At 66.2% G+C, this 55,509-nt stretch carries 54 protein-coding genes, 1 tRNA gene and 1 other RNA gene (2 of these 56 cut by a window edge); 39 read left to right on the top strand and 17 right to left on the bottom strand.

Annotated features, from left to right (window positions below; genetic code table 11):
* The 5 genes from ACTJKY_RS03670 to ACTJKY_RS03650 form a co-directional block, all read left to right on the top strand.
* Window positions 1–551 carry the 3' portion of a phytanoyl-CoA dioxygenase family protein gene (locus tag ACTJKY_RS03670; protein ID WP_440844258.1) on the top strand. Its footprint begins 463 nt before the window's first position, so the window shows 551 of its 1,014 coding nt (coding positions 464–1,014); the start codon falls outside the window, past its left edge; it ends in the stop codon at window positions 549–551.
* 126 nt (window positions 552–677) lie between these two features.
* A complete protein-coding gene (locus tag ACTJKY_RS03665) occupies window positions 678–1,646 on the top strand; it encodes a KpsF/GutQ family sugar-phosphate isomerase (protein ID WP_440844257.1) in 969 nt (322 codons plus the stop codon).
* A gap of 11 nt (window positions 1,647–1,657) precedes the next feature.
* Window positions 1,658–2,473, top strand: a complete 816-nt coding sequence (locus tag ACTJKY_RS03660) for a 3-deoxy-manno-octulosonate cytidylyltransferase (RefSeq protein ID WP_440844256.1) — start codon at window positions 1,658–1,660, stop codon at window positions 2,471–2,473.
* Window positions 2,473–4,101: a capsular polysaccharide export protein, LipB/KpsS family gene (locus tag ACTJKY_RS03655; RefSeq protein WP_440844255.1), complete on the top strand. Its 1,629-nt coding sequence runs from the start codon at window positions 2,473–2,475 to the stop codon at window positions 4,099–4,101. The genes ACTJKY_RS03660 and ACTJKY_RS03655 overlap by 1 nt, the downstream gene beginning before the upstream one ends.
* A complete protein-coding gene (locus ACTJKY_RS03650) occupies window positions 4,098–5,351 on the top strand; it encodes a capsule biosynthesis protein (RefSeq protein WP_440844254.1) in 1,254 nt (417 codons plus the stop codon). Before ACTJKY_RS03655 ends, ACTJKY_RS03650 begins: the two co-directional genes overlap by 4 nt.
* Here the strand turns inward: ACTJKY_RS03650 and ACTJKY_RS03645 are convergent.
* A complete protein-coding gene (locus ACTJKY_RS03645; RefSeq protein WP_440844253.1) occupies window positions 5,348–6,034 on the bottom strand; it encodes a fatty acid desaturase CarF family protein in 687 nt (228 codons plus the stop codon). The genes ACTJKY_RS03650 and ACTJKY_RS03645 overlap by 4 nt on opposite strands.
* Before the next feature lie 196 nt (window positions 6,035–6,230).
* Between ACTJKY_RS03645 and ACTJKY_RS03640 the strand changes: the two genes are divergently transcribed.
* Complete coding sequence (locus ACTJKY_RS03640) at window positions 6,231–7,382, top strand: glycosyltransferase family 4 protein (RefSeq protein ID WP_440844252.1); 1,152 nt, start codon at window positions 6,231–6,233, stop codon at window positions 7,380–7,382.
* Window positions 7,383–7,432: 50 nt separating this feature from the next.
* Here the strand turns inward: ACTJKY_RS03640 and ssrA are convergent.
* Window positions 7,433–7,779: a transfer-messenger RNA gene (gene ssrA / locus ACTJKY_RS03635) on the bottom strand.
* 58 nt (window positions 7,780–7,837) lie between these two features.
* On the opposite strand from ssrA, the gene ACTJKY_RS03630 reads away from it, so the two are divergent.
* The gene (locus ACTJKY_RS03630; protein ID WP_440844251.1) at window positions 7,838–8,269 is read left to right on the top strand and encodes an RrF2 family transcriptional regulator; all 432 of its coding nucleotides are present in this window, start codon (window positions 7,838–7,840) and stop codon (window positions 8,267–8,269) included.
* Here the strand turns inward: ACTJKY_RS03630 and mscL are convergent.
* Window positions 8,266–8,724: a large conductance mechanosensitive channel protein MscL gene (gene mscL, locus ACTJKY_RS03625; protein ID WP_440844250.1), complete on the bottom strand. Its 459-nt coding sequence runs from the start codon at window positions 8,722–8,724 to the stop codon at window positions 8,266–8,268. The two genes, ACTJKY_RS03630 and mscL, sit on opposite strands and share 4 nt — an antisense overlap.
* Window positions 8,725–8,869: 145 nt before the next feature.
* Between mscL and ACTJKY_RS03620 the strand changes: the two genes are divergently transcribed.
* Genes ACTJKY_RS03620 through ACTJKY_RS03605 form a run of 4 tightly spaced genes read left to right on the top strand, consistent with a single transcriptional unit; the run spans window position 8,870 to window position 11,592 of the window.
* Window positions 8,870–9,460, top strand: coding sequence for a LemA family protein (locus tag ACTJKY_RS03620; protein WP_440844249.1), 591 nt, complete (start codon window positions 8,870–8,872; stop codon window positions 9,458–9,460).
* 26 nt (window positions 9,461–9,486) lie between these two features.
* Window positions 9,487–10,374 (top strand): TPM domain-containing protein, encoded by an 888-nt coding sequence (locus ACTJKY_RS03615; RefSeq protein WP_440844248.1) that lies wholly within the window; start codon window positions 9,487–9,489, stop codon window positions 10,372–10,374.
* Window positions 10,375–10,376: 2 nt separating this feature from the next.
* The gene (locus ACTJKY_RS03610; protein ID WP_440844247.1) at window positions 10,377–11,048 is read left to right on the top strand and encodes a TPM domain-containing protein; all 672 of its coding nucleotides are present in this window, start codon (window positions 10,377–10,379) and stop codon (window positions 11,046–11,048) included.
* 10 nt (window positions 11,049–11,058) lie between these two features.
* Entirely contained in the window at window positions 11,059–11,592 is a 534-nt protein-coding gene (locus tag ACTJKY_RS03605; RefSeq protein WP_440844246.1) for an NUDIX hydrolase, read from the top strand.
* A 10-nt stretch (window positions 11,593–11,602) separates the two neighbouring features.
* Here ACTJKY_RS03605 and ACTJKY_RS03600 read toward each other — a convergent pair whose 3' ends face one another.
* From ACTJKY_RS03600 to hrpB, 3 genes are read right to left on the bottom strand one after another with little or no spacing between them, the layout of a single operon-like run.
* Complete coding sequence (locus tag ACTJKY_RS03600) at window positions 11,603–11,872, bottom strand: excalibur calcium-binding domain-containing protein (RefSeq protein WP_440844245.1); 270 nt, start codon at window positions 11,870–11,872, stop codon at window positions 11,603–11,605.
* Window positions 11,853–12,134 carry an ETC complex I subunit gene (locus tag ACTJKY_RS03595; RefSeq protein WP_064311848.1) on the bottom strand — a complete coding sequence of 94 codons (282 nt, stop codon included), beginning with the start codon at window positions 12,132–12,134 and terminating at the stop codon, window positions 11,853–11,855. Before ACTJKY_RS03595 ends, ACTJKY_RS03600 begins: the two co-directional genes overlap by 20 nt.
* 11 nt (window positions 12,135–12,145) lie before the next feature.
* Window positions 12,146–14,725, bottom strand: a complete 2,580-nt coding sequence (gene hrpB, locus ACTJKY_RS03590) for an ATP-dependent helicase HrpB (protein ID WP_440844243.1) — start codon at window positions 14,723–14,725, stop codon at window positions 12,146–12,148.
* 60 nt (window positions 14,726–14,785) lie between these two features.
* Here hrpB and ACTJKY_RS03585 point away from each other — a divergent pair, with 60 nt between their 5' ends.
* Complete coding sequence (locus ACTJKY_RS03585; protein ID WP_168847940.1) at window positions 14,786–15,004, top strand: hypothetical protein; 219 nt, start codon at window positions 14,786–14,788, stop codon at window positions 15,002–15,004.
* Between the two features lie 22 nt (window positions 15,005–15,026).
* On the opposite strand, the gene ACTJKY_RS03580 is transcribed toward ACTJKY_RS03585, so the two are convergent.
* Window positions 15,027–16,040 carry a polyprenyl synthetase family protein gene (locus ACTJKY_RS03580; RefSeq protein ID WP_440844242.1) on the bottom strand — a complete coding sequence of 338 codons (1,014 nt, stop codon included), beginning with the start codon at window positions 16,038–16,040 and terminating at the stop codon, window positions 15,027–15,029.
* A gap of 82 nt (window positions 16,041–16,122) precedes the next feature.
* Here ACTJKY_RS03580 and ACTJKY_RS03575 point away from each other — a divergent pair, with 82 nt between their 5' ends.
* The 4 genes from ACTJKY_RS03575 to ACTJKY_RS03560 all read left to right on the top strand — a co-directional run bounded on the left by ACTJKY_RS03575 (window position 16,123) and on the right by ACTJKY_RS03560 (window position 20,334).
* A complete protein-coding gene (locus ACTJKY_RS03575; RefSeq protein ID WP_440844241.1) occupies window positions 16,123–16,431 on the top strand; it encodes a chorismate mutase in 309 nt (102 codons plus the stop codon).
* A 37-nt stretch (window positions 16,432–16,468) separates the two neighbouring features.
* A complete protein-coding gene (locus ACTJKY_RS03570; RefSeq protein WP_440844240.1) occupies window positions 16,469–17,584 on the top strand; it encodes a glycosidase in 1,116 nt (371 codons plus the stop codon).
* Window positions 17,585–17,645: 61 nt separating this feature from the next.
* On the top strand, window positions 17,646–19,229 hold the full coding sequence (locus ACTJKY_RS03565; protein ID WP_440844239.1) for an alpha-amylase family glycosyl hydrolase: 1,584 nt from the start codon (window positions 17,646–17,648) through the stop codon (window positions 19,227–19,229).
* 97 nt (window positions 19,230–19,326) lie between these two features.
* On the top strand, window positions 19,327–20,334 hold the full coding sequence (locus tag ACTJKY_RS03560; protein ID WP_440844238.1) for a glycosyltransferase family 4 protein: 1,008 nt from the start codon (window positions 19,327–19,329) through the stop codon (window positions 20,332–20,334).
* A 1-nt stretch (window position 20,335) separates the two neighbouring features.
* Here ACTJKY_RS03560 and ACTJKY_RS03555 read toward each other — a convergent pair whose 3' ends face one another.
* From ACTJKY_RS03555 to ACTJKY_RS03545, 3 genes are all read right to left on the bottom strand, one after another.
* The gene (locus tag ACTJKY_RS03555) at window positions 20,336–22,930 is read right to left on the bottom strand and encodes a PAS domain-containing protein (RefSeq protein WP_440844237.1); all 2,595 of its coding nucleotides are present in this window, start codon (window positions 22,928–22,930) and stop codon (window positions 20,336–20,338) included.
* Entirely contained in the window at window positions 22,927–24,636 is a 1,710-nt protein-coding gene (locus ACTJKY_RS03550) for a histidine kinase famiy protein (protein ID WP_440844236.1), read from the bottom strand. Before ACTJKY_RS03550 ends, ACTJKY_RS03555 begins: the two co-directional genes overlap by 4 nt.
* A 91-nt stretch (window positions 24,637–24,727) precedes the next feature.
* Window positions 24,728–25,405 carry an HAD family hydrolase gene (locus ACTJKY_RS03545; protein ID WP_440844235.1) on the bottom strand — a complete coding sequence of 226 codons (678 nt, stop codon included), beginning with the start codon at window positions 25,403–25,405 and terminating at the stop codon, window positions 24,728–24,730.
* 61 nt (window positions 25,406–25,466) lie between these two features.
* Here ACTJKY_RS03545 and ACTJKY_RS03540 point away from each other — a divergent pair, with 61 nt between their 5' ends.
* Genes ACTJKY_RS03540 through ACTJKY_RS03525 form a run of 4 tightly spaced genes read left to right on the top strand, consistent with a single transcriptional unit; the run spans window position 25,467 to window position 28,961 of the window.
* Window positions 25,467–26,576, top strand: a complete 1,110-nt coding sequence (locus ACTJKY_RS03540; RefSeq protein WP_440844234.1) for an MlaE family lipid ABC transporter permease subunit — start codon at window positions 25,467–25,469, stop codon at window positions 26,574–26,576.
* Window positions 26,573–27,394 carry an ABC transporter ATP-binding protein gene (locus ACTJKY_RS03535; RefSeq protein ID WP_440844233.1) on the top strand — a complete coding sequence of 274 codons (822 nt, stop codon included), beginning with the start codon at window positions 26,573–26,575 and terminating at the stop codon, window positions 27,392–27,394. Before ACTJKY_RS03540 ends, ACTJKY_RS03535 begins: the two co-directional genes overlap by 4 nt.
* Window positions 27,394–28,359 (top strand): MlaD family protein, encoded by a 966-nt coding sequence (locus ACTJKY_RS03530; RefSeq protein ID WP_440844232.1) that lies wholly within the window; start codon window positions 27,394–27,396, stop codon window positions 28,357–28,359. The genes ACTJKY_RS03535 and ACTJKY_RS03530 overlap by 1 nt, the downstream gene beginning before the upstream one ends.
* An 8-nt stretch (window positions 28,360–28,367) precedes the next feature.
* Entirely contained in the window at window positions 28,368–28,961 is a 594-nt protein-coding gene (locus ACTJKY_RS03525; RefSeq protein WP_440844231.1) for an ABC-type transport auxiliary lipoprotein family protein, read from the top strand.
* Window positions 28,962–28,965: 4 nt separating this feature from the next.
* On the opposite strand, the gene ACTJKY_RS03520 is transcribed toward ACTJKY_RS03525, so the two are convergent.
* Window positions 28,966–29,853 (bottom strand): peptidylprolyl isomerase, encoded by an 888-nt coding sequence (locus ACTJKY_RS03520; protein ID WP_440844230.1) that lies wholly within the window; start codon window positions 29,851–29,853, stop codon window positions 28,966–28,968.
* Between the two features lie 78 nt (window positions 29,854–29,931).
* On the opposite strand from ACTJKY_RS03520, the gene ACTJKY_RS03515 reads away from it, so the two are divergent.
* The 8 genes from ACTJKY_RS03515 to ACTJKY_RS03480 all read left to right on the top strand — a co-directional run bounded on the left by ACTJKY_RS03515 (window position 29,932) and on the right by ACTJKY_RS03480 (window position 38,132).
* Window positions 29,932–30,022, top strand: a tRNA-Ser gene (locus tag ACTJKY_RS03515).
* A gap of 153 nt (window positions 30,023–30,175) precedes the next feature.
* Window positions 30,176–31,399, top strand: coding sequence for a tyrosine-type recombinase/integrase (locus ACTJKY_RS03510; protein WP_440844228.1), 1,224 nt, complete (start codon window positions 30,176–30,178; stop codon window positions 31,397–31,399).
* Window positions 31,396–32,385 carry a hypothetical protein gene (locus ACTJKY_RS03505; protein ID WP_440844227.1) on the top strand — a complete coding sequence of 330 codons (990 nt, stop codon included), beginning with the start codon at window positions 31,396–31,398 and terminating at the stop codon, window positions 32,383–32,385. The genes ACTJKY_RS03510 and ACTJKY_RS03505 overlap by 4 nt, the downstream gene beginning before the upstream one ends.
* 30 nt (window positions 32,386–32,415) lie before the next feature.
* Window positions 32,416–32,619, top strand: coding sequence for a hypothetical protein (locus ACTJKY_RS03500; RefSeq protein WP_440844226.1), 204 nt, complete (start codon window positions 32,416–32,418; stop codon window positions 32,617–32,619).
* A gap of 632 nt (window positions 32,620–33,251) precedes the next feature.
* A complete protein-coding gene (locus tag ACTJKY_RS03495) occupies window positions 33,252–35,036 on the top strand; it encodes a hypothetical protein (RefSeq protein WP_440844225.1) in 1,785 nt (594 codons plus the stop codon).
* A 52-nt stretch (window positions 35,037–35,088) separates the two neighbouring features.
* Window positions 35,089–37,425, top strand: a complete 2,337-nt coding sequence (locus ACTJKY_RS03490) for a DUF3883 domain-containing protein (RefSeq protein WP_440845214.1) — start codon at window positions 35,089–35,091, stop codon at window positions 37,423–37,425.
* Window positions 37,426–37,515: 90 nt separating this feature from the next.
* Window positions 37,516–37,971, top strand: a complete 456-nt coding sequence (locus ACTJKY_RS03485; RefSeq protein ID WP_440844224.1) for an excisionase family DNA-binding protein — start codon at window positions 37,516–37,518, stop codon at window positions 37,969–37,971.
* 2 nt (window positions 37,972–37,973) lie between these two features.
* Complete coding sequence (locus tag ACTJKY_RS03480; protein WP_440844223.1) at window positions 37,974–38,132, top strand: hypothetical protein; 159 nt, start codon at window positions 37,974–37,976, stop codon at window positions 38,130–38,132.
* Here ACTJKY_RS03480 and ACTJKY_RS03475 read toward each other — a convergent pair.
* Window positions 38,116–38,331: a helix-turn-helix transcriptional regulator gene (locus ACTJKY_RS03475; protein WP_440844222.1), complete on the bottom strand. Its 216-nt coding sequence runs from the start codon at window positions 38,329–38,331 to the stop codon at window positions 38,116–38,118. The genes ACTJKY_RS03480 and ACTJKY_RS03475 overlap by 17 nt on opposite strands.
* A gap of 767 nt (window positions 38,332–39,098) precedes the next feature.
* On the opposite strand from ACTJKY_RS03475, the gene ACTJKY_RS03470 reads away from it, so the two are divergent.
* From ACTJKY_RS03470 to ACTJKY_RS03450, 5 genes are all read left to right on the top strand, one after another.
* Window positions 39,099–40,007 (top strand): ArdC family protein, encoded by a 909-nt coding sequence (locus tag ACTJKY_RS03470; RefSeq protein ID WP_440844220.1) that lies wholly within the window; start codon window positions 39,099–39,101, stop codon window positions 40,005–40,007.
* A complete protein-coding gene (locus ACTJKY_RS03465; RefSeq protein ID WP_440844219.1) occupies window positions 40,004–40,207 on the top strand; it encodes a sigma factor-like helix-turn-helix DNA-binding protein in 204 nt (67 codons plus the stop codon). Before ACTJKY_RS03470 ends, ACTJKY_RS03465 begins: the two co-directional genes overlap by 4 nt.
* 77 nt (window positions 40,208–40,284) lie before the next feature.
* The gene (locus ACTJKY_RS03460) at window positions 40,285–41,208 is read left to right on the top strand and encodes a HEPN domain-containing protein (protein WP_440844218.1); all 924 of its coding nucleotides are present in this window, start codon (window positions 40,285–40,287) and stop codon (window positions 41,206–41,208) included.
* Between the two features lie 73 nt (window positions 41,209–41,281).
* Entirely contained in the window at window positions 41,282–41,557 is a 276-nt protein-coding gene (locus ACTJKY_RS03455) for an HU family DNA-binding protein (protein ID WP_440844217.1), read from the top strand.
* Window positions 41,557–42,024, top strand: coding sequence for a YbaK/EbsC family protein (locus ACTJKY_RS03450; RefSeq protein ID WP_440844215.1), 468 nt, complete (start codon window positions 41,557–41,559; stop codon window positions 42,022–42,024). The genes ACTJKY_RS03455 and ACTJKY_RS03450 overlap by 1 nt, the downstream gene beginning before the upstream one ends.
* Here the strand turns inward: ACTJKY_RS03450 and ACTJKY_RS03445 are convergent.
* Window positions 42,019–42,237 (bottom strand): conjugal transfer protein TraD, encoded by a 219-nt coding sequence (locus ACTJKY_RS03445; RefSeq protein ID WP_440844214.1) that lies wholly within the window; start codon window positions 42,235–42,237, stop codon window positions 42,019–42,021. The genes ACTJKY_RS03450 and ACTJKY_RS03445 overlap by 6 nt on opposite strands.
* Before the next feature lie 13 nt (window positions 42,238–42,250).
* Window positions 42,251–42,574 (bottom strand): conjugal transfer protein TraD, encoded by a 324-nt coding sequence (locus ACTJKY_RS03440; protein WP_440844213.1) that lies wholly within the window; start codon window positions 42,572–42,574, stop codon window positions 42,251–42,253.
* A gap of 172 nt (window positions 42,575–42,746) precedes the next feature.
* Here ACTJKY_RS03440 and traA point away from each other — a divergent pair, with 172 nt between their 5' ends.
* The gene (gene traA, locus ACTJKY_RS03435; RefSeq protein WP_440844212.1) at window positions 42,747–45,770 is read left to right on the top strand and encodes a Ti-type conjugative transfer relaxase TraA; all 3,024 of its coding nucleotides are present in this window, start codon (window positions 42,747–42,749) and stop codon (window positions 45,768–45,770) included.
* 2 nt (window positions 45,771–45,772) lie between these two features.
* Window positions 45,773–46,477 (top strand): DUF6118 family protein, encoded by a 705-nt coding sequence (locus ACTJKY_RS03430; protein WP_440844211.1) that lies wholly within the window; start codon window positions 45,773–45,775, stop codon window positions 46,475–46,477.
* 311 nt (window positions 46,478–46,788) lie between these two features.
* Here the strand turns inward: ACTJKY_RS03430 and ACTJKY_RS03425 are convergent, their stop codons facing one another.
* The 3 genes from ACTJKY_RS03425 to ACTJKY_RS03415 are packed head-to-tail and all read right to left on the bottom strand — an operon-like array spanning window position 46,789 to window position 49,208.
* Window positions 46,789–47,703, bottom strand: coding sequence for a hypothetical protein (locus ACTJKY_RS03425; protein ID WP_440844210.1), 915 nt, complete (start codon window positions 47,701–47,703; stop codon window positions 46,789–46,791).
* On the bottom strand, window positions 47,673–48,341 hold the full coding sequence (locus ACTJKY_RS03420; protein ID WP_440844209.1) for a class I SAM-dependent methyltransferase: 669 nt from the start codon (window positions 48,339–48,341) through the stop codon (window positions 47,673–47,675). Before ACTJKY_RS03420 ends, ACTJKY_RS03425 begins: the two co-directional genes overlap by 31 nt.
* 54 nt (window positions 48,342–48,395) lie before the next feature.
* Window positions 48,396–49,208 (bottom strand): GIY-YIG nuclease family protein, encoded by an 813-nt coding sequence (locus ACTJKY_RS03415; RefSeq protein WP_440844208.1) that lies wholly within the window; start codon window positions 49,206–49,208, stop codon window positions 48,396–48,398.
* A 122-nt stretch (window positions 49,209–49,330) separates the two neighbouring features.
* Here ACTJKY_RS03415 and ACTJKY_RS03410 point away from each other — a divergent pair, with 122 nt between their 5' ends.
* The 4 genes in view from ACTJKY_RS03410 to ACTJKY_RS03395 are tightly spaced (each overlapping or abutting the next) and all read left to right on the top strand, a layout consistent with a single transcriptional unit that may run on beyond the window.
* Window positions 49,331–50,461 (top strand): cysteine desulfurase family protein, encoded by a 1,131-nt coding sequence (locus ACTJKY_RS03410; protein WP_440844207.1) that lies wholly within the window; start codon window positions 49,331–49,333, stop codon window positions 50,459–50,461.
* Entirely contained in the window at window positions 50,458–51,360 is a 903-nt protein-coding gene (locus tag ACTJKY_RS03405; protein WP_440844206.1) for a DUF4007 family protein, read from the top strand. The genes ACTJKY_RS03410 and ACTJKY_RS03405 overlap by 4 nt, the downstream gene beginning before the upstream one ends.
* Window positions 51,357–54,746 carry a hypothetical protein gene (locus tag ACTJKY_RS03400; RefSeq protein ID WP_440844205.1) on the top strand — a complete coding sequence of 1,130 codons (3,390 nt, stop codon included), beginning with the start codon at window positions 51,357–51,359 and terminating at the stop codon, window positions 54,744–54,746. The genes ACTJKY_RS03405 and ACTJKY_RS03400 overlap by 4 nt, the downstream gene beginning before the upstream one ends.
* Window positions 54,743–55,509, top strand: partial view of a phosphoadenosine phosphosulfate reductase family protein gene (locus tag ACTJKY_RS03395; RefSeq protein WP_440844204.1) — the 5' portion only. 34 nt of this gene lie beyond the right edge of the window; 767 of the gene's 801 nt are visible here — the first part of the coding sequence; its start codon is at window positions 54,743–54,745; the stop codon falls past the right edge of the window. Before ACTJKY_RS03400 ends, ACTJKY_RS03395 begins: the two co-directional genes overlap by 4 nt.

Genomic DNA, 55,509 nt, shown 5'->3' with positions numbered 1-55,509 from the left:
TCCTGACCAACAGCGACATTCCGGACCCGGATCCCCAGACCAACCTGCATGCCGACACCTTCCACCCGACGTTGAAGGCCTGGTTCTTCCTCAACGACGTCGAAGAGGCGGATGGCCCCTTCTCCTATGTTCCCGGCTCGCATCGGCTGACCCCGGCGCGTCTCGACTGGGAACAGGCGCGCAGCCTGAGCGCAGGCACGAGCGAGGACTTCCTGTCGGCGCGCGGATCGCTGCGCGTCTCGCCGGAGGAACTGCCCGGTCTGGGACTGCCGGCTGCACAGCGCTTCCCGGTCCCGGCCAACACGCTCGTCGTGGCCGACACCTGCGGGTTCCACGCCCGCGTCGCCGCGACCCGCCCGAGCCGGCGGCTGGAACTATGGTCGTTCAGTCGCCGCAATCCTTTCGTACCGTGGACCGGCGCCGATCTGCTGAGCATCCCAGGAATAGCCGAACGGCGGATAGACGTGATGTGGCGCGTCCGTGATCGACTCCAGAACTGGATGGGCCAGCCCTGGCAGCCGGCCGGCGACAAGGTCGTGCTGGATGATTGATCGGGCCCGTTGGTCTTGCATCAAAGCTTTTCGAGTGCGAGACGCGCGAAGGGCGTGATTGATCGCTGCCGGATCGGATGCTTTCCGATCGGTGCTGGCAAGCGACGCGATCACGAAGGGAAGGGCATGGAAGTAAGTAGCGTACAGACCATCATCGAACATGGCGCGGAGGTCATTCGTACCGAAGCGGCTGCGCTGGCGATGCTCGCCAGGCGGCTGGATGCCGCTTTCTCTGCTTCCGTCGATCTGCTGGTCGGCGCCCGCGGGCGCATCATCCTGGCGGGCATGGGCAAGTCCGGCCATATCGCCCGCAAGATCGCCGCAACGCTTTCGGCGACGGGCAGCGCCGCTTACTATCTGCACCCGGGCGAGGCCTCGCACGGCGATCTCGGTGTAATGCGCAGCGGCGACGTGCTGATCGTGCTCTCCAATTCGGGCGAGACGCCCGAGGTCGCGGCGGTGCTGACGCATGCCCAGCGGCTGTCGGTGCCGGTGATCGCGATGACGGCCGGGGCGGAATCGATGCTGGCCCGCAACGCTTCGATCACGCTCCTGCTGCCGGAATGCGGGGAGGCCTGCCCCGAAGGCGTGGCGCCGACGACCTCGACGACGATGATGCTGGCGCTGGGCGACGCCCTGGCAGTGGCGGCGATGCGCAAGCGCGGCACCTCGCGCAACGAGCTGGCGCGCTGGCATCCCGGCGGCCGAATCGGCTGGGGCCTGCAGACGCTCGGCGCGCTGATCCGCCGGACCGAGCCACTGCCGCTGGTACGCGCGGAAGCCTGCGCACGCGACGTCGTGCTGGAGATGACGTCGTGCGGCAAGGGCATCGCCGGCGTGGTGGATGGCGCGGGCGAGCTGATCGGCGTGATCACCGACGGCGATCTGCGGCGTTCGTTCGACCGGGTGCTGCTCGCGGTGGCGGGCGAGCTGATGACGCGCGATCCGGTAACCATTACCAAGGATGCGACCGTCGACGAAGCGGTGGCCCGCATGCAGGAGAACAAGATCACCGTGCTGTTCGTGATGGAGAAGGCGGGATCGCGGCGCCCCTGGGGGCTGCTCCACATCCACGATCTGCGGCTCGGCGCCTGAGCACGACCGCGATGGAAACGGTACGCACGCCGGGCGGCGTCATCATCATCCCTGCGCGCTACGCATCCTCGCGCTATCCCGGCAAGCCGCTGGCCCCGGTGCGCGGCGCGACCGGCGTAGCGCAGCCGCTGATCGCGCGGACGATTGCAGCCGCCCATGCCGCGCGGCGCGACCTGCCGCTGCACGTCGCCACGGATGACGCCCGAATCGCGGAGGCGGTGCAGGCGCTGGGCGAGGCGCCGGTGATGACTCCCGAATCCTGTGCGAATGGGACGGAACGGGTTGCGGCGGCGATCGACGTCCTGGGCATGGCACCCGATTATGTGATCAACTTCCAGGGCGACGCGCTGCTCACCCCGCCCGACTTCGTCGCGGCACTGGCCGACTGGATGGAGCACCATCCGGAATGCGCGGTCGCCACGGTGGCCATGCGGTGTTCCGCCACTGTCTATACCCATTTGCTGGCCGATCAGGCAGCGGGGCGGAGCGGCGGAACGACCGCGGTGACCGATGCCGCCGGCCGTGCGCTGTATTTTTCGAAGCGCGTGCTGCCCTTCCTCGCCTCCCCGCCCGCGGATGCGGACAATCCGGTCCGGCTCCATCTGGGCCTGTACGCCTATCGGCCCGACGCGCTGCGCCGCTACCGCGCGCTGCCACCCTCCCCGGCGGAATTGGCCGAAGGGTTGGAGCAGCTGCGCTTCCTGCACCACGGCATCCCGATCGACGTGATCGCGCTCGAGGCCCCCGGCTGGGATCCGATCGAACTCAACAATCCCACCGATCTCGCCCCGATCGAAGCGACGCTCGCGGATCGCGGGATCATCTGATGGCGCGGCCGGCGCCGGCCTTTCTGCGCATGCCACCCTTCCCGCGGGCGCGCATCGCGCGGTTGGAGGCGCCTGCGCCGGATAGTGCTGCGGGCGACCCCGCCGCGGTGATCGCGCAGCTGCGTACACTCCGCGTCGGTGGCGGCTTCTGGCAGGCGCAGCCGGCGCTTCCTTCCAACCGCGACCTGCTCTTCGTGCCGCGCACCTCCGCCCAGTTGCGCCGGATGCTCACCGCCGCGCCTGCCGATGCCGGGGCGCACGGCGTCTCGACGGGCGCGACGCTGGCCGGCCTGGTACAGGTGGGTCCCGCAGACCCATGGTGGCTGCTGCTGCGCGCCAGGACGGTGTTCGCCGATGCCGATAGCGAGATCGCCCTCGTGGCAGCGCTGACGGGTTGCGCGCTACACCTCTTCGGCACCGGCCGGTTCTCGGACCTGGGCGATGGCGCGGATCCGGCAGCGCTGGAGCGGGTGGTCGCAGCCGAGCTGCTGGCGGGTCGCCGCTACCGCGACCCGTTCACCGGCGCCCCCGCCCCGATCGCGCGAATCCTGACGCTGCTCGGCGAATGGCGGACGCTGATCGATAGCAATCGCGACGTGACGCGGGTGCTCGGCGTCGCCGGCTGGAAGCGCGAGACGGTGGAGGCACTGCTGTGGGACGGCGGCGCCGGGCCGCGCTATCGCGCGGGGGGCATTGCGGGCGGCACGACGCTGATGTGGCGCTCCCGGGTACCGCCGGCGATGCTCCATCGGATCGATGCGGAAGGCGCACCGGTCGGCGAAATCGAGGACGGTTTCGTCCGGTCGGTAGGCCTCGGCGCGAACTGCGTGCCGCCACTGTCGATCGCGGTCGATCGCAGCGGCGTGCATTTCGATCCGAGCCGGCCCAGCGACCTCGAGACCCTGATCGAACGCGGCGATGTCGAACCGGCACTGCTTGCCCGCGCGGAGGCGCTGATCGCCCGCATCGTCGCGGAAGGGCTGAGCAAATATGGCCGCGGCGGTGCCGCGCTCGCGCGTCCGGCAGGCGACCGACGGCACGTGCTGGTCACCGGCCAGGTGGAAGACGATCGATCGATCCTGTGCGGGGCCGCCGGCATGACCAACCTGGACCTGCTCGTCGCCGCCCGCGCCGCGGAGCCCGATGCCTATCTGATCTACAAACCACATCCGGACGTCGAGGCCGGGCACCGCAAGGGCGCGATCGAGGATACGGTGGCGCTGGCCCATGCCGACCGGATCGAGCGCGAAGCTCCGATCTCCGCCCTGCTCGACATGGTCGACGCGCTCCATGTGCTCACCTCGCTGGCGGGGTTCGAGGCGCTGTTGCGGGGCAAGCAGGTCTTCACCCACGGGGTTCCCTTCTACGCCGGATGGGGCCTGACCCAGGATCTGGGCCCGGTTCCGGCACGGCGTACGGCGCGTCGCTCGCTCGCCGAACTCGTGGCGGCAGTATTGATCCTGTATCCACGGTATCTGGACCCCGTAACCCGGTTGCCCTGCCCAGTGGAGATATTGGTGGACCGCATGATTGCCGATGTCGCCGCGACGCCGACGCTGCTGGAACGATTGCGTACATTGCAAGGGAAGGTTAAACGCAGCTTCGCGCGCAGAGGATCTCGGCGATGAAGCATGTGTGGCCGTTACGGCGTTCGTTTCTTTTTCTGCAGGGGCCGCCGGGACCGTTCTTTTGGCAGCTGAGCCGCGAACTGGAAACGCGCGGCTGCGCCGTCCATCGCATCAACCTCAATGGCGGCGACCGCTACGATTGGCCGACGGGCGGCGTGGATTACAATGGTCGCATGGCGGCGTGGCCGATCTTCTTTGATCGATTCGTCCGCGAACACAATATCACCGATCTGGTGCTCTACGGCGATTGCCGGCCGATGCACCTGGCGGCGCACCGCCTGGCGAAGCTGCGGGGCGTGGCGATCCATGTCTATGAGGAAGGCTATATCCGGCCTGACTGGATGACGCTGGAGCCGGATGGCGTCAACGGTCACTCCACGTTCGAGCGCGACCCCGCGACGCTGCTGGAACGCGCCCGGGCGCTGCCCCCGCTGCCCGATCTGCCTTCGATTACCGCCAGCTTTGGAAGGCGTGCGCGCGACTCCTACTGGTATTATCACCGCGTGATCACCGGGCGGGTCCGCTTCCCCTTCTACCGATCGCACCGGAAGGGCCTGATCCTCGTCGAAGGCTTTGGCTGGCTGCGCAAGTTCGCGATCAGCCGGCGCCGCGCCGCGCAGGCGCAGGCCACGCTGGCGGCAATTGCAGGCAAGCCCTTTTTCCTGTTCCCGCTGCAGCTGACCGGCGACTATCAGATCCGCGAGCATTCCCCGTTCGGAACGATGATGACGGCGGCGGACTATGTGCTCGACAGCTTCGCCCATTGCGCTCCGGCCGATGCCCATCTGCTGGTGAAGGAACATCCGCTCGACTGCGGCTTCCACAACTGGCGGACCTTCCTGCAGAAGCGGGCCAAGGCGCTCGGCATCGCGGACCGTGTGCACCATCTCGACGGCGGCGATCTGAGCAGGCTGGCGCGTGAGGCGCGCGGCATGGTGTGCGTGAACAGCACTTCAGGCACGCTTGCGCTTGCCGCGGGCAGGCCCGTGATCGTGCTGGGCGACGCGATCTACGACATTCCGGGCGTGACCCACCAGGGACACCTCGACCGGTTCTGGGATGCACCGCAGACACCCGACATGGCGTTGTACGACGCCTTCCGCCGGGTGCTGCATGCCCATTGCCTGGTGCGCGGGGGCCTCGCCAGCGAGTCGGCGACCGAAACGCTGGTTGCCAACAGCATCGAGCGGCTGCTGGGGGAAACGTCGGAAGAGATTGCGCGGGTCAGCGACACCGCGCTGTTCATCTAGGCCGTCGGCTCGAGCCCGGCATCGTCGAACCATCCCCGGCGGCGCCCGGCGAGGAACAGCCGGTTGACGAGCGGGTTCGACCAGCCGCAATTGGTCGCGAAATCGCGCTGCAGCGTATCGTGATGCAACTGATGGGCCTGCGGCGTCATCAGCAGGCCGCAGCGTCGCATCGCCCGCACGATCCAGGGATTGTGCTGCCGATGCAGGGCGCCGTGGAAATATTGCGCGAAGGCGCCGCCGATGAGCAGCGCCACGCCGCCCGCCGCCACCCAGCCGGGCACCAGCCCGGTAAAGGCCAGCACGTTCAGCAGCACCGAAAAGGGCAGCGCGCCCAGGATCACCGTGCTGCCGATCAGCCGCCACAGATCGCGGCGGCCGAGCGCATCGGGGCGGGGATGATGGTTCTTGAAGTCATAGACCAGCCGGTCGAGCGGGCTCACCTTCGCCATCCGCGCGCGCCACAGCGCCTTGTAATGATCGGACTCGCGCGACCCCGCATAGAAATACAGCGCATCCAGGCCCTTGCCGGCCGGCGTCGGACGATAGTCCATATACATGTGGACGAGACCCGAAGCGAGGTCGGCAGCGTACCAGCCCGCGAGCAGCGCGGGAATCGCCCACCAGCTGGGATCCAGCAGCGCCGCAACCAGATTGGCCGCGAGCGACGCAAGGAACAGCGGCATCAAAATACGTCGCGCCATCAAGGTCTCACTCGTTGTCACCGATGATCGGCCGGTGCTACCGCGCGTCCTACGCATTGCCTTGGCCTGCATCAACGACTTGATTTGTCCCATGTACCGGCGCAAGCGATGCTGCATCGTGACCATGCTTGCTTTCTTGATCGCGCGATCCGGCCTGGCGGACTGATTCAGCACGGCAATGCAGCGCGATCTCCTTATCGACATCAGCCGCCTGATCTGGCGCACCTGGACCGGACGACTGCCGACCGGGATCGACCGGGTGTGCCTGGCCTATGTCGACAGGTTCGCCGATCGGGCGCAGGCTGTGGTCCAGCGCGGCAATCTGCGCCAGATCCTCACGCCGACGCTGTCCGATGCGATCTTCCGCCTCATTCGCGAAGGGGGCCCGCAGTTCCGCAGCCGCGCGCCGCGCCTGGCGATGCGTGCCGTCGTGGCGCAGCGCGGCGGGCAGCTTGGGCAGGACCGCCTCTACCTGAACGTCGGCCACACCGGGCTGGACGCAACGGGGCTCGTCGCCTGGGTGCAACGGGCGCAGGTGCGGCCGGTCTATCTCATCCACGATCTGATCCCCCTCACCCACCCGGAATTCTGCCGGGTGGGTGAGGACATTCGCCATCATCGGCGCATGGCCAACGCCCTGACCAGCGCCGCCGGGATCATCGGCAATTCGCAGGCGACGCTGGACGATTTCGCGGAATTCGCAGCCGCCGAAGGGAAGCCCTGCCCGCCGATGCTGCCCGCGCTGCTCGGCGGCCATCCGCTGCCCGCCGACGCGGCGCCGATCGCGCTCGACCGGCCCTATTTCGTCACGCTCGGCACGATCGAGGGGCGCAAGAACCATGTGCTGCTGCTCCAGCTGTGGCGCCGGCTGATCGCGCACAACGCCGCCGCCTGCCCCAAGCTGGTCATCATCGGCCAGCGCGGCTGGGAAGCGCAGGCAGCGCTGGCGATGCTCGATCGGCTGCCGCTGCTGCGGGGGCATGTGGAGGTGATCGAGGATTGCGCCGATACCGCGCTTGCCGGCTATCTGCGCGGCGCCCGCGCGCTGCTGATGCCCAGCTTCGCCGAAGGCTATGGCCTGCCGGTGGTGGAAGCGCTCGGCGTCGGCACGCCGGTGGTGGCGAGCGACCTGCCGGTCTTCCGCGAACTCGCCGGCGACCTGCCGATCTATTGCGACCCGCTGGACGGCGCGAGCTGGATCGCGGCGATCGCCCACCATCTGCAGGAAGGCGATATTCGCACGGAGCAGTTGGCGCGCGTACAGGGCTATACCATGCCCAGCTGGGAGGCGCATTTCGGCGCCGTGGAGCCTTGGCTCGCGACGCTCTGAGGCAAGGAAGGTCCAGGGGGTTCTGTTGCCCGGCCCCCCTGGCGGCCGCTGGAGTCCACTTCTGTTGCCCGGTGTGGCCCGAACCGCGCATTTTAGAATAACCTTAGGCCGTTAAGCCGTGAGGTTACGCCGCAATAGCGAGTGCTTCGTTATCGTTGGCACTTGTGTAATGGGCCGTTGCGGTGGTCCCATTCCGAGCGAAGACAGCGCCGTTCAATACACGTCGATCCTGGTTCGGCCCCGTCAGAAACGGTGTCCAGAAACACCACCTTTTATGGTGGAGCCGCCGGGTACTGCCCCCGGGTCCGCTGCATCTAGTATACGCCATTGTTTATCGCCATAGCCGGGCGAACCCGGCAAAGACCCATATAGGCGGTTTGCGCTTAATGAAAAGGTCAGGTTGAAAGGAATATGGCCTTTCCACCGCCCCATTCGGTTGGCATGGAGAAGGCATCATGTTGACGCAGCGTTCCCGCTATGCGCTCCGCGCAATGCTCTTCCTTGTCGAACAGCCGATCGACGGCGCGCCCGTGCCGATGAACCGCATAGCTGCGGAAGCCAACGTACCCCGCAAATTCCTGGAGCTGATCCTCGCCGACCTGCGCGAGGCGAGCTTCCTCGTCTCCACCCGCGGGAAGATGGGTGGCTACCGTTTGGCGCGGCCCGCGCACCTGATCTCGCTGGGTGAGATCATCCGGGTGATCGAGGGGCCGCTGGCGCTGGTCCCCTGCGTCAGCCGCACCGCCTATCGCCCCTGCAACGACTGTAAGGACGAGGCCGCCTGCGCGATTCGCCGCGCGATGGCCCGCGTCCGCGACGAGACCGCCCGCATCCTCGACGGCACCAGTCTGGCCGATGCCACCGCAGAGGAACTGGCGGCGGCCTAAGTCCCCGCGTTGCGCTTCTTCAGCTCGTCGCGAATCTCGCGCAGCAGCACCACATCCGCCGGATCCGCCGCGGGCGGCGCGTCGCCGCTGGCCTTGTCGCGCTCGGCGGCGGCGATCACCTTGTTCACGGTGCGCACCAGCAGGAAGACGATGAAGGCGAGGATCAGGAAGTTGATCACCACGGTGATGAACTGGCCGAAGCCGATCAGCGGGACCCCGGCAGCCTTGAGCGCGGCATAGTTGGTCGGCGAGCCGGTATAGCTGGCCGGAATCGCGCCCAGCCGCAGGAAATAACCCGAGAAGTCCACCCCGCCGAACAGCCAGCCGACCAGCGGCATGATCATGTCGTCGGTCAGCGATTTGGTGATGGTACCGAACGCCGCGCCGATGATCACACCCACCGCCAGATCGAGCACGTTGCCGCGCGCAATGAACGACCTGAATTCCTTCAACATTCGCCATCTCTCCCATACTGAAGGCATCGCGACCTTGCCCAAGTCGGGCATGCAGGCCAACCCCCGGCGTCCGATTTCGCTTCCTCCCTGCGGTGTAGGCGTCGTATAAGACACCCCGTTGATGGGATTTGGAGGTTGCTTCCCCATGAAGTTTCGTACCGCACTCGTGCCGATCGCAGCTCTGTCGCTCTCGGCCTGCGGGCTCAACAGCGTGCCGACCGCCGAGGAGAATGCCAAGGCCAAGTGGGCCGACGTGCAGGCGCAGTATCAGCGCCGCGCCGACCTGGTGCCGAACCTCGTCGCGACGGTGAAGGGTGCTGCCGCCTCCGAAGGCAAGATCCTGAACGACGTGATCAGTGCCCGCGCCAAGGCGACCTCGATCCAGGTCACCGCCAATGACCTGACCGATGCAAACAAGGTCCAGCAGTTCCAGCAGGCGCAGCAGCAGCTGGGCGGCTCGCTCTCGCGCCTGCTCGCGAGCGTCGAGGCCTATCCGGACCTCAAGAGCCAGGCGAACTTCACCACGCTGATGAGCCAGCTGGAAGGGACCGAGAACCGGATCACCATCTCGATCCGCGACTATAACCAGGCGGTGCAGGACTATAACACCCGCATCCGCACCTTCCCTGAGGCGGTGGGCGCCAAGCTCTTCTACGGCGCCAAGCCGATGACGCCGTTCCAGGCCAAAGCCGGCGCCGACGTCGCGCCGACGGTGAATTTCGGGAACGGCAACTGATCCGTCCCGCCCCCGGAGCGTCGCTGATGCGTGTGCTGCGTTTCCTAGTGCTGCTCGTCGCCCTGCTGGCCGGGGCGACGAGTGCGCTGGCCGATCCGACCTTTCCCAAGCTGACCGGCCGGGTGGTCGACGACGCGCATCTGCTCTCGGCCGAACAGGTCGCGCAACTCACCCAGCTTTCGGCGGAAGTGCAGCAGGCGTCGAGCCGGCAGTTCGTCGTGGCGACGATTCCGGACCTGCAGGGCTATGACATCGCCGATTACGGCTATCAGCTCGGCCGTGCCTGGGGGATCGGGCAGAAGGAGGCCAATAACGGTATCCTGCTGATCGTCGCGCCGAACGAGCGCAAGGTGCGGATCGAGGTCGGCTATGGGCTCGAGCCGATCATGACCGACGCGCTGTCGAGCCAGATCATCAACCAGGTCATTCTGCCGAAGTTCAAGGCGGGCGACATGGCGGGCGGCATCGTCGCCGGCGCGCAGGCCATTGCCGAGCAGATGAAGCAGCCCCTCGAGGCTGCCGAGCAGAAAGCCAAGGCGGCGCAGGACACGGCGACCAAATCGTCCGCGCGCAAGCGGCAGGGCGGCGGGCTGCCGATCGGGCTGCTCGTGTGGTTCATCATCCTCGTCGTCATCCTGGTGCCGATGCTCGCGCGCTTCGGCGGGCGACGCCGACCGGGACCGTGGGACGGCCAGGCCTATCGCGATCGCGACCATGACAGCGGCATGCTGCCGATCGTGCTGTGGACCATCGCCAACGAGATCGGCCGCGCGGCGAGCCACCGCGACGACGACGACGACCATGGCGGTTGGGGCGGTGGCGGTGGCTGGGGGGGCGGCGGCGGAGGCGGCGGCGGCGGTTTCTCCGGCGGCGGCGGGTCGTTCGGTGGCGGCGGCGCTTCGGGGAGCTGGTGAGGATGCGATTGACCGATCAGGATCGCGCGCGCGTCGCGCAAGCCGTGGCGCAGGCCGAGTCAGGCACCAGCGGCGAGATCGTCACGGTGCTCGCGCGGCGCTCGGACGATTATGCCGATGTCGCGCTGCATTGGGCGGTACTCGCCATGCTGCTGGTGCTGGCGCTGCTCGCCTGGCAGCCCTGGCCGATCGAATGGCTGCACAGCCGGATGATCGATCCCTGGGCGCAGACCGTGCCGGCGCACTGGTATCTCACCGCCACGCTGGTGGTGACATCGCTCACCTTCCTGCTCGTGCGCGTGGTGCTCGCCAAGGATGCGCTGCGGATCGCGCTCGCGCCGGGTTCGACCAAGACGCGCCGGGTCCATGCCCGCGCGCTGACGCTGTTCCGCACCGCGGCCGAAAAGCGTACCACCGGCTCCACCGGCGTGCTGCTCTACCTCAGCCTCGCCGAGCACCGCGCCGAGATCCTCGCCGATTCAGCAATCCACTCGCGCGTCACCCCCGCAGTGTGGGGCGCGGCGATGGCGGCGCTGCTGGCGGAGGTGAAGGAAGGCCGCCCGGCCGAGGGCATGGCAGCGGCGGTGGCGCAGATCGGCATCGTGCTGGCCGAGCATTTCCCGCGCGCGGCGGACGACGTGAACGAGCTTCCCGATCGGCTGATCGAGCTCTAAGGGCTTGTCCATGACCGACGAACAGATCGAGACCCCCTGGGCGGGCAAGTGGATCACCGTGTTCCGCCAGGGCAAATGGGAATATGTCGGGCGCACCGGCGGCATCCGCGCCGTGGTGATCGTCGCGATCGACGATCAGGACCGGGTGATCCTGGTCGAGCAATATCGCGTGCCGCTCGGCCGCCGCTGCATCGAGCTGCCCGCGGGCCTCGTCGGCGATACCGAGGAAGGCGACACGATCGAGGCCGCTGCCCGGCGCGAGCTGGAGGAGGAGGCCGGCTATGCATGCGACCGCGTCGAGGAACTCGGCGAGTATTTCGCCTCGCCTGGCATGGTCAGCGAGAGCTTCACGCTGGTCCGCGTCCACGGCCTCACCCGCATCGGTGACGGCGGCGGCGTGGATGGCGAGGACATCAAGGTCCACCATGTGCCGATGACCGAGCTGCCCGCGTTCATCGCCGAGTGTCGCGCGCGGGGCATGGCCGTCGACGTGAAGATGCTGCTGGTGCTCAGCGGCGCGCTGCTCGGGCGCGGCACCGGCTGACGCTGCGCTATCAGCGCTCGCAAGCGACTCCGTCGCCGTCGCGGTCGAGTCGGCGGCTATAACCAGGGTCGCCGACACGGATCGGCGCCGCACCCGCAGCACGTGCTGCGGCGCAGTTCGCGAAGATGCTGCTGCCGCGTGCGCCGCCGCTACGGATGAGGCGGGCACCTTTGACGCGGCGTGCCTTCGCGCTGCGTGCACCGGAAGCTTCGGCCACCGGTGCCACGATCAGGCCGCACAGCGCCGCCGCGAGGAAAGCCTTAGCGGAAATTATCCGCATAAGCCTGCAGCTTGAGCTTGCGCTGCGGCGCCGGCACGACGTGATAGGCATAGCCCTCGCGCTCCGCATATTCCTTCGCTGCTTCCAGCGTCGGGAAGGAAATGCGGACCTGGTTCGCGGTCTCGCCGCCGCCGGCCCACCCGGTCAGCGGATCGGGCCGCTGCGGCGTGTGCGGCTCGAACTCGAGGACCCAATTGTCGGTCCGGGCGCGGCCGGACTGCATCGCGTTCTTGACGCGCTGATAGATGCGAGCGGACTTCATGGGGCCACCCTTTAGCGCGCCCCGCGCGCCCTTGCATCAGCGTTTTTCGTCCGTAGCGTTGCGGAGGCCGCCGCCGGGTCCTCGGGCCAGGGATGGCGCGGATAGCGGCCGCGCATTTCCTTGGCCACCGCTGCCCAGCTGCCCTTCCAGAATCCCGGCAGGTCGCGCGTCGTCTGGATCGGGCGGCCGGCGGGCGAGGTGAGGCTGAGCACCAGCGGCACATTGCCCCCGATCATCGGATGCTCGGCGAGGCCGAACAGCGCCTGGACCCGCACTTCCACCGTGGGACCGGCTTCGGCGGCATAGTCGATCGCGTGGCTGGAGCCCGCGGGAGTCTCGAAGCGCGCCGGGGCAAGCCGGTCGAGCGTCTTCTGCCCGTCCCAGCCGAGCAGGTTCTGCAGCGCCTGGGTGAGCGATTCGGGCGCAACCGCGTCGAGCCGGCGCTTGCCCTCCAGCGCGGCGGGCAGCCAGTCGTCGAGCGTGGCGAGCAGCGCCTCGTCGGTAAGCGCGTCGATGCGGGCATAGGCGCCGCGGGTGCGGAGCGCCTGCCCGGTCTCGGACCAGGGAAGCAGGTGGAGGCCATGGGTGCGCACGCCTTCGAGCAGCGCCGATTCGATTTCCGCAGGCGTCGCGCCCGAGTCGCTGCCACCGGAGAGGCGGACGGCGCCGAGCCTTCGTTCGCGCAGGGCTTCGATGCGGCCCGTGGCAGGGTCGAAGGTGACGGTGCGGCGGGTCTCGATGCGATCGGCGAACAGTGACTCGACCGTGGCGGCGTCGATCGGTGCGGCGGAGAGGATGCGTGCCCCGGCGGCCATGCCCTGCGTTTCGGCCACGGCGAGCCAGTCGGCGCGGGCGAGCGGTGAAGTCGGGTCCAGCTTGAACCCGCGCCCGCCGACGGAGGCCCAGGTTTCGCCGGAGCCGTCGCGGCGCTTCGCTACCCGATCGGGGAAGGCAAGTGCGACGCAGAGGGCGACGTCTTCTCCCGAACCCGCAGTCTGCGCTCCCCTCCCGCTTGCGGGAGGGGTCGGGGGAGGGGATGAACGCGTAGCTTGCCTCGCCGCTGGGGATGGAGCCGCCACGTCAGCCCCTCCCCCAACCCCTCCCGCAAGCGGGAGGGGAGCGCCGGCTGCGGCAGCGGGGACCAGCTTACTCCAGCGGTCGGCCAGACGCCGCCCATTCTCCGCCCGCTGGCCGCGTTCGCCTTTCCAGCGGCGCAACCGCAGCTCCAGGTCCGCGTCATTGCCCCCGAGCCCCCGCTCGCCGAGCAACACCGCGACGTCCGCCGCGGTCCGTGCCATGCCGCGTTCGCTCGCGCGCACCAGCATGTGCCCAAGCCGCGGCGGCAGCGGCATCCGCGCGATCGCCTTGCCATGCTCGGTCGGGCGCCCGTCGCCATCGATAGCCTCCAGCGCCCCCAACCGCGCCCGCGCCTCGGCGATGGCCGCCTCGGGCGGCGGATCGAGCCAGGCAAGCTGGCGGGGATCGGTCACGCCCCACAGCGCGCAATCGAGCATCAGCGCCGACAGATCGGCCTCCAGAATCTCCGGCGGATCGAAGCGCGGCAGCCCCGCCGTCGCCGCTTCCTCCCAAAGCCGATAGGCGCTCCCCGGCCCCTGCCGCGCCGCACGCCCTGCCCGCTGCGTCACCGCCGCCTGGCTGGCACGCTCGGTGACCAGCCGCGTCATCCCTGCCGCGCGATCGTAGCGCGGTCGCCGCGCCAGCCCGGAGTCGACCACCACGCGGATGCCGTCGAGCGTCAGCGAGGTCTCCGCGATCGAGGTCGCCAGCACGATCTTGCGGCGCCCCTCCGGATCGGGCGCGATCGCGGCGCGCTGGGCGGCGGGCTCCAGGCTGCCGTGCAGCCGGTGCAGCACCGCGCCGCCGAGTTCGCCCAGCCGCTCGGCGGTCCGCTCGATCTCCGCCACGCCGGGCAGGAAGGCGAGGATACCGCCCTCTTCCTCGCGCAATGCTTGCCGCACCGCGCCAGCCACCGAATCCTCGATCCGGGCCTCGGCCGCACGGCCGAGATGGCGCAGCGTCAGCGGAAAACTGCGGCCTTCGCTCTCCACCATCGGCGCGTCGCCCATCAGCCCGGAGAAGCGGCTGCCGTCGAGCGTCGCCGACATCGCGACCAGCCGCAGGTCCGGCCGCAGCGCGCCCTGTGCGTCGAGCGCAAGTGCCAACCCGAAATCGCTGTCGAGGCTGCGCTCATGCACTTCGTCGAACAGCACGGCGGAGACGCCGGCCAGCTCGGGATCGGCCTGGATGCGATTGACGAAGATGCCCTCGGTGACGACCGTCACCCGCGTCGCCGCCGAGCGCTTGCTGTCCATCCGCGTCGCATAGCCGAAGGTCTTGCCGACGCTCTCCCCTGCCAGCGCCGCCATCCGTTCTGCCGCGGCGCGCGCCGCCAGCCTGCGCGGGGACAGCAGCAGGATTTCGCCGGTACACCAGGCCTCGCCGAGCAGCGCCGGCGCCACCGCCGTGGTTTTGCCCGCGCCCGGCGGCGCGACCAGCACCGCGTTGCTTGCCGACCGCAGCGCAGCGAGCAGCGCCGGCAAAACAGCGTGGATCGGCAAGGTCGGCGTCATTCGGCTGCAACCATTCGGGACAAGCGTGGTTAGGCGGACTCACCGCCAGAGGAGCGCGACATGGCACGAATCCTTTCCCAGTTCACCATCACCCCGGACAGCGACGGCGATTACACCCTCCACCTCGAGGATGAGGACGGTGAGACCATCGAGATGACGGCGAGCTACGAGCAGCTCGACCTTATCGTCGAGGGCATCGAGGAAGTGCTCGACATGGACGAGGAAGACGCGCTCGAAGTCGACGAGGACGAAGGCGAAGAGAAGTCGACCGAGGAGTAATCCCCGGGCGGGCTGGCGCGCGTCAGTAGGCGCGCGCCACCGCGAATTCGACGGCTTCGACCATCGCGTCCTTCGCCTCGCAGGCGCGGAAGCCGCCCAGCGCATCGATCGCGCGCTGGCCGTAATGGCGGGCGCGCGCCAGCGTATCGTCCACCGCGCGGCAGCTCTGCACCAGCCGGATCGCCTCGGCGAAATCCTCGTCCGAGATGCGGCGGCCCGAGATCGCTTCCTTCCAGAAGCCGCGTTCCGCCTCGTTGCCGCGCGCATAGGCGAGGATCACCGGCAGGGTCATCTTGCCTTCGCGGAAATCGTCGCCGGCATCCTTGCCCATGGTCGACGCGTCCGAGACGTAATCGATCGCATCGTCGACCAGCTGGAAGGCGATGCCGAGGTTGCGGCCATAAGCGTCGAGCGCGAGCTCCTCCGCCTCCGGACGCTCGGCAACCACCGCCGACACCCGGCAGGCGGCGGCGAACAGCGCCGCGGTCTTGGCGCCGATGATGTCGAGATAGCGATCCTCGGACAGGTCGATCCGGCGCACCGCGGTGAGCTGGTTGACTTCGCCCTCGGCGATCACCGCGCTGGCGTTGGACAGGATGTGGAGCGCCTTGAGGCTTTCCGCTTCCACCATCAGCTCGAACGAGCGGCTGAACAGGAAGTCGCCGACCAGCACGCTGGCGGGATTGCCCCAGATGATGTTGGCGGTGCGGCGGCCGCGACGCAGGTCCGAGCTGTCGACCACGTCGTCATGGAGCAGCGTCGCGGTGTGGATGAACTCCACGGCGGCGGCCAGCTTGTGGTGGCGCGTCCCCGAATAGCCGAGCAGCCGGGCGCTGGCGAGCGTAAGCATCGGCCGCATCCGCTTGCCGCCGCCAGCGATCAGGTGACCGGCGAGTTCGGGGATCAGCGGAATCTCGGACTGCATGCGATCGAGGATCACCGCGTTGACCAGGTTCATGTCCTGGGCGACCAGCGCCATGATCGGATCGAGCGAAGGCTGGGTTCGCGAGCCCAGGCGGTGGACGGTTGCGCTCATATGCAATGAGCCTCTGGCCTTTGTGCATTGCAAAGGCAAGAGGTGCTTGCATGGCCGTGCCGCAGCGGCAAAGGAGATTCGCATGACCGACGCGACGCTGACCCGCTATCGCCAGAGCATCGACAATATCGATGCGGCGCTCGTCTTCATGCTCGCCGAGCGGTTCAAGGTGACCCAGGCGGTGGGACGCTACAAGGCCGAGTCCGGCCTTGCTCCGGCCGATCCCGGCCGGGAGGAAGCGCAGATCGCCCGGCTGCGGGCGCTGGCGCAGGATGCCGATCTCGACCCCGAATTTTCCGAGAAATTCCTGCGCTTCATCATCGACGAGGTGATCCGGCACCACCGCCAGGCACAAGAAGCCGGAACCGCGCCCGGAACCGCCGGGGCCTGACTCCGTTGCTGGGCGTGAAACCCATGGGGGCAAGCGCTTGAGCGACGATTATCTGATCTTCCGGCCCGACGATGTCGACCTGTCCCGCTCGCCGCTGCGCGAGGGTGTGGACGACGCGACCACTGTGCTGGGCGCCTTCAATCCCGGCTTCGCGCGGCTGCCGAACGGCAACCTGCTGCTGATGGTGCGCGTGGCCGAGGCGCTGCGGGATCCGGTGGTGAACGGGCATGCACGGGCGATCCGCTGGACGCCCTCGGGCTATGTGCTCGACGCCCACCCCGTGGCGGGGCTCGACATGGCCGATCCGCGCCAGTTCGCGCTCAAGGACCGCAACCCCCGGCTGCTCGGCCTCACCTCCTTGTCCTGGCTGCTGCCGGTGGAACTGGATGCCGATGCCCGCGCGGTGGTGGCGGTGCATTACGACAAGGCCATCGCGCCCAGCGCCTCGTACATGGATTACGGTGTCGAGGATGCGCGGATCACGTGCATCGACGGCACCTATTGGATGACGGTGTGCGGCGTATCGGCCGAGCGGCATTGCACCGCCATGTACCGCTCGACCGACGGGCTCGAGTGGGAACTGCTCGGGGTGGTGCTGGACCATCAGAACAAGGACATGCTGCTGTTCGAGGGGCGGATCGGCGGGTTCTTCCATGCGCTGACCCGGCCGCTGGGCGAAGTCTATTTCGCCTATCCGGACGATTCCCCATATCTGGGCGGCCCATCGATCAACCTCGCCCGCTCGCCCGACGGGCTGCACTGGAAGCCGCTCGACCAGCCGGGCATCCGCGCGCGCAAGGGCTCGACCTCGAATCAGCGGATCGGCGGCGGCAGCCAGCCGGTGCTCACCGATGCCGGCTGGCTGCTGATCTATCACGGGGTGGAGAAGCGCGACGCCGTCGGCATCTATCGCAGCTTCTGGGCGCTGCTCGACCGCGACGATCCCAGCGTGCTCCTGCGGCAGGAAGATACCGTGCCGCTGCTCGAAGCCAATCCGGCACTGACCGCGGACATCGCGCACCAGCTGTACCTGCCGACGCCGGTGGTGTTCACCACCGGGCTTGTCGATGCCGGCGAGCGGTACATCGTCGCCAGCGGTGAAGCGGATCTTGCGTGCCGGATCACGCATATCCCCAAGGCGCGATTCCGGTGAACGCCCCTGCGCCCCATTGTGCCCCTGCGGAAGCAGCGGCACGCGCTACAGGACACCCTCAATGACCGACCCACTCTGGTGGCAGACGGGCGTGATCTACCAGGTCTATCCGCGCTCGTTCAACGACTCGAACGGCGACGGCATCGGCGATCTGGCGGGGGTCACCGCGCGGCTCGACTATCTGGTCGATCTCGGCATTGACGCGGTGTGGCTGTCGCCGATCTTCCCCTCGCCAATGGCGGATTTCGGCTATGACGTGGCGGACTATTGCGGGATCGATCCGCGCTTCGGCACGCTCGCGGACTTCGACGCGTTGCGCGATGCGGCGCATGCCCGCGGCCTCAAGCTGCTGCTCGATTTTGTGCCCAACCACAGCTCGGATCAGCACCCCTGGTTCCGCGAAAGCCGGTCGTCGCGCGACGCCCCCAAGCGCGACTGGTATATCTGGCGCGATCCCGCCCCCGATGGCGGACCGCCCAACAATTGGCAGAGCTTTTTCGGCGGTAGCGCCTGGGCGTGGGACGAAGCCACCGGCCAATATTATCTCCACCAGTTCCTCAAGCAGCAGCCCGAGCTCAACTGGCGCAACCCGGAGCTGCGCGCGGCGATGCTGGAGGCGATGCGCTTCTGGTTCGATCGCGGGGTCGACGGCTTCCGCATCGACGTGCTGTGGCTGGCGATCAAGCACCCGGACTTCCCCGACAATCCCGCGAATCCGGGCTGGCGCGAAGGCATGCAGGACATCGATCGGCTGCTGCCGGTCCATTCCGCCGACCAGCCCGAGATGATGGAGATCATCGCCGCGATGCGCGACGTCGCCGAGGAATATCCCGAGCGGGTGCTGATCGGCGAGATCTACCTGCCGATCCCGCGCCTCGTCGCTTATTATGGCGAGGGTGGGAACGGCGTGCACCTGCCCTTCAACTTCCATCTGCTCGACGCGCGCTGGGATGCCGCGGCGCTGGCACAGCTGATCGCCGACTATGAAGGCGCGCTGCCCGCCGATGGCTGGCCCAACTGGGTGCTCGGCAACCACGACAAGCCGCGCGTCGCCTCGCGGGTTGGGCCCGATCAGGCAGCGGTGGCGATGATGCTGCTGCTCACGCTGCGCGGCACGCCGACGCTGTATCAGGGCGACGAGCTGGGCATGCCCAACGTCGCCATCCCGCCCGACCGGGTGCGCGACCCCCAGGCGCTGCGCGAGCCGGACACCGCGTTCAACCGCGACGAGGTCCGCACGCCGATGCCCTGGGACGCGAGCGCGCATGCCGGGTTCAGCAGCGTCGAGCCCTGGCTGCCGCTCAACCTTGATTGGGCGGAGCGCAACGTGATGGCGCAGCGGGACGCGGCGGACTCGGTGCTCGCCTTCACCCGCGCGCTGCTCCAGCTGCGTCGCGCACACCCGGCGCTGTCGGTAGGGAGCTGGCATGCGTTTTCGAGCGACGGCGCGGTGCTCGCCTACGAACGGCGGCATGGCGACGCCCGGGTGCTGGTGGCGCTCAACCTGTCCGATGCGCCGCAGACGCTGGCGCTGCCGGAATGGGCCGCGGCGCTGGCGCCCGTCCTAACCACGCCCCGCCACGACCCTCGTGTGGAGGATGGCACCCTCCCCCTCGCCCCGAACCAAGGCATCCTGCTCGCATGATCACCCTCCCCGTGCCCCTGCGAAAGCAGGGGCCCAGTGCCACACCTGATTCTCTCTCCAACCCTGGACCCCTGCTTTCGCAGGGGCACAAGTTCGCATGAAGATCGCCATGCTCGCGCCGATCGCCTGGCGCACCCCGCCGCGGCATTATGGCCCCTGGGAGCTGGTGACGAGCCTGCTCACCGAGGCGCTGGTCGCCAAGGGCGTCGACGTCACCCTGTTCGCCACGCAGGACTCGGTCACCACCGCGCGCCTCGCGGGCGTGGTGCCGCGCGGCTATGAGGAGGATCCGGCGATCGACGCGAAAGTGTGGGAATATGCCCATCAGTCGCATCTCTTTGCCCGCGCGTCCGAGTTCGACCTGATCCACAACCAAGCCGATTTCCCCGCGCACGCCTACGCCCCGCTGATCGACACGCCGATGGTGACGACGATCCACGGCTTCTCCTCCGAGCGCATCCTGCCGATGTACAAGCCGTTCGAGGAACGGGTGCACTATGTCGCGATCTCGGATGCCGATCGGCACCCGGCGCTGCGCTATGCCGCGACCATCCATCACGGCATCCGACTCGACGAATTCACCTTCAACGCAGACGGCAGCGACGACCTGCTGTTCTTCGGCCGCATGCACCCAGACAAGGGCGCGGCCGAAGCGATCGCCGTCGCCCAGGCGACCGGCCGGCGGCTGAACCTCTACGGCATCGTCCAGGACCAGGGCTATTTCGAACGCGCGGTGCAGCCGCATCTGAACGACCGCATCGTCTATCACGGCCCGGTCGGCGGCGAGGAACGCGTCCGGGCACTGGGCAGCGCCCGTGCCCTCCTACACCTGATCAACTTCGACGAGCCCTTCGGCCTGTCGGTGATCGAGGCGATGGCCTGCGGCACCCCCGTGATCGCGGTCCGCCGCGGCTCGATGCCTGAGCTGATCGACGACGGCGCGACCGGCCTGCTCGTCGCCTCGGCCGACGAAGCGGTGGACGCGGTGGAGCGGGTGGCATCGATCGACCGCGCCGCCTGCCGCCGCGCGATCGAAGCCCGCTTCTCGGTGGAGGCGATGGCGGACGCCTATATCGCGCTCTACCGCCGCATCCTCGGGCAGTAGCTCAGCGCACGCCGAGCAGGGTGAGCGCGCGGGCCAGGTCGGCCTGGCGGAAGGGCTTGGGAAGATGCGCGAAGTCGCGCCCTAACCCTTCGACATCGGCATAGCCCGAGACGATCAGCGTCGGCAGCGTGCCCAGCCGGGCCTGCACCGCGTGCGCCAGTTCGGTGCCGGTCATGCCGGGCATCAAGTGATCGGTAACCAGCAGATCGGGCACCAGCCCCTTGTCGAGCAGCGCCAGCGCCGCCTCGGCGGAATCGGCGAGCTGCACCTGATAGCCGAGCGCGCGCAGCATCTCGGCGGCGGTGCCGCGGACGATATCCTCGTCGTCGACCAGCAGCACCGTGCCGGCGCCGTCATGCGGTTCGTGCCGCTGCGGCGCTTCGATCGCGGCGAGCGCCTCGGCACTGACCGGCAGCCACAGCTCGACTTGGGTGCCTTCGCCAAGGCGGCTCGACAGCCCCATCGTTCCGCCCAGCTGGCTCGCCAAGCCATGCACCATCGACAGGCCCAGCCCGGTGCCGCGGCCGACGCCCTTGGTGGAGAAGAAAGGTTCGATCGCCCGGGCGAGCGTGGCCGCATCCATCCCCGATCCGGTATCGCGCACCGCCAGCCGGACATAGTGCCCCACGGCAAGCGGCGTCGGCGCCTCGTCCGCACCACCCAGCCCCAGCCGCACTTCGAGCGAACCGCCTTCGGGCATCGCATCGCGCGCGTTCACCGCCAGGTTGAGCAGCGCCATTTCCAGCTGGTTGGCATCGGCGCGGGCGGGCGGCAGCGTCTCGGGCTTGGTCACCGACAGCGCGATCTTGGGGCCGAGCGTGCTCGCGAGCAGCGGCACCATGTCGTCGACCAGCGCCGCCATGTCGACGGGCGCGGGCTGAAGCGGCTGGCGCCGGGCGAAGGCGAGCAGCCGCTGGACCAGCGTGCTCGCCCGCTCGGCCGAGCGCATCGCGCCGTCGAGCAGCCGGTGCAGCACCGGATCGTCGCCGCGCTTGCGCAGGATCAGGTCGAGGCTGCCGACGATGGGGGTCAGCAGATTGTTGAAGTCGTGCGCGACGCCGCCGGTCAACTGGCCCATCGCCTCCATCTTCTGGCTCTGGCGCAGCGCCGCCTCGGTCTCGTGCAGCGCGGCGGTGCGTTCCTCGACGCGGCGTTCGAGCGTCTCGTTGGCGGCGCGGACGTCGGCGATCAGCCCGGCATTGTCGATCGCAACCGCGGCCTGCGCGGCGAGGCTGCGCGCCAGCTCCTCGTGCCGCGCGGTGAAGCGACCGGGCAGCGGATGGCCGAACAACAGCCCGCCCAGCACCGAGCGATCGCGCGAGACCACCGGCACCGCGAGATAGCTGGTGACGACGGGGTGCCCCGGCGGCATGCCATGATGCGGCGCGTTCTTCCCATAGTCGGGCTCCCGGGTCACGTCGTCGGAGCGCATCACCACATTGTGGAAGATCGGCCCGAACACCGCAGTGGCACGGGGCCGCCCGAGCGCAGCGAAGCGCTCGCGGTCCTCGCCAGAGAGCGTGAACAGGTGGAGCCGCTCGCCGCTCTCGTCCATGACGTTGTGGAAGAAGGCGCCAACGGTCGCGCCGGTCAGCGCGACCCCGGCATCGGTGAGCATCTGCACCAGCCGTTCGAGGTCATGCTCGGCCGAAAGCGCCGCGCCGACGCGGTTGAGCGTCTCCAGCGCGGCCTGGGCACGGCGTTCCTCGGTCACGTCCTCGCACGAGATCGCGATCTGGTGGACCTTGCCGTCCCAGTCATAGATCGGCACCCAATTCTGCCGCCAGGTAGAGTTGCCGTCCGGCCGCCCGCGCGTCGGGCCGGTGATCTCGATCCCGAGCAGCGGTTCGCCGCCGAGCACCCGGATCAGCGCCGCCAACACCTGGTCGCTCAGCTCGGGGACGATCTCGCTGACATGGCGGCCGATATGATCGGCGACCGGCAGCCCGTTCCATTCGGCGAGCTGGCGGTTGATCCGCAGGTAGCGCAGGTCGGTATCAAGCACCGCCAGCCCCACCGGCGAGTTGTCGTACATCACCGCCAGTTCGTCGGCCTGCTCGCGGGCCAGCGCCTCGCTTGCGCGCAGCGCCGCCTCGCTCTCGCGCAGCCGGCGATCGGCCTTCACCCGTTCGGTGGTCTCCGACACGATCGACATGACGCCGCCGACCGCGCCCTCTTCGTCGAGCACCGGGGAAAGCGAGATGTCGAAATAGACGATTTCGCCGAAGCCATAGCGTTCGGTGTAGAAACGACGGTCGCGGGCCGAGAGCGTCTTGCCGGTCGTTCGCACATAGGCGAGCATCGGTCCCAGCTCGTCCCAGGTTTCGGCCCAATAGAGCTGGGCGGCGCTGCCCAGGGCGTCCGGATGCTTGTTGCCGATCGTCTGGGCATAAGCGGGGTTGTAGAGCGCGATATAGTCCGGGCCCCAGAAGAGCGCGATCTGGGCGTGCGACGGCAGCATCAGCGTCAGCGCGTCGCGCAGGCTGCGCGGCCAGGTGGCGGGCGGACCCAGCGGCGACTCCGACCAGTCCCGCGCCGCGATCAGTCGATCGAGCGGTGTGGCGCTGGCGGCGTCGAGGCCCGCCGGCGGGTTCATCCCTCGGCGGGCACGATCGGATTGATGTCGCGCCGCGCGCCGGGCGTACGCCGGTCGAGCGCGGCACGGATGCGATCGGCCAACTGCTCGCGGCGATAGGGCTTGCCGATCACGTCGAGGTTCGAGCCGCGCGGGATGTCGGCGACCAGATCCTCGTTATAGCCGGTGGTCATCAGCACCGGCGTGTCCGGATGGGTGGCCCGGAACTGCTCGACCAGCTCGAGCCCGCTCATGCCGCCGGGCATCACGATGTCGGTGAACAGCAGGTCGATCGTCTCGGTCTTGAGTCGCTCCAGCGCCTCTTCGCCGCTCGATGCGAGGACGACGCGGTAGCCAAGCGCGGCGATCTGCTCCTGCGCCAGCGCACGGACATCGTCGCTGTCCTCGACCAGCAGGATCGTCTCGCTGCCGCCGGTTGCACCCTGGCCGGTCGCCTGCTTCGGCGCAGGCGCGGCGGGCACGGTCCCGGTCGCGGCATTGGCAACGGGGAACAGCATGCGGATCTCGGTCCCCTCGCCCGGCGTGCTGTCGATCTCCAGCCGCCCCAGCGATTGCTGGACGAAACCATGGACCATCGCAAGCCCCAGCCCGGTGCCGCGCTCGGCGCCCTTGGTGGTGAAGAAGGGTTCGGTCGCGCGGCGGCGGACATGATCGGGCATGCCCTCGCCCTCGTCGCGGATGGTGAGGACGACATAGTCCCCCTCCGGCAGCTGGTGCATCGGCGCATCGCCGTTGAGCTTCCACAGCCGCGTGCCGATGGTGACGGTACCGCCCCTGGGCATGGCGTCGCGCGCGTTGAGCAGCACGTTGAGGATCGCCATTTCGAGATGGGTTGGATCGATCTGCACCGCCGGCAGCCGCCGCTCGAGCGCGGTGACCAGCCGGATCTGCGCGCCGACGGTGTTGTCGAGCAGGTCGCCGAACTCGTGGATCAGCTGGTTCATGTCGACGGTCTTGGGCTCGAGCCGGGTCTTGCGCGCAAAGGCGAGCAGCTGGCGGGTGAGCTTCGATCCGCGATCGGCGGCGCGCGCAGCGTTGGTCAGCAGCCGCTGATGCCGCTCATCTTCCACCTGGCTGGCGACGATGTCGACGTTTCCGGACACCACTTGCAGCAGGTTGTTGAAATCATGCGCCAGACCGGCGGTGAGCTGGCCGATCGCCTCCATCTTCTGCGCTTGGCGGAAGGACTGTTCGGATTCGCGCCGCCGCGTCACGTCGAGCTGGCTGGCGAAGAAATAGAGCAGCTCGCCATCGGGGCCGAGCACCGGCGCGATGAACACCGCGTTCCAGAAGGAGCTGCCGTCGCGGCGATAATTGATCAGCTCCAGCGCGATCGCTTCCTTGGCGTCGATCGCGGCGCGCAGCTCGGCGACGGCATCGCGATCGGTCTCCGCGCCCTGAAGGAAGCGGCAGTTGCGGCCGAGGACCTCGTGTTCCTCATAGCCGGTGAGGTCGAGGAACGCCTTGTTGGCAAAGACGATCGGGTTGTCGGGCTGGTTCGGATCGGTGAGCGTCATCGGCATCCGCGTCATCTGCAGCGCGGCGAAGAACACGGTGCTGCGATCGCCGAGGCCGGGCGTGCCGATGACCGCGCGCTTCCAATGGTGTGTCGGATGATTGCCGGTCGGGCTGTAGGAGGTCGAGTCGTTCAGATCGCCGGCCGATTCTCCGGTCGCGGCGGGCTTATGCTCGTCGTCATTCTGCACGCGTCTGGCTTCCTCGTGTTCACAGCAACCCGCCAGACAAATGCGCGAAACGCCGTTTCGGTTGCGAACCTTCTGGAAGCATAGGGAAAAGTCAGGGGCGCCGCCAGTCGAGTTGCGACCAGCCGCGCGCCGTGGCGAGCCGCGCGAGCGGGCCATGCGCATTCACCGCGAACGCCTCGTCCGCCCAGCCGAGCAGCGGCGCGTCGGAAACGTGATCGGAATAGGCGCGGACATAACAGGTTGCGCGCAGCAGACCCTTGGCCGCCAGCCAATTTTCGATCATGTGGAGCTTTACGGGCCCGTAACAGTTCTCGCCCTCGAGTTCGGAGAGAATATGCCCCTGCCCGTCCCGCTTCGCATTGGTGGCGATCACGTCATCGAAGCCCAGTCTTTTGCCGATCGCCTCGGCATAATAACGATGCGAGGCGGTGGCCATCACCAGCCGATAGCCGGCCGCGCGATCGGCCTCGATCTGCGCGCGGGCCCCCTGCAGGACGCCCTTCTGCAGCTCCAGCTCGGCAAAGGCCTCCGCGACTGCGGTCATCTCGGCCGGCGGCAGCGCGCGGCCGAGCAGCAGCCGGTGCGACAGGCGCTTCAGCCCCGCGCGATCGATCCGGCGCGTGACATAGGCCAGGCCGGCAAGCCCCACCACCGGGAACAGCCCCAGCCGCCACGGCGCGCGGGTGCGCGCGACGTGCAGCAGGAACCGCGTCCAGGTCGGTTTCGCGGTGATGGTCTTGTCCATGTCGTAGATGGCGAGGCGTTGCATTGCGCTCTCTAGCCACGGAGGAACTTGCCGTTCCAGCAAGAATCGCGGAAAGGGGGTTTCGATGAGGGCACCCGCCGACTTTGAACGGTCCGACGACAACGGCGAGGCGGTGCTCCGCTTCTCCGGCAATCTTTCGCTTGCCTGCCTGGGCGACCTGCCCGCGCGGCTGGAAACGGTGGAGGGCGACGTCGCCCGGCTCGACCTTCGTGAGGTCGGCCGGATGGACACGGTCGGCGCCTGGGTGGTCCACCGCTTCGCACGCGATCGCGGCGCCACGATCGAGGGGCTGAACGCCGACGAGCAGCATCTGCTCGACCAGGTGATCGCCGCCGAACATCCGATCCAGCTGCCGCCACCGCCGCCGGGATCCGTCACCCGCGCGCTGAGCGAGATTGGCGGCGCTGTGATCAATTCGGGCAAGACGCTGTACGGCCTGCTCGGCTTCATGGGCGCGACGGTGCTCGCGCTGTGGCACGTCATCACCCATCCGCGCCGCTTCCGCTTCAATGCGACGGTGCAGCGGTTCGAAGTGGTCGGCGTCGGCGCGCTCGGCATCATCGCGCTGATGAGCTTCCTGATCGGGATCGTCATCGCCCAGCAGGGATCGGTGCAGCTGCGCCAGTTCGGCGCGGAGATCTACACGATCAACTTGCTCGGGCGGCTGACGTTACGCGAGCTCGGCATCCTGATGACCGCGATCATGATCGCCGGCCGATCGGGATCGGCCTTCGCCGCGCAGATCGGCACGATGAAGCTGACCGAAGAGATCGACGCGATGCGGACGATCGGCGTCTCGCCGATGGAAGCGCTGGTGCTGCCGCGCGTGTTCGCGGTGGTGTTCATGCTGCCGCTGCTCGGCTTCTATTCCTCGATCATCTCGATCCTCGGCGGCGGTCTGCTCTGCTGGGTGGATCTCGGCATCACGCCGGTCACCTTCATCCAGCGCATCCGCGAAGTGGTGCCGCTCACCGATCTTTGGGTAGGGCTCGTCAAGGCACCCGTCTTTGGCGCGATCATCGCGATGGCCGGCTGCTTCCACGGCATGCAGGTGGAAGGCGATGCCGAGCAGGTCGGCCAGCGCACCACCACCGCGGTGGTGCAGGCGATCTTCCTGGTGATCGTGCTCGACGCCTTCTTCGCGGTGTTCTTCACCAATGTGGGCTGGACATGACCGACGCTGCACGCGACGACGACCGCGAAATCCTCATCCGTGTCCGCGGGCTGCGCAACGGCTTCGGCGAGCAGATCGTCCATGACGATCTCGACCTCGACGTGCGTCGGGGCGAGATCCTCGGCGTGGTCGGCGGGTCGGGCACCGGCAAGTCGGTGCTGATGCGCTCGATCATCGGCCTGCAATCGCCACTGGACGGCACGGTCGAGGTGTTCGGCGAGAACACCATCGGCCGCGAGGACACCGAAGCCGTCGACATTCGCAAGCGCTGGGGCATCCTGTTCCAAGGCGGCGCGCTGTTCTCGACGCTCACCGTTTCCGAAAACGTCCAGGTGCCGCTCAAGGAATATTATCCGGGGCTCGACCAGGCGCTGCTCGAGGAAATCGCCGCGTACAAGGTGGTGATGACCGGCCTTCCGGCCGAAGCGGGCCCCAAATATCCGGCCGAGCTTTCGGGTGGCATGAAGAAGCGCGCCGGCCTGGCGCGCGCGCTGGCGCTCGATCCCGAGCTGCTGTTCCTCGACGAGCCGACCGCCGGGCTCGACCCGATCGGCGCAGCGGCGTTCGACGAGCTGACCGCATCGCTGCAAAAGACGCTGGGGCTTACCGTGTTCCTGATCACCCATGATCTCGACACGCTCTATGCCATCTGCGACCGCGTCGCGGTGCTGGCGGACAAGCGGGTGATCGCGGTGGGGACAATTCCGGAGCTGCTGGCGTTGGACCATCCGTGGATCCAGGAATATTTCAACGGACCGCGCGGACGCGCTGCGGTCGCAGGCCCGAACCGGCGGGTGCACGAGGATAAGAGGGACTGATGGAAACGCGTTCCAATCATGTGCTGGTCGGCGCGGTCGTGCTGATCCTGCTCGCCGTGCTGTGCCTGTTCATCGTCTGGCTGTCGCGGCTAGGAGGCGGCGACGAGCGCCAGTACGATATCTTCTTCAAGCAGTCGGTCGACGGCCTCAGCCGCGGTTCGTCGGTGAGCTTCTCGGGCGTGCCCGCGGGCACCGTGAAGGACATCCAGTTCTGGCGTCCGGATCCCAGCCTGGTGCGGGTGCGCATCAGCGTGCAGCCCGACGTGCCGATCCTCGAAGGCACCAACGCGACGATCCAAGGCAGCTTCACCGGCCCCAGCACCGTCCAGCTGGACGGTGCGGTAAAGGGCCAGCCGCCGATCGAATGTCCCAAAGACAATCCCCGCGCCGCCTGCCCGCTGGGTGTGCCGGTGATCCCGACCAAGGCTGGCGGCCTCGGCGCGCTGCTGAGCTCGGCGCCGAAGCTGCTCGAGCGGCTGACCACGCTCACCGAGCGCGTCTCCGACCTGCTCGACGAGAAGAATCAGGCCTCGATCGGCGGCATCCTCGCCAACACCAACCGGCTGACCAAGTCGCTGGCGGATCGCGGTCCGGAGATCGCCGCGACGCTCGCCGAGACGCGCGTGGCAATCCAGCAGGCCGGCGCCGCGGCGCAGCAGATCGGCCAGCTCGCCGCCACCACCAACGGGATGATGGCGAGCGACATCAAGCCGACCATCGCCAATCTGAACGCCACCATCACCTCGGCGCGCAAGAGCGTCGAGACGCTGGATGCGACGATCGGCGATGCCCGGCCGGGGATCCAGACTTTCTCGAACAAGACGATGCCCGAAGTGGGCCAGCTCGTGCAGGATCTGCGCGAGATGTCGCTCGCGCTCACCAACGTCGCGCACAAGCTCGATCAGGGCGGAGCTTCCAGCCTGATCGGGGCACCCGCGCTGCCCACCTACAAGCCGAAGAAGTGAGGTTCCGGATGAACAAGTCCGCCATCGCCGCGCTGCTCGCCGCCGTGTCGCTTTCCGGCTGCATTTCCTTCGCGGCCAAGCCGCCCGCCTCGCTGCTGACGCTTCAGCCGGCGGCGGTGCTCCCGGCGGGCGAGGTCCAGCAGTCGGGCACGGTCAAGGCCGTGACGATCGGCCCGGTCAACGCGCCGCAGGAACTGGCGACCACCCGCGTGCCGGTCCATTCGGGCCCGGGCGGGACGACCGTCGCCTATGTGAAGGACGCGCAGTGGGTCGAAGGGCCCGCCAGCCTGTTCAGCCGGCTGCTCGCCGACACCATCGCCGCGCGCACGGGCCGCATCGTGCTCAGCCGCCGCCAGTCGCTGAGCACGCCCAGCGCCAGCCTGGGCGGCGACGTGCGCAGCTTCGGCGTCGACGCGAGCAAGATGGAAGCCGTAGTGGTGTTCGACGCATCGCTCGGCCGCGAAGGCACCCAGACGTTCGAACGTCACCGCTTCGAGTCACATGTGCCCATCGCCGCGGTGACCACCGCCGCGATCGGCCCGGCGCTCAACCAGGCCGCCAACCAGGTTGCCGCCGAAGTCGCCGACTGGGTCGGCAAATAAGCGATCAGGGCCGGCGGCGGACCGCCGCCGGCAGGTCGCAGACATTGAGCCCCGTCGCCACGGTCGGCGGGGCCGGGTTCTCGCGCAGCGCCATCATCGCGGCGTAGCGGACATTGTCGGTCGCGCGGACCTGGAAGTGCGGGCGCTCGTCCGCGGGCAGCTGGCTGGCGAGCTTCACCCACAGGATGCCGGTCCGCTCCTGCGCGGTCGCATAGACGCCCATTGCGGCATCGCTGCGCGGCAGCGCGGAGAGATACTGCATCCCCTCGATGATCCGCCCCACCACCGTGTAGTTGCGATCGAGGCGGCGCGCCGACTGGCCGATCGGGGTGAACAGCTCCGATCCGCTGCCGGTATCGGGCAACGCATCGCGCGCCACGCCGACCATGCCGTAGCAATGGGTGAGCCACGCCGCCTTGCCGTCGGTTGCGATCGGCCAGCCATCGGCAGTGACGCCGGTTGCGGTCGCATAGGAATCGGGCTTGGCCAGGCGCTGGGCGGGGGTGAAGGCGCCGATCTCGAACTCGGCGGGCGGGCGGGTAAGGAGCTCGGGCGGGAGCGACTTCTTCTCGCTCGCATCGCCCCATTGCGCGACCCAGTTTTCCTGCACCCGGTAGACGCTCTCCCCGTCCCACCAGCGCGCCGCGGCGAGCTTGCGGATGTTGTTGACGTGTGCGGGCGCGAACCGCGCGGCGAGGCGGATCGCGACCTGCTTGCCGCCGGCCAGCTGGATCAGCAGGATCTCGTCATCGGGAATGTCGCGCCAGTCCTCGGGCGCCGGCTCGGCCGCCGACGGGGCGGGCCGCGGCGGCGCGATGGTCTGGGGGGCATTCTGGGCGGCGAGCGGCGCGGCGGCGAGGATCGCGGCGAGGACGAGCAGGGTTTTTGCCATGGGGAGAGCTTGGCATGCCAACGGACGCTTGCCTAGCCGCCCAAGGAACGGTAGGGCCGCGCCTTCCAGGTATCCTGCGGAGCGGTGGCCGAGTGGTCGAAGGCGCTCGCCTGGAAAGTGAGTATACGCCAAAAGCGTATCGAGGGTTCGAATCCCTCCCGCTCCGCCACCTGCGCCCTTTTTGGGCCTCCCCAAACCCGCTAAAAACTGCTAGAAAACCGCAGAAATCAGCGGTTTTTTCGTTCCGCTGAATTCCATGTGATCCGACACCATCCCACGAGAAGTGTGGGGTAAAGTGTGGGGTAAATCGGAGTGGGATGCGATGGGAAAGCTGACTGCGACCAAGATCCGGGCGTTGACCGAACCAGGTCGGTACTCCGACGGTGACGGGCTCTTCCTGGAACTGAATGGCAAGGATTCAGGCCGCTGGCTTCTTCGCGTTCAAGCTGAGGGCCGGCGAAGGGATATAGGCCTGGGGTCGTTGAAAGCTGTTTCTCTCGCTGATGCGCGAGAAGCCGCGCTGCTAACCCGAAAGAAAATCGCCCAAGGCATCGACCCCGTCGCCGAGAAGAAGCAGGAGCGACAGGAAATCCCAACGTTCCGCAGGGCTGCCGAAATGGTCCACGAGGAACACGAGAAGGCTTGGAAGAACGGCAAGCATCAGAACCAGTGGATCGTAACGCTGAAGACCTACGCCTTTCCTAAGATGGGCGACAGGTTGGTCAGCGAGATCGAAGGGCCGCTGATCCGCGATGTGCTGGCGCCGATCTGGCTGGCGAAGCCGGAAACAGCGCGCCGCGTCCGGCAACGCATCGGCACAGTTCTCGACTGGTCCTATGCACGCGGGTTTCGCGCAACCGAAGCGCCGATGCGCTCGCTGTCCAAGGGGCTGCCTCGCCAGCCCAAGAAGGACAACCACTTCGCAGCTTTGCCATATGCTTCGGTACCGGATTTCATTGAGAAGCTGGGCGCGCGTGAATCGGTGGGCCGCGTAGCGTTGGAAGCGCTGATCCTGACAGCCGCACGATCAGGCGAAATCCGGGGTGCGACCTGGTCAGAACTCGACCTGGGAGCAGCGTTGTGGACCATCCCGGCCGAACGGATGAAAATGGGGCGAGTGCACGTCGTGCCTCTTTCACCACAAGCGGTAGCCGTGTTCGAGCGCGCCAAGAAGTTCAAGGCTGGCGCTAGCGACTTGGTGTTCCCCGGTCAGACCGTGAAGAAGCCGCTTTCGGATATGACGCTTCTCAAGATCCTCCGCGACATGAATCTTGCGGTGACCGTGCACGGGTTCCGCTCGGCCTTTCGCGATTGGGTGGCGGAGCGGACCAACTATTCGGGCGAGATTGCAGAAGCCGCTTTGGCGCACACCGTCGCCAACAAGGTTGAGGCTGCCTACCGTCGGACCGACTTTCTTGAGAAGCGCAGACTTCTGATGCGGGACTGGGCAGGCTTCTGTACCAAAACGCAGTGTGCAGAGCAGATCGACGCGGAGGCGGGAGAACGCTCTGCGGGCTTGGGGAGCCCAAACAGGAGGGGAACATGATGAGGGAAGCGCGAACGTCGCTCCGTGACCATCGCGATCAGCTGATGTCGACGGGTCTCGCGTGGGTGCGACAAGCGCGTCGATTCCAAGCGGGAATCAATGTCGTGTGTGTGATGGGGGGCGCCGCCCTTGCCGGCGTTGGCGGCGCCATGGAAGGTGGTTTGGCGCCGACGAGTGGCAACGGCCTGGTCACGCTGAAAGGCTTATGCGTGTGGCTCGGTGTCGGGCTTGTATTTTTGGGCGGCGTCCTACTGCTGCTCCTCCGCGATGAGGCCCCTGAGCTGCTGGCCCGAGCGGCCGCCCTTGAAGGCGAGGCGCAGAAGTACCTTGATGAACGGGATGGGCTGCTCGTCCGATTGGAATCGTCAGCGACACTTGATCGCAAACGCCTCGCGCTCATTGATGCAAATCGCACCATGCGAGAGGCCTTGGAGCAGGCTTTGCTCGTGGCAGAAGCAACACCCAGCGAAGCTTCTAACCTGATGCTGCAGACTGCGCTTCGTTTCATCACCGCCTCGATCGGATTCGACGCCGACGAAGAGTGGGCGATCTCAGTGTTCCAAGTGCAGGGGGAAGGTGAAGAGGCCCTGCTCCGCCGGATTGCGGCCGCCCGCGCCGATCGCCTGAGTGAACAGAACGACCCGCGCAGCTGGAAGCGCAACGAAGCGTATGTCGGCGCGGCGTGGCATAGTGCCCGGGATTTGATCATAGAAGACAGCAGCGATCCGCAGGTGGCGCAGGATTACCCTGTCCCGCAGAGTAAGAAGCGCGACTACGATACGGATCGCTATCGCTCGATGGCTGCGATTCCCGTGCGGCTCGGACCCGAGCCCAGGATATGGGGCGTTGTGGCCGCGTCGAGCAACCGCGTTGGAAGGTTTCGCCGCGATCCGAACAACCGCCAAGTGCAGACCGTGGACACCGTTCGCGCGATGGCGCGCATGATCGCGCTTATGGCTGCCGCGTTCGAGCGGAGCGAAGGCTGATCTTTACGCGTAGAGTCATATATGAGAGACATGACGAAGAAGGAGCTGCCCATGAAAATCGGCATGGAAAACGATCCGGTCGAAAATTTCGATCGGGAGCAGGAGCGTGCGATCGCTGCTGCCGTCCAGGCGCAGTTCGGCAAGGGTGACCTTCGCGAGGCCCTGCGCCGGGTCGATCGGCTCGCCGAGCGCCGGCTGGAAATGAACGAAAAAATTTCCCGCATTTGCGCGTGAAAGATGCGGACAGGGTGATCTTATCCTGTCCGTATTAGCTGGCCGTTGTACCAGCAGGTCCATAATCAGGCACTTGCCCAGACACCATCCGACCAATCCGGTCGCGAAACTAGCGGCCTTATAAAAGTTGCTGAAAAAATCGGCAAGCCAGCTCGATCGCGTCTCACAGTCACAGATCGTCGGGGTACCCGCCCCGCTCCCTCAATCTGCGCATGATGCCTAGCGCGTCTGTCGTCGGCGTGCCGAATGGTCACTCGTTCAAAACCTAGCCTGACAGAGCCTAGCCTGAGGAAAACCTGTTCCCAACGTAACAGCGAGCAAAACGGCCGCTCCGCTTTCTACCAATCTCGGCCGCTCACCCTGCAAAGACGCCAGAAGCTGATGCTACAGGCGCATCCTCTCGGGCAACTGATGCCTCTGAACCGACTAAGCATTGCATTCACGCTGCACAGGATCGATTGCTTCCTGTTGCGCGACAAATTTGCGCTCATTAGTATCCACCTACCCACGCGGGGCGTGGCTGTGTGGGGGCCACCGTGGCATCAACTCTGGACGACGCGGTCGATGTAGCATCGACACCTAAAGGGACGCGCGACACCTCCAGGCGGAGGTCTACGCGGCGACCGCCCGCTGTGCGCATCGAAGAGCCGAGCTATACGCCTCCCGATTTCAGCGGAAGCCGGCAGATCAGGATCGGCGCCAGCTTCATTGAGCAATTCGTCGCCGGTCACGATGCCGGCGATGTCCTGCGCGAGCTAGTACAGAATGAGTTCGATGGCGGCGGCAACACGCTCACGCTCACCTTCGGCAGTCGCGCTCTCGAAGTCACGGGGTCGGGACGCGATATCGATGCGCGAGGATGGAACCGACTGTCTGTAATCGTAGGTACCGGCAACGTGATGGGCAGTGGCCGGGGGGAAGTCGTCGCCGCCAAGGAGAACGGCATCGGCTCGAAGAATTTCGGCCTTCGCTCTCTCTTCCGGTTCGGCGACACTATCCATGTGCGGTCGGCCGGACGGGTCGCGCTCCTTGATCTTCAAACCCAGGAGACCGCGCAGGAAGCCGACCCCTCTTGGCAGCGCGACAGGGGCGTTCGCATCCACGTTCCCTATCGGGAGCAATCAACTGACCGACTTGAAGCCTTTTCGGTCGAACGAGAAGAGCATGCGCTCGGGCTGATGGCGGCAGGAATGCTGGACACGCTGGTCAAGCTCGCTCTCACAGGCCAGAGGCGCGGGCTCCGCCAGGTTCAGGTCAATTCGCTCCAAACCAACCGTACTCTGCGGTGGAAGCAGGATGCCGTTGCCGGGCGCTGCCGTCTGGCCGGGGTCTCGATGGTTGCGCGAAAAGGCCGTCTAACGGACGGCGATGTGGGCACGCCATTCCAAGAGGAGGAGTTCTCCCGCTCAGTTGAGATACCCGACAAATACAAGGGCCGTGCATTCCCGGCCTATTATCGCGTCGCTGGCGGCCGGCTGAAAATCGGTGTGTCGGTCGCGATCTCGCGCAAGCGTATCGACCTCACCCAAGGTGGACATTTCTATTATCCCTTGAAGGCGCCGACTTCGCGGACAGGATGCGCGATCAGCGTCAGCGCCCCCTTCGAGCTCAACACCGACCGAAGTGGCCTGATTGACCATGTCTGGAACGATTGGCTGATCGACCAGGCGGTCGCTCTCACCGTCGATTTGCTGCGCGCCGACTGGTTCCTGCGTTATGGCGCGGAGGCCTATAAGGCCCTCGTTGCTCAGGGTGCTGCCAGCCCCGACCGTTTCGCGACCAAGCTCGCTGAGCGCCTGAAGAGTGATGCATGCTGGCCTACACGGGCGAAGGGCAACGATCGTTTCGCCCAGGCCGAAAAGATGGTGCTCCCGACGGACGAGCTTTACGCGAGTTTTCTCTCCGATAAGTGCTACCTCGATCCCGGGCTCGCCGCCGATCGGGACGTGTCTGAACTGCTGATTCAGTGCGGCGCTGTCCGCTTTACGCTCGGCTCACTTGTTCGCCTCCGATGCGCGGGCAAGGATTCCGCTGGCTTGGCCACCAAGATCAAGGGCGAGGCCAACTATTCCTACGAGGATTACGAGACCTCACTCAGATCCATCGATCGCCAAAAGCGGCTGGCGGCCGCGATTTCCGCATATCCTCGCAAGCTCACCAAAGCGCATTCTACCGATCTCGCCAAGACCCCCCTCGACGCTCAGCGCTACGGGCATGCTGCGGCCGGCCGAGCAACTAATGATTGTCGATCCGCAGCTCTGGGACGATTGCCCGGAGCCCGAGGAAAACCGGCTGCACCCGGACCTTGCATCATACTGGGCGATTGCGCGCCATTGCCGCAAGTTCGACGAGGAACGCTGGCTAATCGACGCAGCCGAACGCGCTGCCACTGCGAAGCACGACGATCGCGAACGTGAGACGCTCTACCGCAAGCTGTTGGCAAGAGAGACGCCGATCAGTCGCACAGCGATGACCGCACTGCGCGCCAACCCGGTCATGAAGAATCAGCGAGGCGAATGGGTCGCCCCCTCCGCCATGGCGCACCTGAAACGCCCTCTGGCACGGCTGTTCGATCCGGTGATTGACGCGCCGTCGAAGGATTTGCTTGCAGCGCCGACACTGCTCAGCCGCCTGCGGCTTCGCGAAACGCTGAACGGGATTGATCTCATCCGCTACGCTCATGGGTTGGTCGACCGACCGGAAATGGCCGAGCGCTTCGAGAAGCTGCTCGGCGCCGAGCTCAAGCTGCTCACGCCGGCGACGGTAGAGGCGCTGCGGGGGATTCGGTGCCTCAAGGCGAAATCGGGCGTCCTCGCAACCCCGGCTTCGCTTCATCTTGATACCCCGACCAACCGCCTTTGCATCGGGGACAATGACCGCATCGTCGGCGGCACCGACGACATCCTCTATCGCAAGCTCAAGTTGAAGGCGGCGCCAGACTCCGAGACACTCCTCGACATCCTCACATTTCATCGCGGGGAGGGCACGGCACCGGACCGTCCCGATCTGCTGTACCCCGCCCTTGTTGAGGCAATCGCGCGCGAGCGCTTATCGAAGGCGGACCTCGCCGACAAACGGATCTGCTGGGTCCAGAACGGCTATCACGCGCCGGCAGACATCCTAGTGGGGCCCCGTATCCCGGCACCCATTGCCGAAGTCGTGCCCGTCTACCGGCACACCGACGAGATCGGCCGCGCGTACCAAGATCTGGGGGCGCCATTCGCATCGAACGATACCCATTGGGTGCGCTTTTTCAGGACCGTCGGTACCGAATGGGCCGCTTTGCCCACGCTTGACCAGCACCGCCGGCGCGTTCTGCTGGAGGCATATCGGCTGCGCGGTCCGCTCGGTCTCCCGACCGGGCTCGAGGATGTCCGCTGCCTGATCGACGAGCGGGCGCGGCTTTTCACGCTGGTGGAACTGCGCGCGGGCCAGCTTGTCGAGCCCGATTTTTCTGCCCTGCAGGATGCTCTGAGAGTCGCCGACAGCAAGATCGGGGTCATCGAATCGAGTGATCGATCGCGCGCCTTCTACGCGTCGCTCGGCATCAAGCCGCTCTCTGCCATCGCCGGCGCGAGCACGCCCATTCTGGGCGCGCCCTGCCGAGCGCCGTTCTGGTTCAAGGCCAAGCTCGGCGATCGCGTTATCGCCATGCTCCACCGGCCGCTGTTCGCCTGGGCGCTGAGCGAAATTGCCTACCGGACCCGGCATGGTCATGCCGGTTTTCTGCCTGCGGATCGTGCGACGATCGAGGCCCGCCTCGCTGCGATCCGTTCGATCGACTTTTTCCAGACCCTCAATCGTCGCTACAGCGTCGGCGGGGCTAGCGTCCTCGTCCCTGCCCAACTCGCGCTGGACAAGGTACGACTGGGGCTGGTGCCGCCTAAGAACAAGGCGGTCTTTCAACTGCTGCTGGCGGAGGCCCTTGCGGAAATTGCCGGCGCGACGAGCGTATCGACCATGCGCTCGATCGCGCACGCCTTCCTACCGCTCCTGCTCTGCGGAACTCAGGAGGAGCTGACCGACTATCTCGAAATGAATGGCATCCCGGTCCGCAGGCAGGCTGAGGATGGCGACGAGCTCGACCTCAATATCAACGATGACGATGATCAACCCGACGATGCCGAGGAGCTGGCGATCCGGCAGGTGTTTGACGATCTCAACACCGAGGGCCCGAGCAATACCGAGCCGGTAAAGCCGGTCGACCTACCAGCACAAGCGCCGGTTACCCCGTCATCGCCTCCCACGCCACCATCGCCGCCACCGTTCCAGCTTCCCGATCTTGATGAAGTCTCACTCACCGTCGTTGACATAAAGGGCGCCACGATCGAGCCGCGGCAGCAGAGCCAGCGCAGCGGAGGTTCGGGCGGTGTCTGGCTGCCTCCGACGCCGGAGGAGGTGGCGCGCGCTGGCAAGCTCGGTGAGCGAGGGGAGGCCCTCGTGTATCGAATGGAACTCGAGCGGATCCGGGCGATGGGATATTCAGAACCAGAGCGATACGTTATCTGGACGTCCCGCGAGCAGCCCGGTGCTGATCACGATATCCGGTCGATCGACGCCGATGGACGGCCGCGCTGGCTTGAAGTCAAGTCGACCACCGGAAGCGATGGACGGTTCGAATGGTCACGCCAGGAATTTGAAAAGGCGATGCGGGAGCGTGAACGTTACGAGTTGTGGCGGGTCTATCGGGTCGCCGAGCGCAGCCCGACGGCGAAATGCTTCGCCAATCCGGCCGGCTTGCTGGGAACAGGCAAGATCGCGCTGGAACTCGGCGGCCTCAGAGTGAATATCGAAGACATGGCCTAAGACGGTAGCGTCATATTCTCTAAAGCGATTTTTCTCTCCGCAACGCTCGAGCAAATATTGCATTGCAGATCGCCCGATGGAGAGCCCACTATGACCAAGCCAGCCTTCGCGGAGGAACTCGGCAGCCTCCTGGTTTCCGCGAAAGAGAAGGCATTGGCCAATCAGCTTTGTCAGGTCCTGGAATCGCACGCGTCCGGCGATGCGACGCTCAGCGTCTTGAACGATGACAAGACCTCGACCGAGATGACGCTGACCCCAGGCTTGTCGCGGCTGCTGATGGAGCTGCTGCGGCACGTTGGGCGGGGCGCTGCGGTGACGCTGGTACCGGTCCGCCAGATGCTGACCACGCAGCAGGCGGCGGACATCCTGAACGTCTCTCGTCCCTTCTTCATTTCCTTGCTGGAAAAGGGCGAGATCGCGTTTGACACCGTGGGCCGGCATCGTCGGATCAAGACCGAGGATCTGTTCGCCTACAAGCGCGCGCGCGATGAAAAGCGGGACAGAGCGCTGTCGGCGCTCGCCGCGCTGGACGCGGAGCACCTGTAGAATTGTTCGCCAATCGGTACACCGCGTTTATCGACGCCTGTACGCTGGCGGGCACGCTTAAGCGCAATCTGTTGCTGACGCTTTCCGAAGCCGAACAAATTCACCTCGCAGGATTGCTGCGTGCAAATGGGTTGGGGTTGATCATCAAGCTCGTGGACTGACGGCAGTCTCCTTGGTCTCGAGGCTGTTCAGCCATTCAGAGACTTCGGACTCGCGCCATCCCATGCAGCGGGTGCTGATCCGGGTGTTCTTGGGGAACGTGCCAGCTTCCATTTTTCGGTAGAGGGTGGAGCGGGTGAGGCCGGTCAAGGCGAGCACGGCCCTGATCCGGAGGATGCGGTCTGGATGTTGGAGTTGCATTGCGATCACCTTGCATCGTGTGAGGGTTGGTGGAGCGCTCCGGGGCAAGATTGGGCTGAGTTGCGGGTCGGGAAAAGAGCCTGGTTGGGCTCAGATGGGGCAACCTGGGGACTCCCGGCCCCCTATCGTCGAGCAAGAAACATCTGAGGTCCAAGGCGGGTATGCCAGGGCGTCTCACGCCTTCGGCGTGACTGCGCTCGCACGCCACTCGCGCGGCGCTGAGTCGGCGTGGCCGTCTCGGCCCTCCGGGTTTTGATCGCGGACGCGGAGCCGATCCGGCGGGTCGGCCGCCAGCAGATGCCGGCAGCGGAACGCGGGTGCGGTGCGCGCGCTGGCGCACGCCTGCGGCGACACCAGGGCGCGCGTGTTGTTGATGCCCGCGTGGCACACTTGCCCGGGCGGAGGCACGGGCGGCGGCTGGCGCACGGCTGGCGCGCGCACGCCGCCCGCGCAGGCCCGCTCGGTTGCAAGGGTGCAGTTCTTGTCCGGGCGCCGGTGGCGCCCGGCAGCGCGGTTGCGCTGACAGGATGGTCGCCGCGCGGTTGCGCGGCGGCGTTGTTGCGCCGGCACGCGGAAAGGGCGGGGGGAGCGTCGCTTCCCTGTAGTCCTGCCGCGGCATGCCGCAAGCCGGGCGGTGCCCGGCTCCTCCACGTTGTTTCGGCCCTGCGGGTGCGGCCTGCCTCTGACGGCAGGACTGTCGGTTCGCTCCTGCCGCTCCCCCCGCCCTTCCGGCGCCGGTTGCGGTGTTTTGGAAGGAGGAAAGGACCATGGGTGTTGGACACGAGAACCGGGCGAGCCTCTATGCCGAGGTGACGAACCGGGTGATTGCCGAGCTGGAGCAGGGACGGCTGCCCTGGGTGCAGCCTTGGGATGCTGCGGCTTGTGGCTGTGCGATGCCGGCCAATGCCGCGACCGGGCGGCGCTATTCGGGGATCAATGTGCTAATCCTCTGGGCTGCGGTCATCGGAGGGCGGTACGCCTCGCAGCGCTGGTTGACCTACGCCCAAGCGCAGGCGGCGGGTGGCAGCGTGCGGCGCGGCGAGCGGGGGACGACGATCTGTTATGCCGATCGCTTCACGCCGAAAGACGAGGCCGAGCGGGCGCGCGATGAAGATCGCGAGGCGCGGCAGCTGGCCTTTCTGAAGCGGTTCACCGTGTTCAACGTCGACCAGTGCGAGGGCCTGCCCGAGCGATTGACGGCGATGGCGCAAGGCGAACCGGTAGCGGAGGCGGATCGCATTCCCGCTGCGCACGCGCTGATGGAAGCAAGTGGCGCCGATATCCGGATCGGTGGCGGGGAAGCCTATTATAGCCCGAGCGGCGATTATGTCGCGGTGCCGCCGCCGCTCGCATTCTACAACCGCATCAACTGGTATCGCACCGTGCTGCATGAACTGGGGCATTGGACCGGGCATGCATCGCGGCTGGGACGGGACCAGTCGGGGGCATTCGGCAGCGCGGCCTATAGTCGGGAAGAGCTGGTCGCGGAGATGGCAAGCGCGTTCACGTGCGCGTCGCTGGCGATCCGGCCAACCGTGCGGCACGCCGATTATATCGGCAGCTGGCTGGCGGTGCTGCGGGAGGACGAAAAGGCGATCTTCCGCGCCGCGAGCGCTGCCAGCAAGGCGGCCGATTACCTGCTCGGCTTCGTCTCAGACGAGGACGCGGGCCGATGATGCGCTGGCTTCGTCTGCGGCGGATGCGCCGCGCCTTTCGTGCGCTGCCGGAGCGCGATCAGGCAATCTTCGGATCTGTGCGGTTCGATGATTGCGATTACATCGAAACGGCCAGGCGGCATGGCTGCACGGTGGCGGAGGTGGAACAGACCGTCGCCCGCGTGCTGATCGCGCTCGACCTTGCCGCGCGGGGCAAATGACCATGGCCGAGGCCACACCTCGCCCGGCGGCGCCGGGCGAGGTGTACGCCGAGGCATCAGCGCGTTAGGATCGATCCATGAGGACCAGCCTCGACCATCTGCCCCCAGCCAAGCAGCGCGAGCTGGAGCGTGTCGTCCAGATCCTGTTCCAGGAATTCGGCGACGCGATCGCCATTGCCACTTCGGACTGGAAGAAGCAGGCGCGCATCCTCAAGGTCATTCTGTACGGCAGCTATGCGCGCGGTGGCTGGGTCGACGAACCCCATACCGCCAAGGGCTATCAATCGGACTTCGACCTGCTGGTCATCGTAAACAGCGACAAGCTCACCGATCGGGTGGAGTTCTGGGCAACCGCCGAGGACCGGCTGAACCGCGAACTGGCGATCACGAAGACGCTGCGCACGCCCGTCAATTTCATCGTGCACACCCTTCAGGAGGTGAACGACGGGCTGGCGCATGGGCGGTATTTCTTCATGGACGTCGCCCGCGACGGCATCGCGCTATACGAGAGCGATCCTACCGAACTGCACCAACCGAAGCCCAAGACGCCTCCGCAGGCGCTGGCGATGGCGCGGGAGTACTTCGAAGAGTGGTTCTCGGCAGCCATGCGCAGACATGACTTCGTGCGCTTCGGCTTAGAGAAGGGGCACTCTCGCGAGACCGCATTCGAACTGCACCAGACTGCCGAGAGCCTCTACCACTGCGTGCTGTTGGTCTGCACCTTCTATACGCCGCATACCCACAATCTTGGGTTTCTGCGCACGCAGGCCGAGAGGATCGATCCACGCCTTGTGGACGCGTGGCCGCGCGACCAGCGAATCGACCGTTCGCGGTTCGAGAAGCTGAAGGAAGCCTATGTGAAGGCGCGCTATTCGAAGCACTACCGGATCAGCGCCGAGGAACTGGCGTGGCTGGGCGAACGCGTCGAAGTGCTGGGGCAGGCGGTGCAGGTGATCTGCGAAGAACGCATCGCCGCGCTGGAGCGTGCCGCTGCCGCATGATGGCGCCTGTCGCTGGACAGGTTGGTACGCCGCACCTAGAGGGCACGCCCCTTTTCACACGGAGAACACGTCCATGAACAATGCCGATCTCGCCGACCGCGTTTCCGAAGCGCACGGCCTAACCAAGGTCGACGCGCGCAAGCTGGTCGACGGCATTTTCGCCGCCATCACCGAGGCGGCAGCGGCCGGCGAGGAAGTGTCGCTGAACGGCTTCGGCAAGTTCAAGGTCAAGGAAAGCGCTGCCCGCGAGGGCCGCAATCCGTCCACCGGCGCGGCGATCCAGATTGCAGCGTCGAAGAAGCTCGCCTTCACGCCCGCCAAGGCCGTGAAGGACAAGCTCAACGGCTGATGGGGATCGAGGCCGTCCGCGCCTTTCTGGAGGCGCGGGCACCCGACATTCCGATCATCGAACAGGCTTCGAGCACCGCAACGGTGCTCGAAGCTGCCGCCACGCTTGGCGTGCTGCCGGGGCAGATCGCCAAGACGCTCTCGCTGCGCGTCGGCGATGCGGTGGTTCTGGTCGTCGCAGCCGGTGATTACCGGCTCGACAATCGCAAGGTGAAGGACGCGTTGGGCAGTCGTCCGCGCATGCTTGCCTCCGACGGAGTCGAGCAGCTGACCGGCCATCCGGTCGGCGGTGTCTGCCCGTTCGGATTGCCGACGCCGCTGCCGATCTATTGCGACATTTCGCTACGCCAGTTCGACAGCGTGTATCCCGCCGCTGGCTCGCGCAACGCGTCGGTGCGGATCATGCCCGAACGGCTCGCGGAACTGGTCGGCGCGACCTGGGCTGATCTCTGCTCGCCGCCGTCATAGTTCTGCGGCGCTGTCGGCGAATGCACGCTGCCCGCGCCGTCGCCAAAGTGTCAGCGCCTGGTCGCGATGTTCACCCTGCAAAGTTGCCGCTGCCTCGATCATCACACCGAACAATACAGCGCGATCATCGTCGGTGAGTTCGACCAGCCCGGCTTTCGCGACCAAGCCTCCGAGTTCGATCAGCCGGCGCGTTCGTTCGCGGCGCTTCGCCACCCATTCTCGCGTATCATTCCGCGCCTGCTGGGCTTTCAGCCGGTGCCGTGCCGCCGTCAGCTGCCGCAGCCGATGCCGCACGCGGACGAGCGCCGCCGCGCGCTTTTCCCTGCCGCTGAAAGAAGGTCGCGCCACGCTGGCGCCAGTCCTCCCTTACGATCATGTCGGACGCGCTGACAGCGGCGAGCAACGCGCCCGCCAGTTGCTCCACCGGCAGTGTATCGGCACCGGTCGCGACTACCAGTTCGCCCAGCTGCTGGAGCTTGGCCTGTTTGAGCTGTCGTGCCTTGCTGTCGAGCGCCGTCAGCTCCGAATCAAAGTCCCGTGGCTTTCGCATCGAAACCTCCACAGTTGATGGGTGATGGTCGATGATTTAGGAACTGCATCGATCAGCGCAAATGTCGTGAAACATCTTGGGATGATCACGTCGCGAAAAAGATAAAATCTTTTGAGGGCGCGCTTATACGTCGTGCCGACGTCGCTTGTTTTGGTGTAAGTAAATTGCCGCTATGGCGATCTACCATTTCTCAGCCAAGATCATCAGCCGCGCCAGCGGATCTTCGGCGCTGGCCGCGGCCGCCTATCGCTCTGCGTCGCGGCTCCACGATCAACGGCTCGATCGCCACCACGACTTCTCGAACAAGGCCGGCGTCGTGCATTCCGAAGTGCTGCTGCCGGATGGCGCGCCCGAGCATCTCGCGGATCGGGAGAAGCTGTGGAATGCGGTCGAAGCCGTGGAGCTGCGCAAGGACGCGCAGCTTGCCCGCGAGATCGAGTTCGCGATCCCGCGCGAGCTGAACCAGGCCGAGGGTATCCGGCTCGCACGCGAGTTTGTTCAGGCAGAATTCGTGGACCGCGGCATGGTCGCGGATCTCAATGTGCATTGGGATGTCGGTGCCGATGGCGAACCCAAGCCGCATGCGCACGTCATGCTGGCCTTGCGCGAGGTGGACGGCGACGGGTTCGGCAAGAAGAACCGCGACTGGAATCGCACCGACCTGCTGGAGAAATGGCGCGAGCGCTGGGCAGGGCACGTCAATGCCCGGCTGGCGGAATTGGACATCGACGCACGTGTCGATCACCGTTCGCTGGAGGCGCAGGGCGTCGACCTCGAACCCCAGCACAAGATCGGCCCGGCCGCGGCGCGAATGGCCGGGCAGGGCCTAACGTCGGAGCGGCTGGAAGAACATCACGATATCGCGCGCGCCAATGGCGAGAAGCTGATCGCCAGCCCGGCGATTGCGCTCGACGCGATCACCCGCACCCAGGCGACCTTCACTACCCGCGATCTGGCGATGTTCGTGCATCGCCACAGCGAAGGGAAAGAGCAATTCGACCAGGTGATGGCGGCCGTGCGCGCGGCGCCCGAGTTGGTGAAGCTGGGCAAGGACGGGCGCGGCGAAGACCGCTTCACCAGTCGTGACATGATCGAGACAGAAGCGCGGCTGGAGCGCTCGACGGTTCAGCTCGACGCCAGTCGCCGCCATGGCATGGACGAGCAGCATCGCAAGGTGGCGCTGGCGCGCGCCGGGATGCGCGGGCTGGTCCTGTCGAGCGAACAGCGCAGCGCCTTTGATCATGTCACCAGCGGCAAGGGTCTGGGCGTCGTCATCGGCTATGCGGGTACCGGCAAATCGGCAATGCTTGGCGTCGCGCGGGAGGCCTGGGAGAGTGCCGGCTATCAGGTGCAGGGCCTGGCGCTTTCCGGCATCGCTGCCGAGAATCTCGAAAGCGGCTCGGGCATCGCGTCGCGCACCATTGCCAGCATCGAGCATCAATGGGGGCAGGGCCGCGAACTGCTGACCGACAGGTCGATCCTCGTCATTGATGAGGCTGGCATGATCGGCACCCGCCAGATGGAGCGGGTGATCGCCGAAGCCGAGAAGCGCCACGCCAAGGTCGTGCTGGTCGGCGATCCCGAGCAGTTGCAGGCCATCGAAGCGGGCGCGGCGTTCCGCTCGGTTGCCGAGCGGCACGGCGCCATCGAAATCACCGACATTCGCCGACAGCGCGAGGACTGGCAGCGGCTGGCGACGCGGCAGCTTGCCACCGGCCGCACCGCCGAAGCGCTGGAGGCCTATGCCGGGGCCGGCATGGTCATCGACTCGGAGACGCGAGTCGAGGCTCGAACGGCGCTGATCGCGCGTTGGGATCGCGAGCGGATCGCCGATCCGGCGACCTCGTGCATGATTCTGACGCACACCAACCAGGAATGCGATGAACTGAATGCGCTGGCCCGGGATGCGATGAAACGCAGTGGGGCATTAGATACTGATATTGCTGTCAAAACCACGCGCGGAGAACGCTTGTTCGGGGCCGGCGACAGGGTCATGTTCCTGCGCAACGAACGCAGCCTGGGTGTGAAGAATGGCAGTCTCGGCAGCATCGAAAAGGTCGATCATGCCCGCATGGCTGTGCGGCTCGACGATGGCCGCCAGGTCGCCTTCGACCACAAGAATTATGGTGACGTTATCCATGGCTACGCCGCCACGATCCACAAGGCGCAGGGTGTCACCGTCGACCGGGTGCACGTGCTGGCAACGCCGGGCCTTGATCGGCACGCGGCCTATGTCGCCCTGTCGCGGCACCGCGATGCCGTGCACCTTCATTATGGTCGCGACGATTTCGCCGACCAGGGCAAGCTGGCCCGCACGTTGTCGCGCGACCAGCCGAAGGACAATGCCCTCGACTATGAAGGTGCCGCCGAGCGCTTCGCCACACGGCGCGGTGTCGAGCGGTCGCGCATTCTCGATACGCTTGCCAAGGAGCCGCTCGCCGAACCGGAACGCAGCGCGCCTGCACCGGCACCACGTCGCGGCATGTTCGACGGGTTGCGGCTATCCATCCCCGAGCCCGAACGGCTGCCAACCAAACTGCGCTTCGACGGGCTCAAGCTGTCGGCACCGGCGGTTGCGCCCGAGGCATCCGCAACGCAGAAGCTGGAGCGGGCGGTCGAAGGCTATGCGCGTGCCGTGCAGGATGCTGGCCGCATGACCGGGCAGGGACGTGCGCCGCTCGAAGTGCAGAAGGCGGCGCTTGCGCGCACTGCCGAGGCGGTCAACGCGCTGCAGCCCCACGGCGCACACGATCTCGACATGGCGTTCGAGCGGACGCCGGGTCTGGTCAGCGAAGCGGCCAATGGCCGCACCGCCAACGCCATTCGCCAGATGCAGCTAGAAGCCGAGGTGCGCGCCAATCCCGAGCTGCGCGCTGATCGGTTCGTCCAGGCTTGGCAGCAGCTTCAAGCGCGACGGGGCAAGCTCAGCGGGTGGGAGAATGAAGAGAAGCGCGCCGGTGTCGAGAATGCCATGCGGTCGATGGCGAAGGGGCTGGAGAAGGACCCGGCGCTCGGCGCCGCACTCAGTCGCCGGGGTAGTCAGCTGTTCGGTCGGCAATGGTCGCCGGAATGGACGCCGGGCAGCCGTGATGGCGGGGTCGGCCGGGCGCTTGGCGATGATGCCCGCACCCGTTCGATCATCCGTCAGCTCAGCTTCTCGATCGATCGCGATCGAGGCCTTGGGATTGGGATGTAGCCATGGGTATCCACGAACCTCCCGCTGAAGTGGACCAGACGGTCCAGGCGTTCAACGACATGTCGCGCAAGCTGGCGGGGCTGACGGCTGCGGTGGACGGCTTCGCCGCGCGGCAGCAGGAACTGCATGCGCGTGACTATGGGCCAGACCTGGAGAAGATCCGCGAAGGCTACGACAAGGTGTGTGGTGCGATCAACATCCTCGCCAAGCGCCCGGCGATTACGTTGACGCCGCAGGAGGTTGCCAAGCAGATCGAAACAGCTGGCGCGCAGGGGCGTGCGGACGACCATCGGGCGTGGACAGGCGCTAGCCATGCCCTAAGCAGCACGGTGCAAGAGCTGAAAGGGATGGTCATGTCGGCCCACTCTGCTGAGACGCAGCAACTCTGGATTGCCGGAGCCGCTGCGGTGGCTCTTGTCGTGGGGTTTGCATTTGGCACCATCGTGCCGTCATGGATCGCACACTCTGTGCCCGAGAGTTGGCATTGGCCGGAGCAGCAAGCCGCTGGCACCCTTCGGCGCACGCCTTGGGACGCCGGTGTGCGGCTCTTGCAGGTCGCCGACCCGCAGCAAGCGCGTGCACTGGCCGAGGCAGCGCGGCTTTCGAAGGACAATGCAGATGTGCTTACGGTATGCCGAGAACGCGCAGCGGAAGTCAGTGCAAAAGTAAAGTGCTCTATCAATATTCAACAATTAAAGCTCGATTGATGCGCGTGGGGCAGGTTCCGGACAGGCGAATTTCCGAAAGCCGACCGCACTAAGCTGTCGATGTTCGCCAGCATATCCTTCCATTCCCGATACCGCCCGCCCAGGAGTTGAGACCGTCCCCACTCGACAGGCGCCCGAAGTTTCGGGCGCGTGGCCGCAATCACCGCGCAGGCGCAGCTAAGCGGCCGCATGCACAGCATAGCCGACCCTTTACAGGTTGACGGCGTCAGGCGATGGGCTGCACCAAGGAGCGCCTCGAGGAGGGATGGGCGGCTCCACCCCCGGAAAGTCCCTCTGGCGATGCCATTCGACTAGGTCAAAGATCCCGACGCGGCGGCGCTATTGGCTGCGGCCGGTTCCGCGGGGAGCTTGAGATCGCCCGAAATGATCAGATCCGGCATTGGCGGGTGGGCCTTGCTCGGGTTGCTCCGCAGTGCTTCCCGCCGATCGAGAAGCCGCTTCTGCTCGGCAAGCATTACCCCGTCCAACTGCCGCGGATAGACATACTCGCTGTACCGCGTGGGGTCCATTTCCAGACTGCCTGCAGCCGCCAGTTCGAGGAACCGGAAATGAGCGCTGGCCTTGCTGAAATAAGGCATCAGCTGGATCGACACCGCACTGCTGCCCTTCTCCGACATCAGCTTGCGCAGTACTCTGCCGTTGTCGACAACGGCGTCCAGCAGGGTCTTGTCGCCGGGCGCCAGCCCGGCAAGCCAGCCATTGGTCAGCAACGCAGTCAGCGTCCGAAAGTTGGCGGCATCAGGCTGGTTCCGCTTCAGCTCCTGAGCGAGAATCTTGTTTTCACCACTCAAGTGCAGAAACGGTCCGACGAAATCAGATAGCCGCTTCTCGATTGACTCGATCTCAAGCTCATTCGTCTTCTGGATGATAGTGGCACGCCCGTTTCGAGTGGTGCCGATATAGCCGACCACCGCACCCAGCAGTGCTGCCATACCACTCAAAGCGGCCGTCCACAGCGAGTTAAGCCCTCCTCCCGACTGAACGCGGACCGGCTCGCGGAGCGTCAGCACGGCCTCCACCGGCACTGGACGTGGCGAAGGCGCGGCTTCCACCGGCCGCAACACAGCGGAGGTCGCCACAGCGGGGGGCGCGCCTTTCTCGTTCGCCACGGGCGCCGCCACGGCTCCGAAGGTGGTGAGCAGAAATGCCAAAGCGAGCCCGGTGCGCACCGCGCTCACTTGGCGCGCGCCATGCTTGAAATCCAACCGGGCGCCACCGTCCCGGTGGCCGTTCCCGTAACGGGCGGCTCGCCTGTGATTTCGAGAATGTCGAATCCAGCTCCGGCCAGCTGCGTGCTCCACAGGTCCTCATCGTAGAGAGTGAACCAACGGCCCGTCGCATCCACGACCTCGCCGCGGCCGCGCTTGACGGAGGAGAAAAGAACGCCGCCGGGGTGCAGCATTGCGCGCAGCGCATCCAAGGCCACGCCGATGCGGGGACGGTCGATGTGAAGCAGCGATGCCATCGCCCAAATGCCATCAAACCTGCCGAGCGCCGGTGGATCTGCCAGATCCCCGACGACCACCTCGCATCCCGAATGCTGTCGTGCGAACTCCGCCAGTTTCGGCGAAAGATCCAGGCCCACCGCCGTCATGCCTCTTGCTCGAAACTGGACAAGATCTCGTCCCGCACCGCAACCCGCGTCCAGGATCCGTGCCATCGGCGGAAGCAGCGCGAGGAACTGTTCAACGCGCTCCGAGGTGTCGATCTTTGCCGTAAGCGCGGCATAATCGGCGGCGCTGCTGTCATAATAGCGCAAGGTGCTCCGGGCCTTCTCGCCCGCCTGGCGGCCTGCTTCGACCGGCGCCTGTCCCGTGGGGTTAAGAACTTTGGTCGAAAGCATGGTTTACAAGCAACCTCCGCCGTCAACATAGTCAGGGTAGCGCCGCGACGCCAGTCAGCGGTGTGCTGACGCGCGAACGTTTGAGGAGAAACTCGCTCTGAGGTCGCGTAACGGCGCGTAGACGAACTCCCCGCCCAGAGACCAGCTGTTGCCATCGCAGTAATCCAGAAGGCGCCGTTCCTCGACATGCGCAGCATCCGCCGAGGGCAGGAGCTTCAGGCAGACCGGGATGTAGCGGATCGCTGCGCCGGGAGGCAGGCCGTGAGCAAGTTCAGAGATGCGTCGATCGATATCTGAAGTCCGGCCAATCTTGTAGACGGCATGGTCGTCCAGAGGGGCCACATTTGGGGCCAGGACCGAAAGGTCGCCGTCGAGAAGGAGGAGATAAACGCAGCACGGCCCATCGGAGACCTGAACCGCTCGCGCAGAAAACGCGGGGGCTGGTCCTCGCGAACTTCTTCGTTCCGGTTGCCAGTCGCTTGCCGATATGGCCCGACGGATTCTCGAGACCTCTTGTGCGAGGCCCTGGGGGTTTTGCGAGAACTCCTCCCAGACCATGCGGTCGATTGCGCCGCCGGGACGCAGTCCGGCATTTTGGCCAGCAGGCGCATCTGGATCATGTTTCCCGAAATTGCGCAGCCGCATCGCAATTCCGTCCGGATTGCGGAATGATGGCAACACCGCGCGCCCATCTCGGCGCCCCGCAGCGCGCAGGACATGGGAGAGTGCCTGCACATCCGGATGCCCCTTCTCGGCTTTGGGAGTGCTGAGGTACAAGTTCATCAGCAGAATAGTTTCGTCGCGAGTCCAGTCTGGATTTCGGCCAACCTTGCCTGCCGATACGCCGGTTTTGCCAGTTTCGATCATCCACAACCCGCCAAAGCTTGATCCAATCCCCAGAGAATGCGCCAGTCGGGCGCAATCGCCTAATGACCTGAGATTCCGCGTCGTGTAGGTGTCCGCGGGGTATTTTCTGCGCCGGGGATCAATTGACAATCTATCTGGACAACATGGCCGCGACTCCTGTCGATCCTCGGGTCGCAGACCAGCACCGCGCTGCGATGACCGAAAATCCAGCCAATCCCAACAGCTCGGAACATGCCCTTGGCGCCAAGTCACGGGAGGCGATCGAGCGGGCCGGAGTAGCCCTGCTTCGCGCGATCGAGGCCCGGCAGGAAAACATATTGTTCACCCCGGGTGCCTCTGCTGCATTGTGGATCGCGATCGAGGACGCCATCGCGCGTGTCCCTGGCCGCAGGGCGCGGGTAGCGGTAACCGAGGTGGAGCACCCTTCCCTGCTCACCGCGGTGCGCCGAGCTGAAGCCGACGGCCGCCTTATCCTGTCGATCATCGGCGTCAATGAAGATGGTGCCCCCCGTCTGGATATCGCGGAAAACGCCCTCAGCGAGGGGGTCGACCTGCTCTGCACGATGGCGGCGAATAACGAGGTCGGAACGATCACCGATATTGGCGCACTCTCCGCGCTGGCGGAACAATATGGCGCCCGGCACCTCGTGGATGCCAGCCAGGCCGCAGGCCGGATAGATATGTCCGAAATCCTCAGGGCCGATCTATCCGTCGTCAGCGGCGCGAAGGTCTACGGTCCCAGACGCGCGGGCGCATTGATTGGAAAGTTGACGGGGCACGCATCTCGTCTTTCGCACGATTTGTTTGGCAGCCCGGACGCGCCCGGAGCCGTTGCTCTGGCGTTAGCCTTCACGCTCCGCGCTTCCGAAAGAGAAAGCGACGAGCCGCGCATTGCCGCCATGCGGGACGCGCTCCAGTCGTACCTGCTGGCTAACGTGCCCGGGCTTCGGGTGAACGGGGCCAAGTCCGCACGATTGGCGGGCAGTCTGCACGTATCGACACCCCATCTCCCGGGCGAGGCTGTAATCGGCCGGCTCTGGGGCAAGGTGGCGCTGTCTACGGGCGCCGCGTGCCAGTCGGGCGTTCCTAGCTCATCGCACGTACTTTCTGCTATGGCGATTCCGGAATGGGCCAGGGAAGGCGCCATTCGAATCGGCATTGGCCGCTTCAACACCGAGGATGAGGTCGCGGAGGCCGGCGTGATGATCGCCGCAGCCCTGAACGCGGCCACGCCTTCACGGAGATACGCATGAAACTTGCCGCGGTGCGGCCCCGCTTTAGCGGGCACGAGACATTTGCATGTAGGTTTGCATGGCTCCCAAAGGCGGTGCGGCTGATCGCGCGGGAACCGAAGGCCCTGTCGGACGACGAACGCGCGATCCTCGAGCTGGGGCTCGGCAAGAATATGGTGCGCGCCCTGCGCTTCTGGCTTGAGGCCTTCGACGTTGCATCGGTGGATGCAGGCACCTGGTCGCTCCTGCCCTTTGGCCAATCGTTGTTCGGCCCGGACGGGCTGGATCCATTCATCGAACGCGTCGAGACGCAGTGGTTGCTGCATTGGCGTCTCAGCACGGAGGTCGAAAATCCGCTCTTCGCTTGGCGCCACGTCCTGTTCCGCAGGATGCGGCCGGACTTCACACGCTCCGAACTGCTGACGGAAATGCGCATCGAAGGTGAGCGGCTCGGCTATGAGCATTCGGACGTTACATTGCTCCAGCACGCCGATGTTTTCGTTCACAGCTATCTCGGCTCGCAGAATCCGACATCGCCAGAAGATGCGCTCGATGGCCCGCTGGTTGACCTTGGTCTTCTTCGCCGTCTCGGCCGTCGCCGTGGCGGAACGGATCGCTTCGAGCCGGTGTTCGCCCTCGCCCGGCTGCCAATTGAAGAGATCGGCGGCCCGGTGATCGACTACGCTATTGCCAGCTATTGGAACGCCCGGCGCGCCAGGGAATCGGTGGTGACGTTCCGCGATCTCGCCCATGGCGAGGGATCGCCGGGGGCCACGTTGCGCATCGAGACTGATGATCTGCGCGACCATCTCGAACGATCGCCGGACCTCTGGTCATACCGGCCATCCGGCGACGCCGGGACGGTTACGGCTGTGTCCGGCCTGGATGAGGCCAGTTTGCTGAAGAAGGTCTACGCGTGAGCAAGGCAGTGAAAATTTCGGGCCTGCTCGGTGCGCCTGGCATGTTTTATCGGTCAGTTGCGCTAGAGCGGGATGCAGGCGACGCCTCGGCAGGGTGCTCCTTCGTGCTGACGCCTTGGCTGGAGCGCGGCGCCAGCGAGATCCTGTCCGGCTTGCAGGCCGGTGGAACGCGCCGCGCATGGCGCATGATCGGCGACTTCGGTGTCGGAAAGTCGGCGCTCGCTCTCGCGATCGTGCAGGCGCTGGATCCGCGCATAGCAAACCCCGAAATGCCCATGCACAAGCTGGCGAATGCTGCCGGCGGCGCGCCGCGCATGTTTCCCTTGCTGGTGACCGGATCACGCGATGGCCTGGCAGCGGGACTGACTGCTGCAATTGCCAGGGCTATCGGAACCGAAGGTCTCATCCCTGCGAAGCGCGCCGCCGCACTCGCCAAGAGCAACGACCCGTTCAAGGGGATCTCCGGCCTGCGCGATGCACTTCGCGAAACCGGTGCTTTCGATGGCCTGTTGCTGGTCATCGATGAAATGGGTAAGTTCCTAGAGGCCGCTGGCGAGGAAGAGGGATTCGACGTCTTCCGCCTGCAGGCGCTTGCCGAAGAGGCGGCGCGCAGTGGAGGCGCGCCGCTGGCGGTGATTCTGATCCTTCACAAGGGGTTCCAGTCCTATGCCGAAGACTGGCGCACCGCCCGGCGCAGCGAGTGGGAAAAAGTGGCAGAGCGGTTCGAGGAGATGGTCTTTGACCATCCCTTGTCGCACACTGCAGCCCTGTTGTCGGCGGCGCTGAGCGTAAATCAGACGAAGATCCCAACTTCGGCGCGCAAGGTGCACAGTGAGGCGGTCGAGCGGGTCCGAGCTCTGGGCTGGCTTGGTCCGCGAAGCGGCAAGGGTGACGAGGGATGTTGGCCGATCCATCCGGCGGCCATTCCCGTCATGGCGCGTTTTTTTGCGAGCTTTGGCCAGAACGAACGCTCGCTCTTCGGATTTGCGGCGAGCGAGGAGCCGAACGGCCTGCGCGCCTTCGCTGCCGAGACCGGGGCGTCGGACGGCCTCTATGGTGTCAGCCATTTCTTCGACTATGTCGCCTCCTCATTCGGGCACCGGCTCACCTCCCGTGCAGGCGCGGGTGAATGGTCGCGAATTCGCTCGGTACTCGACCGGGCAAAAGATGCCGATCTGGTCGAGAGCGCCGTTCTGAAGACGATCGGGCTGCTGAACCTGCTGGACTCACCAGACCTGTCTGCGAGCCGGGACAGTGTCCGGGAAGCTTTGGTTCCTGAATTCGCCGGAGACGAGGTCGAAGCTGCGTTCGAGCGTCTCATCGGCGGTGGCCTGCTGTTCCGGCGCCCGGGCCGAGCGGAGCTTCGGCTCTGGACGAGCCGGCGTGTCGACCTGTCGGAAATCTGGAACGAGGCGGAGCGGGAGCTCGACGCGCGAACAGTCATTAGGGAACTTCCACGCCACCTTTGCAGCCTTCCGGTCCGGCCGCACGTGCTGGCACGCCGCCACTCCGTAACCACGGGCACGAACCGGCGCTTCGCGGTGCGCTGCACCCATGCTTCGGCACTTGCCGGCTATGGGGGGCATGGCAATGCCGATGGCGGTATCGTCGCCGTCCTGTGCGGCAGCCCGGAAGATCTGCGGATCGCACGCGCATGGTGCGCCGAGACGACCAGTCAAGATGACGCGATGATCGCCATCGCCGTGCCCCCGCTCGGTGATCTTGGCAGTGCAATGGTCGACCTGCTACGGCACCGCTGGGTCATGACGAACGCGTCGGCACTCCAGGAAGACGCTTATGCGACGGCCGAGATCGAACGCAGCATCGGGGAACTCGAGGCTCGGCTGATCTCAGCGGTGGAGTCAACGCTCGGTCTCGGCGGCCATGCCCCTGCCTCCGAAATTGACGCGTTCTGGAAAGGCGAGCTGACCTTCATCGACCGCCCCCTCCACGTGTTCGTCTCAACGCTTTGCGATCAGATCTACGACCAAGCTCCGCTGGTCGAAAACGAGCTCGTCAACAAGCAGGTTCTGACCTCTGCAGGCGCTGCCGCCCGCCAGCGATTGATCGAGAGGATGTTCTCGGCGGCTTATGATCCCGAGTTAGGCTTCGCCGCCGGGAAGGCTCCACCTGAGCGAGCGCTGTATCTCTCGCTCCTGCGCCGGGGCGGACTGCACCGTGAGCAAGATGGCGCCTGGGTAATCAGCCCGCCGACACCCGGCCAGGATGTGTTGCGGCTGGCACCGGCACTGGCTGCCATCGATGGGTGCCTTGCAGCAACCTCCGAGCGCGTTGCGATACCGGCGATCTACGCCGCGCTCGAAGCTCGGCCATACGGCGTCCGGGCGGGGCTCGCGCCCGTGCTCCTGGCCGTTACGCTGGTCGCTGCCGGCCACCGTGTAGCCTTGTTCGAGCGCGGAACCTATTGCCCGCGCATCGACGGCGCAGCGTTTATGCGCATCCTCAAGTCACCGGAGCACTTCACACTTCAGCTGGTGGCGCTGGAAGGCATTCGCGCCGAGGTATATCGGCAACTTGCTGAGCTGCTGGGCAGGGGCGCGGAGCAGCCGGGCATACGGGCAGTGGTCGATCCGCTAATCCGCTTTGGCGTAGATCTGCCCTTCCATGCGCAGAGCACGGCGGCACTGAGCGCCGAGGCGCGCGCAGTCCGACAGGCCCTGTCCCGGGCCCGTAGCCCGGTCGATCTGGTGTTCGATGAACTACCGACCGCATGCGGGGTTCAGCCATTCGCGCATGATGCTGCACCAGACGCGGACCGGGTGCACAGCTTCATTCGCACACTGGACGCCGCAGTGACCGAATTGCGCGGTTGCTATCCGAACCTCCTCGACCAGATGCGGGAGGAACTGCTGGAGACGCTGGGCGCGCCCGATCGGGCGACACTCACCGAGCGCGCCGCCGCCCTCTCCTTCCGGCTTACGGAGCAGCATCTTCGCACTTTCGCGCTTCGACTGGCCGATACCGGGCTGTCCGAAGAGAAATGGATCGAGGCGCTAGGTGGTGCTGTGCTGATGAAGCCGCCGGTGCGGTGGCTGGATCACGACGTCGCAACGTGGCGCTCGCGCCTGGCTGACATTGGCTCCCAGTTCCAGAGGGTCGAGGCGACGGCATTTGGAAAGACTAAGGTGAAGCGCAACGCGGTGCGCGTCTCGCTTACGCGGATCGATGGACAGGAACGGGCAGTAATCGTCGACATAGATGGCCTGAGCGATCATCAGGCAACTGTGCTCGGTGCGATCGAGCGTATGGCGACCGAGGCGGATCTGAGCCTGGATAAGGTGGCAGCACTGCTGTCGCTGGAAAGCATGCAGAAGGACAAGGACGTGACGATAGGCAAGCACGAAGCGGGACGGGATCACGGATGACACGTCACGTTCTCAGCCTGTCGGGCGGCAAGGATAGCGCCGCGCTCGCGGTCTACCTGCGCGACCGCGTGCCCGAGATGGAGTATATCTTTCACGACACCGGGAAAGAGCTTCCCGAGACGTACGATTATATGGCTCGTCTCGAGAGCATCCTCGGCCGACCGGTCACCCGCACCACTCCGGAAGATCCCTTCGAGCACTGGCTCGCGGTCTATGGCGACATGCTGCCGTCCAACCATCGGCGATGGTGTACCAAGATGCTGAAGTTGAAGCCGTTCGAGACCTATATCGGCGACGACCCCACCATCAACTATGTCGGGCTGCGCGCCGATGAGAAGCGCACCGGCTATATCAGCACCAAGCCCAACATCACCGCGGTTTACCCGTTCCAGGAAGACGGCCTGGTTCGTGCGGATGTCATCCGGATCCTTGAGGACAGCGGTCTTGGCCTCCCCCCGTACATGGAATGGGGCCGATCGCGTTCCGGATGCTATTTCTGCTTCTACCAGCAGAAGATCGAGTGGGTTCGCCTGAAACGGAAGCATCCCAACTATTTCGAACTCGCGAAACAGTATGAAGTGCGCAGTGCGGCGGTCAGCAAGAGCTTCACTTGGTGCAGCGGGGAATCGCTTACCGAGTTGGAGCAGCCCGAGCGGATGGAGCAGATCGAGCGCAATCACGAGGTATCGGTGGCACGCCGGGCCGCACGGCGAGAGAACCTGCCGCTCTCCGCCGTGCTGGGCGGAGCGGATATAGAGGAGGA

It is taken from the genome of Sphingomonas sp. 22176, from assembly GCF_052045505.1.
Taxonomy (GTDB): domain Bacteria; phylum Pseudomonadota; class Alphaproteobacteria; order Sphingomonadales; family Sphingomonadaceae; genus Sphingomonas.
The sequence above is the reverse complement of the archived record's forward strand: the minus strand, read 5'-3'. Positions and strand labels throughout refer to the sequence as shown.

Coding starts and splice junctions, on each gene's coding strand:
- ACTJKY_RS03430 (WP_440844211.1), top strand. CDS start 45,773: ATGGGTATCCACGAACCTCCCGCTGAAGTGGACCAGACGGTCCAGGCG.
- ACTJKY_RS03555 (WP_440844237.1), bottom strand. CDS start 22,930: ATGAACCCGCCGGCGGGCCTCGACGCCGCCAGCGCCACACCGCTCGAT.
- ACTJKY_RS03440 (WP_440844213.1), bottom strand. CDS start 42,574: ATGCGAAAGCCACGGGACTTTGATTCGGAGCTGACGGCGCTCGACAGC.
- ACTJKY_RS03540 (WP_440844234.1), top strand. CDS start 25,467: ATGAGGGCACCCGCCGACTTTGAACGGTCCGACGACAACGGCGAGGCG.
- ACTJKY_RS03525 (WP_440844231.1), top strand. CDS start 28,368: ATGAACAAGTCCGCCATCGCCGCGCTGCTCGCCGCCGTGTCGCTTTCC.
- ACTJKY_RS03580 (WP_440844242.1), bottom strand. CDS start 16,040: ATGAGCGCAACCGTCCACCGCCTGGGCTCGCGAACCCAGCCTTCGCTC.
- ACTJKY_RS03605 (WP_440844246.1), top strand. CDS start 11,059: ATGACCGACGAACAGATCGAGACCCCCTGGGCGGGCAAGTGGATCACC.
- ACTJKY_RS03610 (WP_440844247.1), top strand. CDS start 10,377: ATGCGATTGACCGATCAGGATCGCGCGCGCGTCGCGCAAGCCGTGGCG.
- ACTJKY_RS03460 (WP_440844218.1), top strand. CDS start 40,285: ATGAGGACCAGCCTCGACCATCTGCCCCCAGCCAAGCAGCGCGAGCTG.
- ACTJKY_RS03655 (WP_440844255.1), top strand. CDS start 2,473: ATGGCGCGGCCGGCGCCGGCCTTTCTGCGCATGCCACCCTTCCCGCGG.
- ACTJKY_RS03585 (WP_168847940.1), top strand. CDS start 14,786: ATGGCACGAATCCTTTCCCAGTTCACCATCACCCCGGACAGCGACGGC.
- ACTJKY_RS03615 (WP_440844248.1), top strand. CDS start 9,487: ATGCGTGTGCTGCGTTTCCTAGTGCTGCTCGTCGCCCTGCTGGCCGGG.
- ACTJKY_RS03475 (WP_440844222.1), bottom strand. CDS start 38,331: ATGCAACTCCAACATCCAGACCGCATCCTCCGGATCAGGGCCGTGCTC.
- ACTJKY_RS03500 (WP_440844226.1), top strand. CDS start 32,416: ATGACGAAGAAGGAGCTGCCCATGAAAATCGGCATGGAAAACGATCCG.
- ACTJKY_RS03575 (WP_440844241.1), top strand. CDS start 16,123: ATGACCGACGCGACGCTGACCCGCTATCGCCAGAGCATCGACAATATC.
- ACTJKY_RS03470 (WP_440844220.1), top strand. CDS start 39,099: ATGGGTGTTGGACACGAGAACCGGGCGAGCCTCTATGCCGAGGTGACG.
- ACTJKY_RS03665 (WP_440844257.1), top strand. CDS start 678: ATGGAAGTAAGTAGCGTACAGACCATCATCGAACATGGCGCGGAGGTC.
- ACTJKY_RS03560 (WP_440844238.1), top strand. CDS start 19,327: ATGAAGATCGCCATGCTCGCGCCGATCGCCTGGCGCACCCCGCCGCGG.
- ACTJKY_RS03660 (WP_440844256.1), top strand. CDS start 1,658: ATGGAAACGGTACGCACGCCGGGCGGCGTCATCATCATCCCTGCGCGC.
- ACTJKY_RS03640 (WP_440844252.1), top strand. CDS start 6,231: ATGCAGCGCGATCTCCTTATCGACATCAGCCGCCTGATCTGGCGCACC.
- ACTJKY_RS03645 (WP_440844253.1), bottom strand. CDS start 6,034: ATGCCGCTGTTCCTTGCGTCGCTCGCGGCCAATCTGGTTGCGGCGCTG.
- ACTJKY_RS03415 (WP_440844208.1), bottom strand. CDS start 49,208: ATGATCGAAACTGGCAAAACCGGCGTATCGGCAGGCAAGGTTGGCCGA.
- ACTJKY_RS03510 (WP_440844228.1), top strand. CDS start 30,176: ATGGGAAAGCTGACTGCGACCAAGATCCGGGCGTTGACCGAACCAGGT.
- ACTJKY_RS03455 (WP_440844217.1), top strand. CDS start 41,282: ATGAACAATGCCGATCTCGCCGACCGCGTTTCCGAAGCGCACGGCCTA.
- ACTJKY_RS03465 (WP_440844219.1), top strand. CDS start 40,004: ATGATGCGCTGGCTTCGTCTGCGGCGGATGCGCCGCGCCTTTCGTGCG.
- mscL (WP_440844250.1), bottom strand. CDS start 8,724: ATGTTGAAGGAATTCAGGTCGTTCATTGCGCGCGGCAACGTGCTCGAT.
- ACTJKY_RS03450 (WP_440844215.1), top strand. CDS start 41,557: ATGGGGATCGAGGCCGTCCGCGCCTTTCTGGAGGCGCGGGCACCCGAC.
- ACTJKY_RS03485 (WP_440844224.1), top strand. CDS start 37,516: ATGACCAAGCCAGCCTTCGCGGAGGAACTCGGCAGCCTCCTGGTTTCC.
- ACTJKY_RS03530 (WP_440844232.1), top strand. CDS start 27,394: ATGGAAACGCGTTCCAATCATGTGCTGGTCGGCGCGGTCGTGCTGATC.
- ACTJKY_RS03565 (WP_440844239.1), top strand. CDS start 17,646: ATGACCGACCCACTCTGGTGGCAGACGGGCGTGATCTACCAGGTCTAT.
- ACTJKY_RS03545 (WP_440844235.1), bottom strand. CDS start 25,405: ATGCAACGCCTCGCCATCTACGACATGGACAAGACCATCACCGCGAAA.
- ACTJKY_RS03620 (WP_440844249.1), top strand. CDS start 8,870: ATGAAGTTTCGTACCGCACTCGTGCCGATCGCAGCTCTGTCGCTCTCG.
- ACTJKY_RS03535 (WP_440844233.1), top strand. CDS start 26,573: ATGACCGACGCTGCACGCGACGACGACCGCGAAATCCTCATCCGTGTC.
- hrpB (WP_440844243.1), bottom strand. CDS start 14,725: ATGACGCCGACCTTGCCGATCCACGCTGTTTTGCCGGCGCTGCTCGCT.
- traA (WP_440844212.1), top strand. CDS start 42,747: ATGGCGATCTACCATTTCTCAGCCAAGATCATCAGCCGCGCCAGCGGA.
- ACTJKY_RS03520 (WP_440844230.1), bottom strand. CDS start 29,853: ATGGCAAAAACCCTGCTCGTCCTCGCCGCGATCCTCGCCGCCGCGCCG.
- ACTJKY_RS03630 (WP_440844251.1), top strand. CDS start 7,838: ATGTTGACGCAGCGTTCCCGCTATGCGCTCCGCGCAATGCTCTTCCTT.
- ACTJKY_RS03595 (WP_064311848.1), bottom strand. CDS start 12,134: ATGAAGTCCGCTCGCATCTATCAGCGCGTCAAGAACGCGATGCAGTCC.
- ACTJKY_RS03490 (WP_440845214.1), top strand. CDS start 35,089: ATGACCGCACTGCGCGCCAACCCGGTCATGAAGAATCAGCGAGGCGAA.
- ACTJKY_RS03405 (WP_440844206.1), top strand. CDS start 50,458: ATGAAACTTGCCGCGGTGCGGCCCCGCTTTAGCGGGCACGAGACATTT.
- ACTJKY_RS03650 (WP_440844254.1), top strand. CDS start 4,098: ATGAAGCATGTGTGGCCGTTACGGCGTTCGTTTCTTTTTCTGCAGGGG.
- ACTJKY_RS03600 (WP_440844245.1), bottom strand. CDS start 11,872: ATGCGGATAATTTCCGCTAAGGCTTTCCTCGCGGCGGCGCTGTGCGGC.
- ACTJKY_RS03420 (WP_440844209.1), bottom strand. CDS start 48,341: ATGCTTTCGACCAAAGTTCTTAACCCCACGGGACAGGCGCCGGTCGAA.
- ACTJKY_RS03505 (WP_440844227.1), top strand. CDS start 31,396: ATGATGAGGGAAGCGCGAACGTCGCTCCGTGACCATCGCGATCAGCTG.